General features: G+C 45.0%; 46 protein-coding genes, 1 other RNA gene and 2 pseudogenes. 27 read left to right on the top strand and 22 right to left on the bottom strand.

What is annotated here, in order from left to right; translation table 11 throughout:
* The first annotated feature begins 731 nt into the window (after positions 1-731).
* Genes moaC through Q0117_RS02110 form a run of 3 tightly spaced genes read left to right on the top strand, consistent with a single transcriptional unit; the run spans position 732 to position 2,711 of the window.
* Positions 732-1,202, top strand: a complete 471-nt coding sequence (gene moaC / locus Q0117_RS02120; protein ID WP_297921869.1) for a cyclic pyranopterin monophosphate synthase MoaC — start codon at positions 732-734, stop codon at positions 1,200-1,202.
* On the top strand, positions 1,180-1,440 hold the full coding sequence (locus Q0117_RS02115) for a DUF493 domain-containing protein (protein ID WP_297921867.1): 261 nt from the start codon (positions 1,180-1,182) through the stop codon (positions 1,438-1,440). The genes moaC and Q0117_RS02115 overlap by 23 nt, the downstream gene beginning before the upstream one ends.
* 11 nt (positions 1,441-1,451) lie before the next feature.
* Positions 1,452-2,711, top strand: coding sequence for a hypothetical protein (locus Q0117_RS02110; protein ID WP_297921864.1), 1,260 nt, complete (start codon positions 1,452-1,454; stop codon positions 2,709-2,711).
* Between the two features lie 316 nt (positions 2,712-3,027).
* Here the strand turns inward: Q0117_RS02110 and Q0117_RS02105 are convergent, their stop codons facing one another.
* Positions 3,028-3,156: a hypothetical protein gene (locus tag Q0117_RS02105; protein WP_297921861.1), complete on the bottom strand. Its 129-nt coding sequence runs from the start codon at positions 3,154-3,156 to the stop codon at positions 3,028-3,030.
* Between the two features lie 664 nt (positions 3,157-3,820).
* On the opposite strand from Q0117_RS02105, the gene Q0117_RS02100 reads away from it, so the two are divergent.
* The 5 genes from Q0117_RS02100 (at position 3,821) to Q0117_RS02080 (ending at position 9,232) form a co-directional block, all read left to right on the top strand.
* Positions 3,821-4,630: a M48 family metallopeptidase gene (locus Q0117_RS02100; RefSeq protein ID WP_005873024.1), complete on the top strand. Its 810-nt coding sequence runs from the start codon at positions 3,821-3,823 to the stop codon at positions 4,628-4,630.
* A 683-nt stretch (positions 4,631-5,313) separates the two neighbouring features.
* On the top strand, positions 5,314-6,627 hold the full coding sequence (locus Q0117_RS02095; protein WP_297921872.1) for a hemolysin family protein: 1,314 nt from the start codon (positions 5,314-5,316) through the stop codon (positions 6,625-6,627).
* 643 nt (positions 6,628-7,270) lie between these two features.
* Positions 7,271-8,584 carry a sodium-dependent transporter gene (locus Q0117_RS02090; RefSeq protein WP_297921858.1) on the top strand — a complete coding sequence of 438 codons (1,314 nt, stop codon included), beginning with the start codon at positions 7,271-7,273 and terminating at the stop codon, positions 8,582-8,584.
* Between the two features lie 124 nt (positions 8,585-8,708).
* The gene (locus Q0117_RS02085) at positions 8,709-8,972 is read left to right on the top strand and encodes a type II toxin-antitoxin system RelB/DinJ family antitoxin (protein WP_295152683.1); all 264 of its coding nucleotides are present in this window, start codon (positions 8,709-8,711) and stop codon (positions 8,970-8,972) included.
* Positions 8,969-9,232: a Txe/YoeB family addiction module toxin gene (locus tag Q0117_RS02080; protein WP_291938836.1), complete on the top strand. Its 264-nt coding sequence runs from the start codon at positions 8,969-8,971 to the stop codon at positions 9,230-9,232. Before Q0117_RS02085 ends, Q0117_RS02080 begins: the two co-directional genes overlap by 4 nt.
* A 651-nt stretch (positions 9,233-9,883) precedes the next feature.
* Here Q0117_RS02080 and Q0117_RS02075 read toward each other — a convergent pair.
* From Q0117_RS02075 to Q0117_RS02065, 3 genes and pseudogenes are all read right to left on the bottom strand, one after another.
* A pseudogene (locus Q0117_RS02075) lies at positions 9,884-12,400 on the bottom strand (molybdopterin guanine dinucleotide-containing S/N-oxide reductase).
* Positions 12,397-13,005, bottom strand: coding sequence for a cytochrome C (locus Q0117_RS02070; RefSeq protein WP_297921855.1), 609 nt, complete (start codon positions 13,003-13,005; stop codon positions 12,397-12,399). Before Q0117_RS02070 ends, Q0117_RS02075 begins: the two are co-directional and overlap by 4 nt.
* Before the next feature lie 20 nt (positions 13,006-13,025).
* On the bottom strand, positions 13,026-13,625 hold the full coding sequence (locus Q0117_RS02065; RefSeq protein ID WP_297921850.1) for a disulfide bond formation protein B: 600 nt from the start codon (positions 13,623-13,625) through the stop codon (positions 13,026-13,028).
* A 304-nt stretch (positions 13,626-13,929) separates the two neighbouring features.
* Here Q0117_RS02065 and Q0117_RS02060 point away from each other — a divergent pair, with 304 nt between their 5' ends.
* Positions 13,930-14,337, top strand: a complete 408-nt coding sequence (locus tag Q0117_RS02060; protein ID WP_297921847.1) for a DUF805 domain-containing protein — start codon at positions 13,930-13,932, stop codon at positions 14,335-14,337.
* A gap of 145 nt (positions 14,338-14,482) precedes the next feature.
* Here the strand turns inward: Q0117_RS02060 and Q0117_RS02055 are convergent, their stop codons facing one another.
* Positions 14,483-15,064, bottom strand: coding sequence for a Crp/Fnr family transcriptional regulator (locus Q0117_RS02055; RefSeq protein ID WP_297921844.1), 582 nt, complete (start codon positions 15,062-15,064; stop codon positions 14,483-14,485).
* A gap of 127 nt (positions 15,065-15,191) precedes the next feature.
* On the opposite strand from Q0117_RS02055, the gene Q0117_RS02050 reads away from it, so the two are divergent.
* From Q0117_RS02050 to Q0117_RS02040, 3 genes are all read left to right on the top strand, one after another.
* On the top strand, positions 15,192-15,758 hold the full coding sequence (locus Q0117_RS02050) for a hypothetical protein (protein WP_297921841.1): 567 nt from the start codon (positions 15,192-15,194) through the stop codon (positions 15,756-15,758).
* A gap of 13 nt (positions 15,759-15,771) precedes the next feature.
* A complete protein-coding gene (locus Q0117_RS02045) occupies positions 15,772-18,219 on the top strand; it encodes a molybdopterin-dependent oxidoreductase (RefSeq protein ID WP_297921838.1) in 2,448 nt (815 codons plus the stop codon).
* A 308-nt stretch (positions 18,220-18,527) separates the two neighbouring features.
* On the top strand, positions 18,528-19,244 hold the full coding sequence (locus tag Q0117_RS02040; protein ID WP_297921835.1) for a hypothetical protein: 717 nt from the start codon (positions 18,528-18,530) through the stop codon (positions 19,242-19,244).
* A 276-nt stretch (positions 19,245-19,520) separates the two neighbouring features.
* Here the strand turns inward: Q0117_RS02040 and tpx are convergent, their stop codons facing one another.
* Positions 19,521-20,045 (bottom strand): thiol peroxidase, encoded by a 525-nt coding sequence (gene tpx / locus Q0117_RS02035; protein ID WP_297921832.1) that lies wholly within the window; start codon positions 20,043-20,045, stop codon positions 19,521-19,523.
* Positions 20,046-20,134: 89 nt separating this feature from the next.
* Between tpx and Q0117_RS02030 the strand changes: the two genes are divergently transcribed.
* From Q0117_RS02030 to hutX, 3 genes are all read left to right on the top strand, one after another.
* Positions 20,135-21,613: an NINE protein gene (locus tag Q0117_RS02030; protein ID WP_297921828.1), complete on the top strand. Its 1,479-nt coding sequence runs from the start codon at positions 20,135-20,137 to the stop codon at positions 21,611-21,613.
* Positions 21,614-21,666: 53 nt separating this feature from the next.
* Positions 21,667-22,110 carry a DUF805 domain-containing protein gene (locus Q0117_RS02025; protein ID WP_297921825.1) on the top strand — a complete coding sequence of 148 codons (444 nt, stop codon included), beginning with the start codon at positions 21,667-21,669 and terminating at the stop codon, positions 22,108-22,110.
* Between the two features lie 217 nt (positions 22,111-22,327).
* Positions 22,328-22,840, top strand: a complete 513-nt coding sequence (hutX, locus tag Q0117_RS02020; RefSeq protein WP_297921822.1) for a heme utilization cystosolic carrier protein HutX — start codon at positions 22,328-22,330, stop codon at positions 22,838-22,840.
* A gap of 262 nt (positions 22,841-23,102) precedes the next feature.
* Here the strand turns inward: hutX and Q0117_RS02015 are convergent, their stop codons facing one another.
* A complete protein-coding gene (locus tag Q0117_RS02015) occupies positions 23,103-23,537 on the bottom strand; it encodes an Imm12 family immunity protein (protein ID WP_297921819.1) in 435 nt (144 codons plus the stop codon).
* Between the two features lie 371 nt (positions 23,538-23,908).
* Entirely contained in the window at positions 23,909-25,006 is a 1,098-nt protein-coding gene (locus Q0117_RS02010; protein WP_297921816.1) for a hypothetical protein, read from the bottom strand.
* Between the two features lie 97 nt (positions 25,007-25,103).
* Between Q0117_RS02010 and Q0117_RS02005 the strand changes: the two genes are divergently transcribed.
* The gene (locus Q0117_RS02005; protein ID WP_297896878.1) at positions 25,104-25,907 is read left to right on the top strand and encodes a transporter substrate-binding domain-containing protein; all 804 of its coding nucleotides are present in this window, start codon (positions 25,104-25,106) and stop codon (positions 25,905-25,907) included.
* 229 nt (positions 25,908-26,136) lie between these two features.
* The gene (locus Q0117_RS02000; RefSeq protein WP_297921812.1) at positions 26,137-26,949 is read left to right on the top strand and encodes a transporter substrate-binding domain-containing protein; all 813 of its coding nucleotides are present in this window, start codon (positions 26,137-26,139) and stop codon (positions 26,947-26,949) included.
* Positions 26,950-27,347: 398 nt separating this feature from the next.
* Here Q0117_RS02000 and Q0117_RS01995 read toward each other — a convergent pair whose 3' ends face one another.
* From Q0117_RS01995 to Q0117_RS01985, 3 genes are all read right to left on the bottom strand, one after another.
* Positions 27,348-27,935, bottom strand: coding sequence for an HAD-IB family hydrolase (locus Q0117_RS01995; protein ID WP_297921809.1), 588 nt, complete (start codon positions 27,933-27,935; stop codon positions 27,348-27,350).
* A gap of 112 nt (positions 27,936-28,047) precedes the next feature.
* A complete protein-coding gene (typA, locus tag Q0117_RS01990) occupies positions 28,048-29,850 on the bottom strand; it encodes a translational GTPase TypA (RefSeq protein WP_297921806.1) in 1,803 nt (600 codons plus the stop codon).
* 64 nt (positions 29,851-29,914) lie between these two features.
* The gene (locus Q0117_RS01985; RefSeq protein ID WP_297901478.1) at positions 29,915-30,334 is read right to left on the bottom strand and encodes a hypothetical protein; all 420 of its coding nucleotides are present in this window, start codon (positions 30,332-30,334) and stop codon (positions 29,915-29,917) included.
* 47 nt (positions 30,335-30,381) lie between these two features.
* On the opposite strand from Q0117_RS01985, the gene ffs reads away from it, so the two are divergent.
* Positions 30,382-30,479, top strand: an RNA gene (gene ffs, locus Q0117_RS01980) — signal recognition particle sRNA small type.
* A 3-nt stretch (positions 30,480-30,482) separates the two neighbouring features.
* Here ffs and Q0117_RS01975 read toward each other — a convergent pair.
* The 6 genes and pseudogenes from Q0117_RS01975 to dnaA form a co-directional block, all read right to left on the bottom strand.
* Positions 30,483-31,718: an HD domain-containing protein gene (locus Q0117_RS01975; protein ID WP_297921802.1), complete on the bottom strand. Its 1,236-nt coding sequence runs from the start codon at positions 31,716-31,718 to the stop codon at positions 30,483-30,485.
* A pseudogene (gene queF, locus Q0117_RS01970) lies at positions 31,718-32,116 on the bottom strand (preQ(1) synthase); the annotation flags it as partial. The pseudogene queF and the gene Q0117_RS01975, both read right to left, overlap by 1 nt.
* On the bottom strand, positions 32,095-33,519 hold the full coding sequence (locus tag Q0117_RS01965) for an EAL domain-containing protein (RefSeq protein WP_297921797.1): 1,425 nt from the start codon (positions 33,517-33,519) through the stop codon (positions 32,095-32,097). The gene Q0117_RS01965 and the pseudogene queF, both read right to left, overlap by 22 nt.
* Positions 33,520-35,832 (bottom strand): DNA topoisomerase (ATP-hydrolyzing) subunit B, encoded by a 2,313-nt coding sequence (gene gyrB, locus Q0117_RS01960; RefSeq protein WP_297921794.1) that lies wholly within the window; start codon positions 35,830-35,832, stop codon positions 33,520-33,522.
* A 10-nt stretch (positions 35,833-35,842) separates the two neighbouring features.
* On the bottom strand, positions 35,843-36,922 hold the full coding sequence (dnaN, locus tag Q0117_RS01955; RefSeq protein ID WP_297921791.1) for a DNA polymerase III subunit beta: 1,080 nt from the start codon (positions 36,920-36,922) through the stop codon (positions 35,843-35,845).
* A gap of 156 nt (positions 36,923-37,078) precedes the next feature.
* A complete protein-coding gene (dnaA, locus tag Q0117_RS01950) occupies positions 37,079-38,407 on the bottom strand; it encodes a chromosomal replication initiator protein DnaA (protein WP_297921789.1) in 1,329 nt (442 codons plus the stop codon).
* A gap of 110 nt (positions 38,408-38,517) precedes the next feature.
* Between dnaA and ruvC the strand changes: the two genes are divergently transcribed.
* The 3 genes from ruvC to Q0117_RS01935 are packed head-to-tail and all read left to right on the top strand — an operon-like array spanning position 38,518 to position 40,341.
* Positions 38,518-38,997, top strand: coding sequence for a crossover junction endodeoxyribonuclease RuvC (gene ruvC / locus Q0117_RS01945; RefSeq protein ID WP_297921786.1), 480 nt, complete (start codon positions 38,518-38,520; stop codon positions 38,995-38,997).
* 10 nt (positions 38,998-39,007) lie between these two features.
* Entirely contained in the window at positions 39,008-39,814 is an 807-nt protein-coding gene (locus Q0117_RS01940; protein WP_297921783.1) for a nitrilase-related carbon-nitrogen hydrolase, read from the top strand.
* A complete protein-coding gene (locus tag Q0117_RS01935; protein WP_297921781.1) occupies positions 39,814-40,341 on the top strand; it encodes an isochorismatase family cysteine hydrolase in 528 nt (175 codons plus the stop codon). The genes Q0117_RS01940 and Q0117_RS01935 overlap by 1 nt, the downstream gene beginning before the upstream one ends.
* 156 nt (positions 40,342-40,497) lie before the next feature.
* Here Q0117_RS01935 and nhaA read toward each other — a convergent pair whose 3' ends face one another.
* From nhaA to glmM, 5 genes are all read right to left on the bottom strand, one after another.
* Complete coding sequence (gene nhaA, locus Q0117_RS01930) at positions 40,498-41,661, bottom strand: Na+/H+ antiporter NhaA (protein WP_297921778.1); 1,164 nt, start codon at positions 41,659-41,661, stop codon at positions 40,498-40,500.
* A gap of 64 nt (positions 41,662-41,725) precedes the next feature.
* A complete protein-coding gene (locus Q0117_RS01925) occupies positions 41,726-42,166 on the bottom strand; it encodes a CopD family protein (RefSeq protein ID WP_297896921.1) in 441 nt (146 codons plus the stop codon).
* Between the two features lie 10 nt (positions 42,167-42,176).
* Complete coding sequence (locus tag Q0117_RS01920) at positions 42,177-42,569, bottom strand: SHOCT domain-containing protein (protein WP_297896924.1); 393 nt, start codon at positions 42,567-42,569, stop codon at positions 42,177-42,179.
* A complete protein-coding gene (gene lspA / locus Q0117_RS01915) occupies positions 42,556-43,017 on the bottom strand; it encodes a signal peptidase II (protein ID WP_297896926.1) in 462 nt (153 codons plus the stop codon). Before lspA ends, Q0117_RS01920 begins: the two co-directional genes overlap by 14 nt.
* A gap of 98 nt (positions 43,018-43,115) precedes the next feature.
* The gene (gene glmM, locus Q0117_RS01910; protein ID WP_297921773.1) at positions 43,116-44,456 is read right to left on the bottom strand and encodes a phosphoglucosamine mutase; all 1,341 of its coding nucleotides are present in this window, start codon (positions 44,454-44,456) and stop codon (positions 43,116-43,118) included.
* 92 nt (positions 44,457-44,548) lie between these two features.
* On the opposite strand from glmM, the gene Q0117_RS01905 reads away from it, so the two are divergent.
* The 6 genes from Q0117_RS01905 (at position 44,549) to Q0117_RS01880 (ending at position 51,394) form a co-directional block, all read left to right on the top strand.
* The gene (locus Q0117_RS01905; RefSeq protein WP_297921770.1) at positions 44,549-45,283 is read left to right on the top strand and encodes a cold shock domain-containing protein; all 735 of its coding nucleotides are present in this window, start codon (positions 44,549-44,551) and stop codon (positions 45,281-45,283) included.
* Positions 45,284-45,376: 93 nt separating this feature from the next.
* Positions 45,377-45,649, top strand: a complete 273-nt coding sequence (rpsT, locus tag Q0117_RS01900; protein WP_291938896.1) for a 30S ribosomal protein S20 — start codon at positions 45,377-45,379, stop codon at positions 45,647-45,649.
* Between the two features lie 24 nt (positions 45,650-45,673).
* Positions 45,674-46,741 carry a peptide chain release factor 1 gene (gene prfA, locus Q0117_RS01895; RefSeq protein WP_297921766.1) on the top strand — a complete coding sequence of 356 codons (1,068 nt, stop codon included), beginning with the start codon at positions 45,674-45,676 and terminating at the stop codon, positions 46,739-46,741.
* A 405-nt stretch (positions 46,742-47,146) separates the two neighbouring features.
* Entirely contained in the window at positions 47,147-47,302 is a 156-nt protein-coding gene (locus Q0117_RS01890) for a hypothetical protein (RefSeq protein WP_297921763.1), read from the top strand.
* 389 nt (positions 47,303-47,691) lie between these two features.
* Positions 47,692-48,537 (top strand): universal stress protein, encoded by an 846-nt coding sequence (locus tag Q0117_RS01885; RefSeq protein WP_297921760.1) that lies wholly within the window; start codon positions 47,692-47,694, stop codon positions 48,535-48,537.
* Between the two features lie 298 nt (positions 48,538-48,835).
* Positions 48,836-51,394, top strand: coding sequence for a TonB-dependent siderophore receptor (locus Q0117_RS01880; protein WP_297921755.1), 2,559 nt, complete (start codon positions 48,836-48,838; stop codon positions 51,392-51,394).
* The last annotated feature ends 581 nt before the right edge of the window (positions 51,395-51,975 follow it).

Below are 51,975 nucleotides of genomic sequence, written 5' to 3'. Positions count from 1 at the left end.
ACGGCAAAATCGATATCAACGACGCAAGTAGCTTTTTGGGCGATCTTTTAGGAGGAGGCGCAAACGGCGAAGATAAGGGGTTAAATTTAGGCAGCCTGCTAAAAACGTTTAAAATTTAAACGAGGCTGAATTTCAAACGCAGGTCGGATTTTGCGCGACTATGCTTAAATTTGCACGCGTTATTTTAATCCGTGCCTGCACCGTTTAACGCTCGCGTGAAGGGTTAAATTTACGCTGCATTGCGCGCGAAGCCTTGGACTTAGACAAAACGAGCTTAAATTTAGAGCAAGACGGCGTTTAATTTAAGCCGCTTCTTTGTAGCATTTTATTTATGCTGCCGCGACATAGCACTCTGCTCCGCTCTTTTGATCGTCCATATTGAGCCAAAATAACCACAAACTGCTTTAAATTTTATCTTTGCTCTTTAACGTCCGCTTTAAATTTAGTCGTTCTTTAACTCCGTTTTGTTTTACCGCCCATTCAAATGCCCGCACAGCGCGTCAAAGCATACAGTCAAATTTCATCAAAATTTTAAAAACGACTATAAATTAAACGCGAAAGAGTTCGCCTGAAAAGGATATATTTTCTTTCTATTTACTGTTTAGGTAGTATAATCGTTCTCGTCCGACAAGATAAAACCTCCTTTTTGTATGAAGCCTGAGTTTAAAAGCTCGGGCTTTTTTTATGTCCGAAATTCTGCTATAATCCCGCCAAAAACTGCAAGGAATTTTATGCTTACACATATCGACGAAAATAATATGCCGCGCATGGTAGATGTCGGCGCTAAGGATGATAGCGAGCGTGTAGCCACCGCTAGCGGCATCATCCGCATGAGCGCGGAGGCATTTGCCGCCGTTAAGCAAAACACGGCTAAAAAAGGCCCCGTGCTTCAAACCGCCGTCGTTGCCGCGATAATGGGCGCTAAAAAGACGAGCGAACTAATACCAATGACTCATCCGCTTACGATTACTTCGATTAAAACAGACATTGAGGAGCTTGCGAGCGAGTGCGCATTTAAGCTTTTCGTAACTGTAAAAATCACGGGCAAAACGGGCGTCGAGATGGAGGCGCTAACGGGCGTGAGCGTGGGGCTGCTGACGATTTACGATATGCTAAAAGCGATAGATAAATCGATGCAGATCACCGATGTCGTGTTGCAGCGTAAAGAGGGAGGCAAGAGTGGCGTGTATACTAGGAGCTGAAAAGCCAAAAATCGACTATCCGCTCTTTTGGGAATATAAAATTATCCTGGACGCAAGCACCCAAAAGCGCGAGCAGATCGATGAAATTTTAAAGGGCGAAAATTACAAAATAGACTTTTCGCGCTTTTCAAACGGCGGCAAATATATGAGCTTCAACGTAAGCGTTTTCGTTAAAGACGACTTGCATCGAAACGAAATTTTCGAGCGCTTAAAAGCCCACTTTAAATATGTATTGTGATAGGAGATGAAATGAAAGAAGCGATAATCAAAAAATTCGGCGCCGATCTCGCACAAATTCCACAAGCCGAGCTAGCCTCATATGTGCAAGAGCTCGCCTTGCAAGAAGCCACGAAGGCTTTGTGTGAGCTTGACGACGAGAGTAAAAGCGCCAAAAGCACGCAATTAATCCTAGACTTCGCAGCCGAGTTAAAAGACGCGGGCACGCTTAGCGATGAGACGGCAGAAGCCCTACTTAACAGCGTTAAAAAGGCGCTGTGTGACGAGGACGAGCAGGCTCTTTACAAGCTCATCTACGACTACGACGATCTGCGCAAAAAGATCGCTTGTAAACAAAAGGCGATTAAAACCCTTGTTTTGCGCAGCTACGACGATCTGGATACCGCGCTGCAAAACGCAAGCGAAGCGGAGCTAAAAGAACGCATAGGCTCGGCGCTACAGCGAGCGATCGCGAGCAAACTACCGCTTGCGGACGTACTTAAAGAAGCAAGCGAACTAGCCTTCATAAGCGTGCTCGAAAGCGGCACCGACATCGAGGATACCGCGCACGAGACGGCGAAAAATATCGCATTTTCAGCTATCGGCGACGGAGAATTTACGAAATTCCGCACAAAAGAAATTTCAAAAATCATCATAAATCGCGCGATTTTCGTCGCAAACGAGAGCAAAAATACAGCCTCTGCGCTGATTAGAGGCGCGATTTTAGGCTGCTACGACGGCATAAACAAAGCCGCCGAAAGATACCGCGACGAGCTAAGTTTCTCGCCAGCAAGCGACGCGCAGAGCCTAGAGAACGAAAGGCTTCAAATTTCGCAGATGAGCGAGCTATTTAGCGCCGTGCTAAGCGACGCGGTCGCAAGCTCGGAGGAGCCCGCCAAAAGCGAGATCGCCAAGATCGCCGATGAAGAATTCGGCGGCTACCTGGCTAAATTTAGAAAAATTTCAAGCGATCTTGCCGAGCAGCTAAGCGCCAAAATCGGCGAGATCGAGCTTGGCGAGCGCGCAAAAAAGGCGAGCGCCAAAGCGCGCGAAATCACTCAAGAGCTGAGTCAAAAAAGCGCCAAAATCATCGAAAACCTCGATCTGGACGAGAAACTGGACGCAATCAAAAAAGAGCTTAGCGAATTTGAAAAGAAGATGAGCCAAAAATTTGCCGAGCTAAAAAGTTCCGAGGTCGCCAAAAACGTAAGCGAAAGGGCGCGCGAGATGAGCGCTAAGGCTTACGAGGCCGCAAAAGAAACGATCGCCAAGCTAAAATCCAAAAAGGACTAAATGGGCGCCGCGGGCGCGAAATCCTAGCGTCAAGTATGGCGCCCACGGCTTTACGTTGCATAATTTACTCGCTTGCCTTAAAGTCCGCACCCTCCAAATAATGGAGCTTTCGTTAGAGTTTGCGAGGCCTGCGCAGAATTCTTTATGCGCTCTAACGGCGCTGTAAAATTCCATGCCGATAAAGAATTTTACGAATTTTGCATAGCTAAATTTAGATGCGCGCTGCAAAATTCCGTGCCGCCAAAAATCCTACGGCGATGCGAGACCCCGGTCCAACCAAATCTTGCCGCAGCGATAAAATTCTAAGTGTAAAATTTTATAGCTGACGCGGCACATATAAAATTCCAAAGCCGGCGCGGATTTTTAAGCTTAAAATTTCATCGCATAGATTTGCGTAGCCGAATTTTAAAATTCTAAACGCGTAAAATTTTAAAATTCCGTCCAAAATGATACAGTGCGACTTGCAGTTTGAAATTTTATCCCGACGCGCAAATGAAATTTCGCGAGATAAATTCTAAGAAAAAGCACTTATGGCGTTTGACATTTCTGCGATCATTTCAATTCCAATAAAACGCAATTTCATTGCAGCACAAGATGCAGTGGTGTAGTGCCTTTTGCCAAGTTAATAATTAGAATTTATGCGCCACGAAATACGAACGCGACTCATCTCGAATCATAGCGACATCCGAACCCATTTTATCGCACGATTTAATCGCATAAATTTTAAACCGATCTTGCTGCGCCCGGGCCGAGCGCCTGGTGTAAATAAAATTCTACCGGATTTATCGTTGCGTAAATTTAAAACCGCGCTCCCGCTCTATTTGGGCGCAGAGGCGCCTTATTTATACAACGTCGCACTTGGATTTGGATAAATCCACTACTTTCACATAGCAATGCCTCGTTTACGCCGCGATAAAATTCTGCGAAATCACCGCTAAATTTTATCGCTAAATTACAAAGCCCAATTCTATTTTAAAGGCGACGGCCGTCCTTAAATTTCACGACAAATTCCAAATAGATCGCGCCTGCAAAATCCGGCAATCCAAAATAAAATTCTAAAAATTTAATCAAATTTCGCTAAAATCGCCGCAAAATTCCAAGGAGAAAAGATGAAAAAATTAGCTCTTTTAATATCCTTTGCTGCGATGATGATTTTTACCGGCTGCGCGAGTACCACGCAAGGCGGCGCCGTAGGCATCGACCGCTCGCAATTCATCACAGTAAGCGAAGCTGAAATGGATCAAAGTGCCGCGCTTGCCTACAAGCAAATTACCGCCCAAGCAAACGCCAAGCACGTCCTAAATACCGATAAAAAGCTAACTGATCGCGTTAGAGGCATCTCGAAGCGCCTAATCGCTCAAGTCGGCGCATTCCGCAAAGACGCACTAAAATGGAACTGGCAGGTAAACGTAATCAACGACCCTACGATCAATGCTTGGTGTATGCCTGGCGGTCGCATCGTCGTATATACGGGCATCATCGAAAAGCTTAAACTTACCGATGCCGAGCTGGCTGCTATTTTGGGGCACGAGATGTCGCACGCACTGCGCGAACACAGTCGTGAGCGAGCCTCGACTGAACAGATGAAAGATGTCGGTATCGCTGTAGCAAGCTCCGCAGCAGGGCTTGGAGATCTGGGCTCAGCGGCTTTGAACATGGCGGCGCAGTACACTTTCACGCTGCCGTTTTCGCGCACGCATGAGACGGAGGCCGATCTGATGGGTGTCGAGCTGATGGCGCGCGCAGGATACGATCCAAGGGCGGCGATAAACGTCTGGGAGAAGATGAACAAGCTAAATGAGAGCCATCCGCTTAAATTTATGTCCACGCACCCTTCAAACGACGATCGCATCGCCGATCTAAAAGAGGTGATGCCGAAAGTCTTGCCGCTTTACGAGGCCGCCACAAGAAATAGATAGTCTTGCGATTTAAAATTTCGCAAGAGTTTGCGCGCTGAGGTTTTTTTAAGTAGCAGGTTTTATCGTCGCATTTAAATTTCTTAATGGGCTTGCGCGCGGCGCTAGGATTATCCGCCGCCGCGCATAAGCTCTATCGCGATAAAATCTCGCCGCAACAAAGGTCTGCCGCAGCGCGAAATTTTAAATTACCGCAAAATTCCACCAATACGCGCGATAAATATAATCCGCTCCGAGACAAAATTTCATTTCAAAACGCAAGCGCCGGGCGAAATTCCGTCGTATAGAAAGCCGAACGTCCGTCGCTACAGAATTCTACGGCGCAAAATTTTACGATTTTAAGCGCGACGAAATTTGAAGTAAAATTTTGCTCCTTCGGGCGCAGATAGAATTTCGCTGCGGCCGTATACAAATGAAATTTTGCAATCGCAGCCCGGTATGAAAATAAAATTTATTCGGCCGGGTGGCAGAATTTTAGCGCTATTTTGCGCAGCGGCAGGTCTCGCGCGGGCAGATGAAATTTTACGCGATAAAAGGAGAAAAATTTCAACTTCGCAGAATTCTACGTACGGGCGCGAGGCATTTTCCATATCTTTTGGATTTTAAAGCGTTTTTAGATATAATCATAAATATTTATTTTTAAATTTCAAAGGATAAGAAATTTGGACACGGACAGTTCGGTTTTAATGTTAGTTTTAGCTTTTGTATTCATCTTTATGAATGCTTTTTTTGTGCTTTCGGAATTCTCAATCGTCAAAGTAAGAAAGTCTCGCCTCGAAGAGCTTATCAAGGATAAAATTCCAAACGCAAAGCTCGCTTTTAAAATTTCAAACTCCCTAGACACCTACCTCAGCGCCACACAGCTAGGCATCACGATAAGTTCGCTCGCCCTCGGCTGGATCGGCGAGCCAGCAGTATCGAGACTGATCGAGCTGCCGCTAAGATCCATCGGTATAGGCGGCGGAGCGGCGGCACATACGATCGCCTTCGTCATATCTTTTACGCTCGTTACGCTATTTCACGTCGTACTTGGCGAGCTAGTGCCAAAATCCATCGCTATTGCCAAAACCGAGAAGATCGTGCTTTTTATCTCCAGACCGCTTCATATTTTTTGGATTATGTTTTTTCCAATCATAAAGGCATTTGACTTCATCGCTGCCGTCTCACTTAAAATCATCGGCGTAAAGCCCGCTAAAGAGAGCGAGCTTGCGCTTTCTGACGAGGAGATCAAAATCATCGCAAGCGAGAGCCTAAAAGGCGGCGTACTCGATAGCCTCGAGACCGAGATCATCAAAAACGCCGTCGATTTCAGCGACACCGTCGCTAAAGAGATAATGACGCCGAGGCGCGATCTAGTTTGCCTAAATAAGCAAAAAAGCTACGACGAAAACTATGCAACCGTCTTGCAGTCGAAATTTACGCGCTTTCCGTATATCGACGGCAGCAAAGATAACGTCCTAGGCCTCATCCACATCCGCGACATCATCCAGCAAAAGGGAGATAAAAGCTTCGATAAAATCGTGCGCAAGCTCATCATCGTGCCTGAAAACAGCCCGATCTCTAAAATTTTGCCTATGATGAATAAGCAGCGTATTTTTGCCGCGCTCGTCATCGACGAATACGGCGGCACGGCGGGATTTTTGACGATGGAAGATATAATAGAAGAAATTTTTGGCGACATCAACGACGAGCACGACGCGAATGCACAAAATTTTAAATGTATCGACGAGAACACCTTTGAGTTTAGAGGCCGCTTCGAGATCGAAGGCGTCGAGGAGGTGATGGGCATTGACTTCGACGAGGAGACCGAGCAGCTAACGATCGGCGGCTACGTCTTTAACCTCTTCGGCAGCCTACCTGAAATCGGCGATAAAATAAGCGATGAAAACTGTGACTACGAAGTGCTGCGAATGGATGGCACAAGAGTTTCGCTCGTAAAAGCGATCAAAAAAGCAGTCGCGCAACCGCAAGAAAACGAAGAAGCGGAGAAAAATAACTAAGTCAAAGTGTGAGTTAATAAAATTCGCTCTGTGATGCTGCGTGCCGGAAATTTCAAGCGCGCTGCCGCTTGCGACGCTCTCAATCCCCATATATGGCAAAAATTTATTCGCCGCTCCCGCATAGATACCGTAATAGCGAGCGCAGGAATTCCCACCGCCCTTCAGAGCGTCATAAAAGTGCTATTTATAAGCGCGCTGCAAACGAAAGGCGAAATTCTACCGCGAAAATTCTGCCAGAGCGGTGCCAGATAAAATTTCTTGATAAGCCTGTTTTCAAATTTTGCGAGATCGTAGATTTTAAAAATTTCAAAATTTCGCGGAATTTTAAAATTTCAATTGATCTAAATTTCTCGGCTAACTTAAATATCAAGCCCTGCTACAAGCCTGGGCTAAGCGGATTTTAAAGCCAAAGTCTAAGCGTAAAATTCTAAAATTATTAAAGATAAAATTTTGCCGCGTAGTATCGCAGAATTAACTCTATCGATTTTAATCGTAAAATTTCACCAATCTTACTTTAAAACTTCGCAATTTTAAATTCTAAAAATTCCTAAGTAATCAAGTTGGCACGCCTTAAAATTCCGCATAAATAAATCTTAAATTCCTTTTTGCTACCATAACGAAAATTTTTTGCACGGATGGCTTTATGACAAAACACAAATTCTCATCGCGTTGGGCTTTTATCATCGCTTGCGTGGGCTCCGCCGTAGGTATGGCAAATGTCTGGGGCTTCCCTTATAAACTCGGCACGAACGGCGGCGGCGCATTTTTGCTAATTTACGTTTTTTTCGTAGCGCTGTTTTCATACGTAGGCCTAAGCGCCGAATACGCAATCGGTCGCCGTGCCAAAACAGGCACGCTAGGCTCATACGAATACGCGTGGAAAAGCCGCGGACTGGGCGCTATCGGTAAGGTTATCGGCTGGCTACCGCTTGCCGGTTCGATGTGTATCGCAGTGGGCTATGCCGTCATCATCGCCTACGTTCTAAAAGCGCTAGTCCAAGCCATAGACGGCTCGCTAATGAGTGAAAATACCGATACATGGTTCAACTCTTTTGCCCTGATGCCCTACTCCGTGGTGCCTTATCACTGCATAATCGTCGCAGGCACGTTGCTGACGCTATTTTTCGGCGCCAAAAGCATCGAAAAAACGAATAAAATTATGATGCCGTTATTTTTCGTGCTATTTACAATTTTAGCAGTTAGGGTTGCGACACTGCAAGGCGCTGCAGGCGGATATGCGTTTCTTTTCGGCGCCGATTTTACTAAGCTAGCAGATCCGATGGTTTGGATTTCTGCGATGGGACAGGCATTTTTCTCGCTATCTATTACGGGCTCAGGGATGATCGTCTATGGCGCGTATCTATCCAAGGACGAAGACGTCGTATCTGCGGCGAAGAATACCGCACTATTTGACACGCTAGCCGCTATGGTAGCTGCGCTAGTGATGATCCCTGCAGTATTTGCTTACGGAATGGATCCTGCGGCGGGGCCTAAGCTACTTTTTGTAACTCTGCCTAAAATTTTGCAAGATATGGCAGGTGGTAGAATTTTTGCAGTGATTTTATTTACCGCCGTGATTTTTGGTGGAATTTCATCGCTTCAAAATATGTTCGAAGTAGTCGCTGAATCGCTAATGCATAAGTTTCCAAGGCTAAGCCGTGCATTCACGCTTGCGCTATTGTGCGCGATCTGCCTTGGTGCGGGCCTTGGTATGGAAGCGATAAGCTCATGGGGTCCGTGGATGGACTTTGTATCGATTTATATCATTCCGATCGGAGCGGTAATCGGCGCAATATCGTGGTTTTGGGTGATTAAGCGGAATGAAATTTTAGATGAGATCAATCTGGGCGCAGATAGGGCTCGCGGCAAGCTCTGGTATGATATCGGGCGCTTTGTCTATGTCCCGCTGGCGCTACTTTTATGCATAATCGCGCTTAGTATGCACATTTCGTTTTGAATTAAAATCTTACTAGATTTAGAATTAATAGTATTCTCTCATAATGGAGTTTTAGCAAATCACATTTATAAATCATTGCATTATCCATATAAATAATGTATAATGCAGTCAAAAAGGAGACAATATGACGCGATCTATAAACGTAAATTTTAGAATGGATGCCGAGCTTAAAAAAGGGTTGGAGGAAGTATGCTCTGAAATGGGGCTAAATTTAACTACTGCTTTTACAATATTTGCTAAAAAAGTATTGCAAGAACGCAAAATTCCTTTCGAGCTGACAGCAGATCCCTTTTACAGCCACGAAAATTTATCTCATCTTAAGCGCTCTTTTGACGAATTAAAGGAAAATAGCGGGATTGAGCACGATTTGTTAGAAGCGGATCAATGAAAAAAATCTGGTCGCAAGAAGCTTGGAAGGATTATCTGTATTGGCAGGAAAATGATAAAAATATCCTAAAGCGCATAAATAAGTTAATCCTAGATATAGAGCGTAACGGCTACGATTGTATAGGCAAACCCGAAGCGCTAAAGGGCAATTTATCGGGGCTTTATAGTGTTAGAATAGATGGAAAAAATCGGCTCGTATTTAGAATATCTAATGGCGCCATAGAAATAGCTCAGTGTAAAACTCACTATGGAGATAAGTAAAATACGCACAAAAGCATCAATATCAAAGCGGTAGGATTTGTCCCAAAAAAACTTTCACACCCAAAAAAGGCGTAGAATTTTAAAATTTTATCTTATTTTATGGCTTAAAATTTTGAAATTCAGTGCAGATTTAAAGCAGTAAATTTCAAAATTTTACCTTGGCTGTTAAAAAGAAATTTTGTCGTTAAATTTAACAACAGAAATTACTTTTTAATAAATGCCGTATCTGCAAAAGAGTATCGTGATCTGCTGCAATATTTCAAGGCGCTAAACGTAAAAATAGAAGATCAGACCGACTTTATACCACAGGCTCAAAACAGCGGCTATTTCACCGATAAAAATGAAATTTACAGCTACGGTTTTAACGATACGCAAATTCCGAAGAAAAATTTTAAATGGAAGCTTAGGCGGTTTTTTAGTTTGGATTGAAATTCTAGCCCAAACGGCAAGTTCTTAAATTTAGCGAGAATTTCACGAGCAAATAGGGCGGAGTGGGGCAGCGAGACGAATACCGCTCGCCGCTCCTCTGGCTTGCCGCATTCACAAAGCTATGGCGGGTAAAATTCACTCAGCCCGCTGTCGCAGCAAATCCAAAGCGGGTGTGGTTCGGGGCATAAAAAGCCGCTCTAAAGCCCGAACCGCTCCTGATCCTTACTTCGCCCCTTTTGGCGGCATAAATGCGGTTAGTTTGATATCCTCGCCCGCCTTGTGTTTATAAAGCTCGATATTTACTAACGCCGTGTGCGCGATGTTGCCGTTGGCAAGCTCACTCGTAGGCAGATCGATCGTAAGCACGTTCGGATTTCCGTTTTTGCAAAGCCCCTCGGCGTTAGGATCGTACTACGCGCCTTCGAATATCTGCACCACGCCGCGCATTATGTCGCCGCTTACGTTGGCTCCCGCCAAAATTTCGCCGCGAGCGTTAAACACGCGCACCAGATCGCCCTGCTTGATGCCGAGCTCCTTAGCGTCCTCGGTATTGATCAGCACCGGCTCACGATCTGCGACGGCGTATCTCTTGCGATTTGAGGTATTGCTCTGCTGCGAATGCAAGCGGTCATACGGATGCAGGCTAAGCAGATGAAATTTCGCGGGCTTTTCCTTCATCCCGAGCCACTCGACGGGCTCGAACCACATCGGATGCGCGCCGCAGTCTTTGTAATTCATCGCCTCTATCGTATCGGAGTAAATTTCAATTAGCCCGCTAGGCGTTCCCAAAGCCTCCAAAACGGGATCGTTTCTAAAATCCTCAAACGTCACGTAGGAGGCACTTTCAGGCGTCTCATAAAATTCCGTCGGCTCGTTTTTTTCCCACCACTGCTCAAAGCTCGGCATCTGAATGCCTAAAGCGGTGTTTGCATTTACGGCGCTCGCCGCCCCTTCGTAAAATTCTTTGATCCAGTCCATCTCCGTTTTGCCGCCGTCCGTATAAACCTCGGCAAGCCCGTCCGCGTAAGCCTTGCAAAGGTCGGTAAAAATTTGATAATCGTCCTTTGCGCCGTGCTGCTTGGCGACGACCTGCTTCATCGGGATGATATGCATATTGGAGTAGTCTCCGCTCATCGTGATGTCGTTGCGCTCATACTCCGTCGTGGTCGGGAACACGATGTCCGCCATCTTCGCAGTCGGCGTCCAGTAAATTTCATTCACTACGATGGTGCGCGGCTTGCGCCAAGCCTTGATGTTGGTGTTAGTATCTTGATGATGCACGATCGGATTTCCGCCGACCCAGTAGATAAAATCGATCTTCGGATAAGTGATCTTTGCGCCATTCGCGTCGATCGTCTTGCCCGGATTTAGCAGCGCGTCCGCGATGCGAGCTAGAGGAAAGGCGACCTTCGCCGTATTTACCAGCCACGCTTGAGTAGCTTCGCCGCCTTGCTTCTGATCCTGCGCAAGCCCTAGGAATTTGCCGTCCTTAACGACGCCGACGCTTGCGGCGTTCATTCCGCCGATCACGCCGCCCGCGCAGGTAGGCGCACCGCCGTTAGCGTAGTGGTAGCTAAAGCCGAAGCCGCCTCCGGCAAGTCCTATCTGCCCTAGCATCGCGCATAGAGTTACGATCATCCAGTGCGCCTGCTCGCCGTGATGAGCGCGCTGGATACCCCAACCCGCCATTATCATCGTGCGATTTTCGTAAAATTTTACTGCAAGCTCTTTTATCACGTCCGCACTAATGCCGCAAATTTCGCTAGCCCACTCGGGCGTCTTAGCCACGCCGTCGCTCTGCCCCGTGAGGTACGGCACGAATTTTTCAAAGCCCACGGTATAGTTTTGTAAAAATTCCTTATCGTACTTGCCCTGCGAGTAGAGGTGCTGCGCCATACCCAGCATCATCGCCACGTCGGTGTTCGGGCGAGGGGTGATCCATCGCGCCTTGCCCTCGAAATACTTGCCGCTCACGGTTTTGATCGGATCGATGATGATGATCTCTTTGTCGCTGTTTTTTAACTGCTCGAAATACTTAAATCCCTGCTCGTCCGAGCTCGTCCACGCTACTCGAAGCGTAGAGATCGGATTGAGCCCCCAAAAGACCACTACTTTGGAGTTTTCAAGCACCACCGGCCACGATGTTTGCTGCTCATAAACCTGATTTGAGCCCGTTACGTGCGGCATGATGACCTGCGCCGCGCCCGTAGAGTAATCGCCCGTGACGCCCGTAAAGCCGCCGGTTAAATTCATAAATCTATGAAGCAGCGTCCTTGAGACATGCACGTTACCCGTGCTCTGCCAGCCGTAGCTGCCCGCAAACACCGAGCTTGCGCCCTTTTGCTCGCGCGTCTTTTTAAGCTCGCGCGCGACGAGCTTGATCGCGTCTTCATATTTTACCTCGACCCATTCGTCAAGCCCTCGAAGCTCGGGCTTTGGATTATCTGGGTCGGCGAGATATGATTTTCGCACCATCGGCGCTTTGATACGCGTGTTATAAACGAGATCCGCCATCGTATTTTGAAGAGTATTTGGAATTTTAGAGGTGATCTTCCACGGCGCGGATTTTACGATCTTGCCGTTTTTAACGCTCGCTTTTAAAATTCCCCATCGCGCCGCAGTTAAAATTTCGCCGTTTTTCTTAAGCGCGGTGAGTTTATCTGCCGCGAGCATCGAGCTTGGGATGAGCGGAAGCGCCGAGACCGCCACGCCGAGCTTTAAAAAATTTCGTCTTTTCATTTCATATCCTTTAAATTTACGTCCTTGGAGTGCTTTTGCAGATACTGTACCACCGTCCAGCTCTCGTCTTTGCTAATAGGCGTACGCGAAAGCATCGATTTTATGTAGCCCGGCCATCTGTTCGCTTCGTAGTCGGCCGGCTGGTGCAGAGCGTGACAGACGCTACACGAGGCTTCGAATTTCTCTTTAGCGCCAGCGAAAATTTTATCCACGTCGCCGCTTAGCGCGCCCTCGTCGGTGTAGGCGGTTATTTTAACTTTATTAAAGCCGTCCTCTTCGCCCAAACTCTCGCTTTGAAATTTAGCCTGCTTCGAAAACGCCACCGCGATTATGCGCGCTTTAGGCGTGAAATAAATAACGTTGGGCGCCTTTGGATTTTGATAGCCGATGATCGAAAATTTCACCGCTCCGTCCTTGACCTCCAAAACCTCTATGGCGTTTGTGGGCAGCAGCCTGCCGTCCTTGTGCGACAAATCGCCGCTTACGCTTACCTGCTTTAGCACCGTGCCATAAAGCGTCTCGCCCGCCTTAACCTCGGCGTTTGCACAGCTTGCGATCACAGCCGCAAGAGCCGCCGCAGCCGCAATAGAATTTAAAAACTTCATGCTTATCCTTTCTTAAAATTTTAAAAACTTCTCGTAAATCTGCCGTATAAAAAGCCCGCAAATATCACGGCCAAAATAGCCGCGAATGCCGCAAACACTACCTGTGCGCACTGCGCCGCGTCTGCAAATTTAATGCTCGGCACCAGATAGAACCCCTCGCCGTAAAATCCGCCGAAAAAGCTCTGCACTTCGCTAAGCGCGGTGCCTGCGGGGAAGGACGGAGTGCCCGTGCAGCTTGCGGGGCGAAATAGCTCCGGTAGCAGGCTATCAAGCGGCGCCGCAAAAGGAAATGCGGGTGCTGCGAGGCAATTTGCGGTATCTGCGGCGGGGTGCGGCGCAGAGCTTTGTAAATAGCCGTATATCGCGCCTGCAAAGCCGAGCAGGTAAGCAATGAGCCTTGCTATGAAGCCAAACGGCAGCAGCAAGCCGATGAGCGCGCCCACGCCCGCTACGGCAAAGCCCAGACGCACGAGGGCGCTCGCCTGCGTAGGCGACATAAAAAGGTAGCGTTGAAAGAAAAAATACGATACCGCAATATACCCTGCGCTTATCACAAAGAGCCAAAACCACGGCGTGGCAGTATTTTGCCACGCGTAAATCTTTAAAATCAATCTATTCAAGATCTCCTCCGTCTTATAAAATTCTTAAGAATACTTTTTAATCTTAAGATTTAAATTTATGAGGGAATTATAGCAATAAAAGATAAAAATTCGAGTCTGTATTGCCCTAAATATCGGAGTTTTATAAGCTTTAAACTTAACGTATAAAATTTCAATTTTAAAAATTAACGCTCTTTGCGTGGTGGCGGAAAGTTTTTGAGATATGAAATTAAAATAGTAGATTTTATAAAATTTAATCAATATAAAGGACAAATTTAAGTGCCATTGTTATATAATTTATCTTATTTTTAAAAAGGAGTTTGAGATGACTTTTATGGAGTCTGTTCGCACTTGTCTCAAAGAGAATTATTGCAACTTTGAGGGGCGTGCACCACGTTCAGAGTACTGGTGGTTTGCATTATTTGCGGCACTTTTAGGAATTATAACGTTAGTATTGGATGGCTTTTTAGGCACCTATGCCGTTACGAGTTCCGGTAGAATGATCGGTTTCATTAACTCAATCTTTTTATTGGCAATACTTTTACCTTCTATTGCCGTAGCGGTAAGGCGTCTGCACGATACCGATAGAAGCGGCTGGTTTTATCTGTTAATTTTTGTCCCGATAATAGGCCCGGTAGTATTGCTCGTATTTTTTATCCAGCAAGGCACTAACGGAGGCAACCGCTTTGGAGACGATCCGTTGCGACCCGCAAGCAGAGGCTCGATTTTTTAAACGTAGCTTTGTAGCACACATAAGCTTTGCAAATAAGCTAAATTTAGGGCTAATCCCATTTTGGTTTTAGCCCTTTGTCTTATGAGGCGGTTCCGCTTAAAATAATCCTTTTCGTCTAAATTTAGATCCCCTGCGCAGATTCAGACTATAAAATTTTAATCCTATTGCCCTTTAATTTCACGATCTTTTTGTCGTTTACGAGCTTCGTAATCGCTGAGGAGACGTTTTGGCGAGGCGCGCCGAGTAGGCTTGCCAGCGTCATTATATTAAAGGGAAGCTCCGCAATCTTATCGGCGTTTGCGATGCGATTTAAAAAATTTAAAATCCGCGTCCGGATTTTCGCAAAGACGATCTCTTTTATTAAAATCCGCTGCGAGTGGAGGTTTTTAATAAGCGCGTTTATGATCGAGCTTGCAAACTCATCTCCTAGCAACTCGAAAAGCTCCGAGATATTGATCTGCAGCGTCTCGCAGTCGCTTAAAATTTCAAGGCTCGTGTTTTTATCCAAGCAGACGTAGGCGCCGCTTTTTACGAAGCTAAAGATAAATTCCTTGCCGTTTTCGTAGCAGTTTAGCTTCGCCCTGCCGCGCAGCAGAATGATAAATTTAAACTTTTGCGCGTAGATCACGTCGCCGCGAGCGTAGCTTTCGTGCCTAAATTTAGCAATCCGCTCCCTGCTTAAAAAGTCGAATTTCTCGCTGTAATCGTTATTTAGTCTATCTATCATAGCAGCTCTTTGCATAAAATTTCACGTAAATTTTACATAAAAAGGATAAATTCGTCGCAATCGCGACAAATTTAAATTTATCTTTGATTTATAATTCGCGTTAAAGACAACCCAGAAAGGATACTTTATGAGGAAAATTTTTATCTCATTTATCTGTGCGTGTTCGCTTTTTGGCGGCGAGGTGATCTCCAAAACCGTTACGATCTCGCAAGACGGCAAAGCAATCGGCGAGGCTGAAATTTTAACGCCGATCGAGGTGATATCCAGCGATGGCGGCGTTACCAAGATTAAAATTAAAGGCGTCGTGAGCGAAAACTATCAGCTTCAAATACAAAAAAATATGAAAGAAGCTGAAATTTACGCGATTTTTACGAATGAAGCCGAAGCAAATTTTAAAAAGGGCAAAAAGCTCGAGGACGATTACGGCGAGATCTGGTATGAGGCCGAGGGGATTTACGAGATCAGTTCGGATGCCGTAGCCAAGGACGCTAAGGCGCTTTATGCGGAGGCAAAGACAAACTACGAGCAGATCTGCTCTGCGTGTCATAGGCTTCACGAGCCGAATAGCTTCACGGCAAATCAATGGCCTGCGAATCTGCAAGAGATGATCAACGCAAACTACGTAGCGCTCGAGGGCGACGAGCTAAATTTGATCATAAAATACCTACAACACAACGCAAAAAAACCTGAATGACAAAGGAGATCAGATGAAAAGGCGAGACTTTTTAAAGGCAGGGATTTTAGGCGCAAGCGCAGCAAGCGCTAGCAGGATTGAGGGAGTAACGCAGACGATTTTTGATAACAAAAAGGTATTCGGCGCGAATAGATTCGGCCCTTTTTGGCTAAATTTAAACTCGTCGCAGATCGTTTCGGTAAGCGATTTTGAAGGCGATAAATTTCCAAATACGATGAATTACAGCTTGCCCGATAATATCCAAAATGAAAACCGCGTGCTCTATCCGATGGTGCGTAAAAGCTATCTGAAGGCTAAAGGCACGGCAAAGAGCGAACTGCGCGGCAAAGAGGAGTTCGTGCGCGTTAGCTGGGACGTAGCTCTTGATCTAGCGGCGAAGGCTTTGAAAGAAAATTTCGACAAATACGGCGCCGAGGCGATCTACGGCGAGTGCTACTGGTGGGGCGGCAGCGGTAAGATCGGCTGGGGGCGCACCGTAGCGCACCGAATGCTTAAAATTTTAGGCGGCTACGTAGAGGAAAGCGGCGATTACTCCACCGGCGCGGGGCTCGTCATCATGCCTCACGTGCTGGGCTCAAGCGCCGTTTATGATGCGCCTACTACGTGGAAAGCGATCGTCAAAAACGCCAAAAACGTCGTATTTTGGGCGACTGATCCTGCGGTAACCAATCAAATTTCATCCGTTCCGCCTACGCACGACGGCTATATCGGCATGCAAGAGCTTAAAAAATCTGGCATCAAAACCTACAGCGTAAACGTGATGAGAAACGACACCGCGCGTTACTTCGGCAGCGAAGATATAATCGTGCGCCCAAACACCGATACCGCACTCATCATCGGTATGTGCCATTATCTGTTTACGAATAAGCTCTACGATGAGGAATTTATCAAAAAATACACCGTCGGGTTTAATAAATTTAAAGCGTATTTTCTAGGCGAGAGCGATAAAATCGTAAAGGATGCAGCTTGGGCGAGCAAAATTTGCGGACTTAGCGAGGAGGCTATTGCGAAATTTGCTACGGCGCTTGCAAAGGAGCCGAGCACGATCCTGATCGGTCGCGGTTTGCAGCGCGCAGATCACGGCGAGCAGCCTTTCTGGGCGCTAGTGGCGCTTAATGCGATGCTGGGATATATCGGCAAGGAGGGGCTCGGCTTTGAATTTAGCTTGGGCTACGGCTCTGCGGGCGCTACGAACAAGGTGGCTCCTATTTTAAAGGGACTTAGCACGCGCATAGATGAAAAATACGAAAATACGGGCTCTGCGCCTTGGAAAAGCGCGAAAAATATCACCATCCCGTCCTCTCGCAGCATAGAGGCGCTGGAGCATCCGGGCAAGCAGATCGATTATGACGGCACCAAGATCAAACTGCCGCATATGAGAGTCGCGTATATGGCGTGCGGATCGATGTTTACGCGCCATCAGGACGTGAATAATATTGTGAGGCAATGGCGTAAATTTGACACCGTCATCACCGCCGAGCCTTACTGGACGAGTACGGCGAAGCTTAGCGACATCGTGCTTCCCGTCGCGATCGAGGTCGAGCGCAACGACATCAACCAAACGGGCGCTACGGGCGAATATATAGTCGCTTACAGACCTGCAATCGAGCCGATGGGCGAGAGCAAGAGCGACTTTTGGATCTGCGAGCAGATCTGCAAGCGCTGGGGATACGGCGAGGTCTTTAGCGAGGGCAAGGACGAGCTAGGCTGGATGAAGGAATTCTACGCAGATGCCGTAGAGCAAGCCAAAGGCCTAAATATAACGATGCCTAGCTTTGAGGAATTTTACGACAAAGGCTTCGTGCGCTTTGAAAAGGACGACGAGACCAGCGCGCTATACACGCGCCTTGTGGCATTCCGCGAAAATCCCGCCAAAAACCGCCTCGGCACGCCGTCGGGTAAGATCGAGCTTTACTCGCCCGTAATCGCTAAGATGGGCTATGCCGACTGCCCGCCGATGCCTACTTGGATCGAGCCTAAGGAGTGGCTGGGAGATGCGAAAAAGACGGCGAAGTACCCGATCCACGTCGTAAGCCCGCACTCTCGCTACCGCCTGCACAGCCAGCTAAACAACTCGATCATCAGAAATTTTGCCGAGGTTAGCGGCAGAGAGCCGGTGCTTATCAATCCAAAAGACGCCGAAGCACGCGGGCTTGCAAATGGCGACATCGTGCGCGTTTTCAACGATCGCGGCGAAATTCTAGCGGGCGTGCTCGTCACCGACATCGTGCCCGAGCGCGTCGCAGCGATCTGCGAGGGCGCGTGGTATGACCCCGAGGTTTGGGGCGAGAAGAGCCTCTGCCAGCACGGCTGCGTAAACGTGCTTACGTTTGATAAGGGCACGTCAAGTCTCGCGCAGAGCAACTCGGCTCACACCGTGCTAGCGCAGATTGAGAAATTTAAGGGAGAGATTAAGCCGATTACGGCATTTGGTAAACCTAAAATCCTACAATCTTTGTAGCGCGTCGTCTTTTAAGCGTCTTTGAATGAGCTAGAAAATTTCGCCCTGCGACAGGCTAATTGCCTAGTCTTGGGACGAAATTTTCGTCGCAACATTCAAATCCATCTTAAAATACTTCCGCTTACGTTTTTCTGGCGGCGCGTCGTCTCGTCTTGCAAATCTTGGCTTGCCTTTTTGTGCTCAAATTTAATTCATCAAACTTTGAGCGTAAATTTACTTTCTTTCATATTCGTCAAATTCAAACGTAAATTTTGCGCGGATTAAAAACTCTGCTAAAATTCGCTCAAATTTAACCCAAAGGTCGCGCCGTGCAAATCTCGAATTTGATCCAAAATTTTATCCGCAAACGCATAGTTTCAGAGTCCATTTTGCTGCCGTTTCTCTATCCCGATGAGGGCGAGTTTGAGAGTTTTCAGGAAGGATATAGACTCGTTGGCCGCAAAACTGGCGAGGAGCTAGCAGACGACGCACCAGGACAGTGGCGCAAGAGCTGGCGGGTCATCGCGCGTAACGGCATGGACGATCCGTTTTTCGTGGATTTTGCCCTCGGGGACGCCTCGCCGGTGTATTTTGCCTATCACGGCGCGGGCTCGTGGGAGCCGATAAAGGTCGCGGACGACATCGTTAAATTTGAAGAAATTTTAACCGCACTTGCCGCGTTTGAGGCGCCTTGCTCGCTTGAAGCGATCGCGCCGCTTGCTGATTTAAACAACGAATTTTACCGAGAGCTGGCGGACGACTACGCGCAGGAAGATGAAGCGCGCGAGGAGCCGGGATATAAATATTTCAGCGTTTTCATCGAGGATGTGGGCGCGGACAAGGTAAAAACGCTCGTGTTTTTAAAGAAAATTTTTGAGGACGAGAGCTTTGCAGCGACCAAAGAGAGAACACAAAATTTGCCGCTTTGCGTATTTAGCGGCATAGGGGAATCGGTGCTACCGCTGCAGGACAAACTCGCCTCGCTCGGAGTTAAATTTTACGCGCGGGAGATCTCTTTTAGCGAGTTTATCGCGTGGAGTAGTTAAGCGGGCAAATTTTAAATTTTCAACTCCCGCTGCTGCTAAATTTAAAATTTAGCAGCAGGCGATCCTATTAAATTTCGTGCTCGTTCGCTTGCTATCGCAGTGCGTTAATAGCTTTGCGTACGCTGGAGCGAAAATTAAAGCGTAAAATCAAAATGTAAAATTGAAGTGGATTTTAAGCGCCCTACTTCGTTTTTTACTTGCAGTAGGGCGAATTTGCTTAAAGTAGTGAACTAAAGCGAGGCGAAAATTATCCAAACCTTGGATCTATTATCTTGCTCAGTTAGAGCAGCTGTTGCGAGCGACGAGCTCTGCAAAATCTAGCGCTGCGTCGTAGTCGGGCTCAGAGGCTATGTCGCTTACGAGCTCTTTATAAACCACAACGCCTGCGGTATCTATGACGAAGATTGCTCTGGCACTAAGACCTGCTAATGCGCCGCTGGCGATGAGGGTGCCGTAGCGGCGACAAAATTCTTTATCGCGGAAATCGCTTGCAACGCGTAGATTTTTGATCCCCTCAGTCGTGCAAAACCTCCCCATCGCAAACGGTAAATCCATCGAAACGACGATTACTTCAGTGTTAGGAAGCGATGCGGCGCGCTCGTTGAACTTACGTGCCTCCGTCGCGCAGACGGGCGTATCTAGCGACGGCACGGCGACGATGATTTGCACGTGCTTGCCGCTAGCGATCTCGATTTCGCTTAGATCTTGAGCTACTAAGCGTACTTGCGGCGCGCGATCACCTAGATTTATCTCTTGCCCGCTTAACTCTACGGGCTTTCCTTGGAATGTTACTGTTGACATTTTTGTCCTTTGCTTTGAATTTGTAGTGGCGAATATACAAAAATTCCTTAAATTTCAGGTAAAATTGCTTTAAAAATCAAGGAGAGCAGATGGGCGAAGATATTTGGGGCAGCAGCAGCAATCCTGCGTCGCTAGCCAGTATAAGACGTAAAAGTGGCGAAGAGAAAAAGCCCTTGGACGAGAAGCCACAGGAGCAATCTGAGAATTTAGATTTAGCGCAAGAAGAACTTGCGGCGGATGATACTATAGAGCAAAATTCTGCGGCTCAGAATTCTATAGAGCAAAATTCCACTTCCATAAGGCAAAATTTTACTCCACAGAATTCTGCGGAGCAAAATTTAGCTTTTGCAGCTCAAGGCTTGGATGAAGAAAATTCTATTTTGCGAGATTCTGCCGCGACAGGCTCTGGCGAGCAAGATTCTAACGCTAAAAGTTTGAATTCTACCGAGAATGCCGCAAACTCGCAGAATTTTGTGGAGCAGAATTCCACTTGGCAAAATTCAGCTTCCTCAAATTCCGATAGAATTAACTCTACGCAAAGCTCAGCTAAGGTTTACGATCTAAATAAAGCCTACGTATTTTATATGTTCCTCGGGCCTTTCGGTGCGCATAGATTTTATCTTGGGCGTATAATCTCCGCGATTTTTCAGCTTTTAGGCGGGCTGCCATTTCTCATCTGGCTTTTTTTAGTAGTGGTTGCTGTCATATGGACGAGTATAGAAGGTAACGATCTGTTAGCGCTTATAAACTCATCTCGTCCGGATTTGGGCGTGCAAGCATCAGACCTAAAAGATATAGAACAGGGCTTTTTTCATTTTATGGTTATTTTCTCGGTGCCCAATGTTTTATTTTTAATCTGGCTTATTAGCGACTTTTTTAGGTTGCCTGATATGGTGCGAAAGCTAAATGTATCCGTAGGCGTGGGAGCAATCCTGTATGTTTATACGGATGACGCTAAAGAGCAGAGCGAAAATCTATCTACTGCCAAAACTACCCTTTACATAGCGTTTGGGCTTGAGGCGTTAAATGCGGTAGGCAGATATATCAAGAATGTAGATAAAGTTGGTGCGTTGGAGGGCGTCGGACTTATATCTATGATATGCCTAGCTGTGGGGCTATATTTTTTAGCGCGCGCTATACGCAGCACGGATCTGCTATCAAACGCCGTGCTAGTCGGGGTTTCCTCGGCTATAAGCGCAGTAAGCACTATATTTGTAGGATTTGAATTGTTTAATCCATCAGTTTTTATGATAAGCATTTATTGCGTATGCACAGCGGTATATCTTATCTATCAGCTGCTAGTTAGTAAAGAGCTTTATGATTGCAGCGGAGAGAAAAACTATCTAAGAGCGTTTTATGTTATTGCAGCTACGGAGATAGTAACTCTAGTCTTGATAGCGCTTGACTCGCAGCTTTTCGCTTTAGTATTTGCCATAGGGTGGTTAGCTTCGGTAGTTTTAAATGTTTCGGCGGTTTATGGCACTAGGGAGGTTACCGCTTCAAAAGGTGGCTACAATCTAGAGAATCTGGCGTATCACGTAAGGCAGATGAATAGGCGGGAGTTTTAGGTATTTAAGGGCGATTAGTATAATCTTATATTATTTTAAAAAAGGAGTTTAAAATGACTTTTATGGAGTCTGTGCAAACTTGCGTAAAGCAAAAATACGCCGCATTTAGCGGGCGAGCATCAAGGTCGGAGTACTGGTGGTTTTTTCTATTTACCGTGCTTGGCGGGATTGTTTTGAGTTTGATAGATGGTGTTTTAGGCACTACGATAGGATATAATCAAATAATAGCCGGCAGGATCGTTCATCAAGAAATCGGCATTATAGATGCGCTTTTTCAGCTAGCTATGCTCGTGCCAGCCATTGCCGTATCGGTCAGGCGACTACATGACACCGATAGAAGCGGCTGGTTTTTTCTGCTTATTTTAACGCCGATCGTGGGTGCTTTTTTCGGCGATATCGGACTTTTGGTGTCATTTGTGGGTTGGATAGTGCTGCTTGTGTTTTTCGTACAGCGCGGCGATAGCGGATCCAATCGCTTCGGATACGATCCGCTATGATAAAGCTCTAAAGCTTTGCGGAATTTTAGAATTCTAAAATTCCGTGCAGATAAAATTCTTTGTATTATCACTTAAAATTCTATGCATAAGCACTTTGTAGCGCTAAATTTTTCTTAGGATAAGCTTTTCAAATCCTCTTTAATTGATTGCCATTATCTGTAACTTAGAATTTTTATATTATAATGGCTCTTAAAATTTTATTTTAGAAAGGATGAAAATGAAAGAGAGAATCGAGGCGCTGTTCGCGCAAAATCCTAAAATTTCGATCGCGCAGATCTGCAAGGAGCTCGGCGCCAAGGAGATCGACGTGCTGCTAAACCTGCCCGAGCGCTACGGAAAGAGCACGGGCGGCGATAAATTCTGCGAGGTCATTAGGGAGCTTGAGAGTTGGGGTGAGGTGCTTTTTGTAAAAAATACGCCGAGCTTCATCATCGAGTTTAAAACCAAGATCCCAAGCGGCAAGAGCGCGCAGGGATATTATAATTTCGGCATGGGCGCAAACGGCGATGAGGCGCATGGGCTGGGCATTTTGGGGGGTCATCTAAAGACGGATGAGATCGATAAGATCATCCTCGTGACGCAGACTTTCATGGGCATGCTCTCGAAATTCGTGGGCTTTTACGACAAGGCGGGCGAGAATATCTTTAAAATTTACGTCTCGCGCGACGAGAAAGGACAGCTGCTAGCCGAGCAAGACGCGAAATTTGAAGCGCTAAAAGCCGCGATTTAGCGCTAGCGCGAGATTAATTTTGCCCTGCCCGCGCATCGCCTGCTTGAGCTTTAAAATTCTACGGGGCGCCAACCAAGGCGCTTTAAGCTAGCCAATAAGCTTTCGGGCAAAATTTTAAATTATCGTTGATGATGAAATTCCAAACTCACCTCATCGCTATTTGCGCTTTAAGGTGTTTGGAATTTCACGGGCTCGGCTAGCGCCTACTTTATCTGAAGTGGAATTTTACCGCTTCAGATAGATAGCCCTTTTAAATTTTATTTCAACAATCTACTACTAAATTTTCAAAAATTTTATTTATATTGTCTTTGTACTGCGTATCGTCAAACTCTAAATTATTATTCGCAATCTTCCGCCCGGTAATATCTCCAAGCTCTATAAGATATTGCTTGAACTTTTCTAAAAATTTATCTACATTTGCCTTTTTATCGTAGCCCCACTCATCTGAGCTAAAATGAATATACGCAATAATTTTTTTGCTTTTAAGATAATATTTCGGCTGGTAAATTCCCGATTTCGTAAAATATCTCAATATTTCCTCGTTCAAACAAAGGCAAATATCGATCTTTTGTAGAGATTCCATTTCAAAGTCGCTAAAAACCCTTTTAATCTCTTGTCTTGCCGCTCTTACAATATCCGGCATATAGATCGGCACATCATCCGCCCCGCCGATAACGGCATTTATGCTAAATTTCACACTGCACCTCGTCCTTAAATTATAAAGTGGTATTATCCAAAATTTCGGCTCATTATATCATCTTCATAATATTTATTGGGTGCTGGAGCTACGGAGTTTTGAAATCGATATAATTTTTTATCAAAATAGACCCGAATAAAGATAAAATTTTAAAATTTACCTCCGCCGCCGCACTGTCTGGCAAATACATTAAAATTTATCTCGAATGAACTTAATAGCGAGCTGTTTTATAAGCTGAGGAGGGTAGGTTAGGCGGAACAAATTTTGCTTTTTCGCTCGCGTTAAATGACAAAGTAGGGCGGCTGCGACTGGCGCAATTATAATAGCGAATTTATCCGCTTGCCACGCCGTAACTGCTTAAATTTTAAAATTTACTTCTCTTTGCGGCTTAAAATTTTAGAAATTTTTGCGGCGTCGTAAGTTTTTGCCTGCGCTTTTAGAAACTCGCAAAGTCCCTTCTGCTTGCAAAGGCCGTGAGCGAGCAAAAACTCCACCGTGTCTGTATCATCCAGTACTGCGGCTAGCTTAATCAAGCCCGTTAGCTCATTTTGCGGTAGCTCGCGCAAGCTTTGAAATTTTAAAATTTCCTCTACATAGCGTAGCCTTCCGTCGCGGAATTTTTTAAATCTTGCGCTATTTATGAACTCACGAACGCGTGGATCAGGCGGATTTTTATATGCCGAAACGATAAAACCTGCATCTCGTAAAAATAGCAGCTCTCCTCCTGCAACCGAGCTTACCACGCCGCTAATATCTGTAGCGCCCAGCTCAAGAAGCAATGAAAACGTCTCAAAATCTCCGCACGATGTGGCTAGATGTAACGATCCGCGTGCATGTATATTTGCGCCGTGCTCTACCAAAAATCGCACTAATCGCAGCACATCCGCATTTTTTAAAATTGTGCGACGTCCTAACTTTTCGCTTGGAGTTATTAAATTCTTTTCGTCTGCACCCAAATCAGCGCTGTTTGGCGCATCAATACCCGCACCAAAATCAAGCGGACAGCCGTAAGAAATCGCAGTTTGCAACGGCGAGCCGATATATCCTTCATTGTAGTTCAAATCAGGCTTAAACGCAAGTATTCGAGTAATTCGTGTAAAATCAAGCTTTCCGCTTCGCATTAGTTTCGTATTTGCAATAAAGGGCGTAAAAATCCGCTCGCCAAACTCCCCGAAATCCTCGTCGATCCTGCCCCTGTTTTGCGCCGCGAATTCCAAAAGCGCGTCCAAGCCCGTATCTATCTGCGCATCGCTAGCATTTTCATCGTAAAAAATTTCAAAATTTGGCTGCGGCAAATTTGATGCCACCTGCTGCGTAGTAGAAGCCGCCGCATCCTCTTTAGCGGCGCCGAAAGCGTAGCCCGCAAGTAAAAGCCACAAAAAGATAAAATTTTTCATATCGCCCTCGCTTAAATTTTGCGCGATTATATCAAATCTAAGGCTAAATTTAACGGCGTCTTGGAATTTCATAAAAAGCAAACGGCAAATAAATTTAGCCCAAAAAAGCGCCTTTTGATTTTAATTTCGCTAGAATTAGCCATAAATAACCTAAACAAAGGAGCGGCAAATGAAACTACTTTTTACTTTGATCTTGCTTTGTGCGGGGCTTTTTGCAAACACGCTGCAAGAGATCAGAAATAGCGGCGTCATCAGAGTCGGCGTCAGAGATGGTAGACCGCCTTTTAGCGAGATTAGCGGCGGTAAATTTGAAGGCTTTGAGATCGAGCTTGCCAATGCGATCGCAAAGGCGATTTTTGGCGCCAAACAAGGCGAAGTGCAGTTTGTCTCTCTAAGCGCCGCCGATCGCGTCTCATATCTAGTCAATAATAAAGTCGATATGGTCGCAGCTACCTTCGTCATCGATTCGGCGCGCAAAAATCATGTAGACTTCTCGATGCCGTATTTTTCGACCAATCTCGGCGTACTAACTCGCAAAGCGGACGCCATCAAAGATATATCGCGTTTGCGTGATATGAGGCTCATCACTGAAGAGGGCACGACCGTAGATAATTACCTCAAAAAAGAGAAATTTAGCAACGTAAGCTACTGCAAAAGCACAAGCGAATGCTACGCGATGATCCGAGACGGTAAGGCTGATGGATACATCAATTTAAATATCACGGTGCTAGCCTACGCCGTCGTGGACGATACGCTCGAAGTGCCGTTTCAAAACTTCGGTAAGCCCGATTTTATCGGTATCGGAGTGCAAAAAGGAAATAAGGAGCTGCTTGATTTCATCAACGCAGAGCTTGTCAAACTAAGCAAAGAGGGCTTTTTCAAAAAGGCTTATCAAGACACCTTCGAGCCTTTTTACCGCGGCACGGCGGATAAAAAATACTTCCTGCTAGATGGAATTTATGATTTGCTATAAAAGCGTAGAGCTAGAAATTAAAATATAAAATTTATCGAAGGCAGTTTGCATAACGAATAAATCTTGGGATTTAAAATTTTTCAAATTCATTAAATTTCAAATCCCCACTTCGCCCCTAAATTTCAAACCTGCATACGCGCGGTAATTGAATTTTAAACCGCTTACATTTATTTTCTCTAAAATATATAGTGCTATAATTATTTTAAAACTAAAAAGTAGGGGGCTTTTTATGAGATTACTTTTTATTTTAGCCTTATTTTGCGCTAGCATTTTTGCAAATACACTAGATGAAATCAGGCAGGCAGGGGTTATCAGAGTGGGCGTGCGCGAAGGTCGGCCGCCACTAAGCGAGTCTAATAATGGCAAGTTTGAGGGCTTTGAAATCGAGCTTGCTAGCTCGATCGCCAAAGACATTTTCGGCGATAAAAAGGGCGAAGTGCAGTTCGTAGCCGTCACCGCAGGCGAGAGAATCCCGTTTTTGAAAAATAATAAGGTCGATATGGTTATCGGCACCTTTATGATTACGCAAGAGCGCAAGAAGCAGGTAGATTTCTCGCTGCCCTATCTATCGGTAAATTTTGGCATCGTAACGCGTAAAGAGGATCAAGTGAAGGACTTCGCGCAAGTTCGCGATATGAGAATTTCGATCGAAAAAAATCCCAACGGCTCGATGACCGAGCGCTATCTGCGCAAAGAGAAATTTAGCAATTTAGTTTATTGCAAAAATACCTCCGAGTGCTACGCGATGATGAAGGACGGCAGAGCCGACGGCTACGCCAATGACAACATCATCGTCCTAGCCTATGCCGTAGTAGACGACGCGCTGGAGGTGCCATTTAAAAATTTAGGAGCGGCGGAATTTCTAGGCATCGGCGTGCAAAAGGGCAACAAGGAGCTACTGGATTTCATAAATTCCGAACTCATCAAGCTGAGCAAAGAGGGGTTTTTCAAAAAGGCTTATGAGGATACTTTCGAGCCGTTTTATCGCGGCACGGCGGATAGAAAATATTTCCTTTTAGACGGAATTTATAACATGCTTTAGAGCTTAGAATTCTTAGGCGCGAGATTTTTAAATTTTAAAATTCCGCCTCGCACGCGGCAAGTGGAATTCTACGATCTTTAAATTTTGAAATTTTAGTAACCGAGAAATTCCGTAAATTCTAAAATTTGAAATTTTATCTCACGCTCGCTCGGTTTTAGAATATCTATATTTTATCAGAGCAAAATTCTATGTTACGGACAAAATTTTAAAATTTTACGTACGACGGAATTTTAGAATTTTATCCGCACCGCGAATTTTAAAATCCTGCGCTACACGGAATCCCGCAGACAAGCGCGATAAATTTAAAAGGATAAAATTCTGCATGAGGTAAATTCTGATTCACGGCAAAAGCGCAGTCGCCGCAGATGCTATCGTTTAAGCTTTGTAGCCGCAGAAATTTACTCAAACGCCTTGTAGTGCGCCTCGTCGGCAAACTCGAGCATCTCGCGATCGCCCCTGCTATCGCCGTAAGCGATAACGCGATCGAAAGCCTGCACGTCGTATGCTGCACGCACGCGAGCGACCTTTTGCGCGCCGTAGCAGTTCTGCCCCTCGATCTCGCCCGTGATGATGCCGCCTTTGCGCCGTATTTTAGTGCCTAAAAGCTCCAAGCCCTGCGCCTCGCACCACGGACGCAGCCAGTCTTCGAGCGAGGCGGTGACAATGACGACCCTATCGCCCGCGGCTTTGTAGGTTGCGATCTTGTCCATCGCGCTTTGTTTTAGGATATCTTCGATGTGGGTGGTGGAGTATTTTTTGCAAATTTTATCGAATTTATCGGCACTCATACCCGCAAAAAAGTAGCCTAGAAGCTTTCTGCGCGTAAAGTTATTGCTCGCAAGGCCTAGCTTATATGCCGCTAAAATGGGCGATAGCACCAAAATCCCGCGAAAAAATTTCTTAAATCCGACTACGTAGGCGACGAACTCGAGCAGCGAATCATCGCGCGTGATCGTGCCGTCAAAGTCGAATAAAACAAGATTCATTGCCTCTCCTAGCAAAATTTCAGAAGCGTAAATTTTAAAATTTGCCTATAAAAAAGGCGTGAAATTTAAAAGCTAAATTTCACGCCGAATTTTAAAATTTCATCCAAAAATTCTATTTTTTAGCCATTCGTCTGCGCGTCGTAGGGTCTAAGTATCGCTTACGCACGCGGATATTTACTGGCGTAACCTCCACAAGCTCGTCCTCTTCGATCCACTCCAGCGCGCGCTCTAAATTTAGCGCGCGCGGCGGCACGAGTTTGATCGCATCGTCGCTACCGCTCGCGCGGACGTTGGTTAAATTTTTACCCTTGATCGGATTGACGTCCAGATCGTTCGGACGGCTGTGCTCGCCGATGATCATACCCAGATAAACCTTCGCCTGCGGAGCGATAAAAAGCACGCCGCGATCTTGCAGGTTCCACAGGCTGTATCCTAGCGCCACTCCGTTTTCCATACTCACGAGCGCGCCGTTTTGTCGCTTCTCGACCGCGCCTATGAAAGGGCGGAATTCCAAAAAACTATGGTTCATTACGCCTTCGCCGCGAGTATCGGTCAAAAACTGCGAACGAAAGCCGATAAGACCGCGCGCCGGGATCTCAAACTCCATACGCGTTTGCCCGTCGCCGGTAGGGTTCATCACCTTCATCTCGGCCTTTTTGCGGCCTAACTTTTCGATGACGGTGCCGGTGCAATCATCGGGCGCGTCGATAACTAGGTGCTCGAAGGGCTCGCATTTGATGCCGTCGATCTCTTTGATGATAACTTCCGGGCGCCCGAGGCAAAACTCAAAGCCCTCGCGGCGCATATTTTCGGCTAAAATCGTGATCTGCAACTCGCCGCGGCCGCTTACTTTAAATTTGCCCTCGCCTGCGTTTTCATAGCGCATCGCTATGTTGGTTTTCATCTCCGCTTCCAAGCGCTCGTCGATCTTATTTGAGGTTACGAATTTGCCCTCCGTACCGGCTAGCGGTCCGTCATTTACGCTGAAAATTACGCTAAGGGTGGGCTCTTCGATATGTAGCGCATCAAGCGGGATCGGATTATTGGGATCGACGATACTATCGCCTACGTCAAGCGCGTCAAAGCCAGCGATTGCCACGATGTCGCCCGTGCCCGCCGCGTCGATGTCGGTGCGCTCAAGCCCGTTAAAACCGATGAGCTTTGAAATTCTACCATTTATATGCGTGCCGTCGGCTTTAGCTAGCATAACGCTTTGGTTCTTGTTTATCGTGCCGTTGAAAATCCTAGCGATGCCAATCTTACCTACGTAGTTGTCGTAATCGAGCGTGAAAACCTGCAGCTGCAGCGGATTTTCATCGCTACCGCTCGGAGTTGGAACGTGAGAGATGATCGTCTCAAAAAGCGGCTTCATATCGGTGCTTTCGTCGTTTAGATCGTATTTTGCGTAGCCGTTTTTGGCCGCGGCGTAGATGACGGGGAACTCAAGCTGCTCGTCGTTTGCGTCAAGCGCTACGAAAAGATCGAAAATTTCATTTACTACGCGGTCTGGATCGGCTGCGGGCTTGTCAATTTTATTTACTACTACGATCGGTCTGAGCCCTAAAGATAGCGCCTTTTTCACGACAAATTTCGTCTGCGGCATAACGCCTTCTTGCGCGTCGACGAGCAAAAGCACGCCGTCCACCATCTTTAGCACGCGCTCGACCTCGCCGCCGAAATCGGCGTGGCCCGGAGTGTCGATAATGTTAATTTTAACGCCGCCGTAGTGGATGGCGGTGTTTTTGGATAGTATCGTAATGCCGCGCTCGCGCTCTATGTCGTTGCTGTCCATCACGCGCTCGCCGACTTCTTGGTGATTACCAAATGTGCCGGACTGTTTTAAAAGCTCATCTACGATAGTGGTCTTGCCGTGATCGACGTGCGCGATAACCGCAATATTTCTGATATTTTCCAAATTTTTCTCCGTTTGCTATTTTAAAGGCTGACGATTATACTAAAAAAATTCTTAAGATAAAAATTTACGAGTACTCTTTGACTTCGCAGACAAAAAACTCATAAACGCGCTGTTGAATTAGTGCATCCTCGTCATCATCTCCGATCAGACGGCGCAGATGCGAAAAATCGATCTTTTTGATATATTTTTTGTTGTTTTTGATATCTCTGTCGATCTCTTTTAGAAGCGAGTCTAAATTTAAACTTTTATAGGTTTTCGCCTTTAAGATATACTCTTTTACGATGGAAACAAGCACGCCGATGCGCTGCTCGTCGCCCGGATAAATTTCGCCCGCTATATCTTTGATCACGTCGTAATCCTCGTCGGTCTGCTTCTTTTTGGCAAGCAGCATTGCGGCAAAAATTTTGGCTCTAAACTCAATAGAGCGATGGTGAGGGATAAAAACCTCGCGAAATACGGATAAAAGATGATTTTTAAAATTCATTTATAACCTTACTTTAAGAAACATTTCCATATAATCCCGATTGCCCTTTCTTAGACCTGTGCAATGCTTTTTTTAGGCACCGCTTCAGGGTAGGAATACAGCAGAGCACTTAGATCTCGCATGTGCCGCAGCCATCTGGGAAGGGGTTTTATAAATCAATCCTATTAAGTCCGAAATGTTCTTTGAAATCCTCGCAAACACTCTGAAAATCGACGCCTTCAATTTTCGGCTTGGCTTTGAAAAACTCTAACATCGAATTATACCCGCTAAGCAGCTCCTTGCTCTTTACGCCGTAACTAATCGAAATCCCCGCCTCAAAAAACGCCGCTAATTTATCGCAATACTTAAGCGCCTTGCCGTCGATTGCGCGAAATTTATCTTCGTTAAACATCTTTAGGCTGCCTTCTGCAAATTTAGGCTCCTTGCCTAGCTCGAAGGTGCGGTTTTCAAACTCATCTTTTATAAATTTACTGCCCTCTTTGCGGATGCCTAAAATATAACTAAAATCATCTCTCATATGCTCGGGCACGAAAGGTAAAATTTTATCGTCTATTAGCCGCATCTCATATTCGCCGATGATGTCGCTAAGGCCTTTGACGCCGTATTTTACTGGGCTAATGATGTCGCGAGTGAGGCTTTCGGGCAAATCGTGAAATAGAGCGCAGAAAAAATTATATGCCGTGCGCGAGCGGCACGCACCAACTTCAAGCGAGAAAAAGTAGCTTAAAATCGCGACTACCAGCATATGTCCCAGCACTGATGTCTCAGGAATGCGCGGCGTCTGAGCCCAGCGTTTTTGAAAACGAAGTCTGCCGCTAAGATCGACTATGCGGGCAAGTTTTTTGTTCATCACGATCTTTCGCACGCCGATGAGCTCGTAATAATCCTCGAGCTCCTCCTCGACCTTGGATTTTAGCTCCTCGATATCGTTTAAAAACTGGCTCGTTTGATATACGATATTAAATTCCCACCGCGTAGAAAGGTAGCTTGCCGCCTTTAAGATCACGGCTTCTTTTTTATGATCTTTGGAATTTAGATATTTTTTAAATCGCTCGAAAAAGGCGCCGTTTTGAATAGGCAAAAGATCACTTTCCAGGACGCTTAAAACCCATTCGTTGATCTTTTTTTTCTTGGTTTTTTGGATCTGATGAAAAACGTCCGGGCGAATGTCTGTTACTACGATGCGCGCTAAAAACTCGAAAATCCCCGCTTCGATGACGTAGTTGATATCCACGTCGCGCTCAAAGCTAGCGATGAAATAAGCGATGATAAATTTATGCGCCTGCTTGTCGAGCTCGACTAAACTTACCATCTTTGGGTAATCGTTCCAGCGGCTAATACTTGCAGATTTAAAAATTTGTTCGACTAAATTTGAGCTTATCATCGGTAAATTTGATCCGAATTTATTTCGATTACCGTGTGGACGTTGCCGCGCGGATTAAAATCGCCCGTGATTTTCATAAATTTAGGCTTTAGCTTGCTTTGAAGCGCGCCGTAAATTTCATTTATGCTATCTTCGTGGCTGATGTAGCGGTTCATAAAGGAATTTATGTAAAGTTTGATCGCTTTAAGTTCGACTACGAGCTTGTCCGGGATATATTCCAAATAGATCGTCGCAAAGTCCGGATAGCCCGAGCGCGGGCAGCGGCAACAAAACTCGGGCAGGGTGATTTTTATCAAATAATCACGCTCCTGTTTATTGGGCCAAACTTCCATCTTTTCTATGTCAAATTTCTCAATTTCCTCTTCGCCATATCTCACTATGATCTCCTTAAATTCGATATATCGTTTGGCTTTTCGACGCAAAATCCCTGAATATAATCAATACCCATTTTATAAAGCTGCATTTGAAATTCCTCTTTGTCAATGAAGCGCATTACGGTTTTAATGCCCGATTTTGCACAGGCATCGTTGATGCCTATAAAAATATTTTTAATCTTTTCATCGTCTAAATTTTTATTAAATTCTATATCGTAAACGATAAAATCCACTTCCAAAAATTTCAAATATTCAAAGCTCGCGTTTGAGCCGCCAAACTGCGACAGTGCGAAGCTAAATCCGAGTTCGCGAAATTTAATCAAAATTTCGTCAAAGCGCTTGATCTCCGAATAGATAAGCTTTTCGTTAAACTCAAACACGATCTTTTTCGGATCAATCAGATTATTATCGATGAGCTTTAAAATTTCATTGCGAAACTCGTTATTTCGCAGGGTCTGAGGCATGATCTCGATAAAAATTTTAGCATCGATATCTTTAAAATAGATAATCCTAGAAATCTGCCTCATCATCGAAATATCGTATTTAATATCGTAATGATTTAGCAGCAAAATATCTAAAATTCTACTTTTTGTAATCTTTTCGCCGCTTCGCAGATCGAGCTTCGGAATTAAATTTATATGCGATTTTACGCCGTTTTTATCTGCAACGCGCTGATATTTAAAGCTGAAATTTTCACTATCGATCGCTTCCATAACGTCGGCGGAAAATACGTCGATTAATACTTTCTCTACATCAATAGCCTTCTCGCCGTGCTCTTCGTCGTCCAGGTGATTTATTTTATAAAATAGCGCATTTACGATATTATGTAGATTGCGATCATAGGAGCTTGGAAGCATCGTAAATTCGCTTTTTATCTCTACATTTTTAATCGTTTGACTTGAAATCTTATGCTCAAACATCCGCAAAATATGGCTTAAATTCGTAGCTTTTGATTCTACTCCGAATACAAAGTAGCCGTTTATAAAGCGCCCGATCGGAAGGTCCTTAAAACCCTGCTCCGCCATAAAATTTGAAAGTTCTTTACAATACTCGTATAAAATTTCATCGCCGTTTTTGTAGCCGTATCGATCGTTTATGTCGATGATATTTTTAATTCGCAAAAGAACGATATTTATTTGACGATTTTTAGCTAGATCATTACTTAAAATTTTCTCGATCTCCTCGCGCACAAACACATGCGTAACAGGATCAATCAGCGTCTTTTGGAAGCCGAAGTAAATTTGATATATAACATAATAAACATAGCAGATTAAAAGTATAAAAAATAAAATTACGTCGTCAAATTTAAACTCGCCGTTTCGGAACAAAATAATTCCGAAAACAATCAAAACGCAGGTAAACGGCACCGAAATTTTAAGTGCCGTTATGAAACGGTTTTCGCGTTCTTTGGTCTCACTAAATAGCATCTAAACGTCCAAATGTTTTACATCTTTGGCATGATCTTGGATGTAGTTCCTACGCGGTTCAACCTCGTCACCCATAAAAAGATTAAAGGTATCGCTAGCACTTTGCGCGTCTGCAATGCTAATTTTTAAAAGCCTTCTATTTTCAGGGCTCATAGTGGTTTCCCAAAGCTGCTCCGGATTCATCTCTCCAAGACCTTTATAGCGCTGAATATAAGCGCCTTTTTTCGAGCTTTTTTCGATTTCATCTAAAATTTCAATAAAATCCTTGCCAAAGCTTACATCCCGATCTTTAATCTTTGAATAAATTCTAATCGCCTCTTCAAAGATATAATTGCCGAATAAATTTTCATCTATCACGAGCTGTTCCAGGCCGCTCGGCGTCTGGACGTAAATTCTAATCCCCTCATCATTTACATAGGAATTTAAAATATTAAATCCTTCACTTTCTAGGCGCGGTTTTAAAATTTTAAACAGCTCCTCATAATCAAGGCTTCGCGCTTCGTCGTTTTCTATCAAAAATCTGATCGCGCTAAGCACGCTGAAGCGCTTTTTTAGCTCATTTAGAAGCGAACGGTAGTTCGAGACGATTTTTAGATAATCGATCAGATCCTCGTTGCCGATACCTTCAAACTCGCCCATATCAATGCCCGTTTCGATCAAAAACTCGCTCAGCGCCTTTTCGTCTTTCAAATAAATTTCTTTTTTGCCCTTTTTATATCTAAAAAGCGGCGGCTGTGCTAGATAAACATAGCCGTTTTCGACAACAGGGCGCAAAAATCTAAAGAAAAATGTTAGAAGCAGCGTCTGGATGTGGCTACCGTCGACGTCCGCATCGGTCATAATGATGATTTTGTGATAGCGAAGTTTTTCCTCGTTAAATTCCTCTCCGATACCGCAACCAAACGCCGTGATCATATTTTTAATCTCTTCTGATTGTAAAATTCTATCTAGGCGCGCCTTTTCTACGTTTAAAATTTTACCTCTAAGCGGCAGGATCGCTTGAAACAAGCGGTCTCTTCCCTGCTTCGCCGAACCGCCCGCGCTATCGCCCTCAACCAGATAAATTTCGCTGATGCTTGCATCCTTACTCTGACAATCGGCTAGCTTTCCGGGAAGGGTACCGACGGAATTTATATTATCTTTTTTGCGCGTTAGATCGCGCGCCTTTTTTGCCGCTTCGCGACCGCGCGCGGCTAAAAGAGCCTTATTCATAATGGCGCGCGCTTCGATCGGATTTTCTTCAAAATACTTGCTAAGCACCTCAAACGCCATCTTTTGCACGATCGGCTTAACGTAGCTGGAGCCCAGCTTTCCTTTAGTCTGTCCTTCAAACTGCGGCTCGGGAACTTTTACGCTAATTACCGCGATAAGTCCCTCGCGAACGTCGTCGCCGGTGATCTTCGTATCTTTTTCACGCGCAGCCGCATTTGCCGCGACGTAATTTGTTATCGCGCGCGTAAGACCCGCTCTAAAACCAGCCTCGTGAGTACCGCCGTCCGGAGTTTTAATATTATTTACGAAGCTTAATAAATTTTCGCTATATGTTTCGTTATACATCAGCGCAAAATCCACCATAACATCTTCCGCGCCGTCACTAAACGATACAGCTTTGGATATGGCAGGCGCTTTATTCATATCGTTTACGAAGCTCTCCAAACCGCCTTCAAAGTGAAAGTGCTCGTCCCTGCCCGTGCGATTATCTTTAAAATTTATCGTAATTTTTGGATTTAGATACGCTAGCTCGCGAAATCTTTTTGATAAAATTTCATCATCAAATTCTAAAATTTCAAAAATTTCGCCATCGGGCCAAAACTCAATCGTAGTGCCCGTGCGATTAGTAGTTTTTATCTTTTCAAGCTCGGTAGTAGGAATTCCTTTGGCAAATTCTTGTCTATAAATATTTCCGTCACGTTTGATCGTAGCAACGAGCTTTTTTGAAAGCGCATTTACAACGCTAACGCCAACGCCGTGCAGACCGCCGGAGACTTTATAGGTGTCTTTATCAAATTTACCGCCTGCGTGAAGCACCGTAAGAACCACCGTCGCGGCAGGAATTTTTTCAGTCGGGTGTATATCGACGGGAATTCCACGACCGTTATCGCTAACGATGCAGCTTCCCTCACTCGTGATCTCGACGTCGATTATGTCGCAGTACCCTGCCATCGCCTCATCGATCGAATTATCTACAACCTCATAAATCATATGATGAAGTCCACCGATATTGGTGTCTCCAATATACATTCCAGGGCGCTTTCTAACAGCCTCAAGGCCTTTTAAAACTTTAATATTACTAGCGCCGTAATTTTGCTTCATAAATTTTCCTTTAAATATTATTTATCGGCATGACAACCGTTTTTAAACCGTCCGCGCTAAGTACGAACGCCGTATCGGAGCTGTTAAAATCAAGCTCAAAAATTTCACTCTCAATATTACTTAAAAAATCGAGTAAAAAACGATTTTTAACGCCAAAAACTATTTCTCCGTTTATATCGATTGGCGCTTCGATTTCGGTCTTTGCCTCGGAATTATCCTCATTAATGCTCTCAAAAATCATTCCGTCCTTTTTAATGGTAACCTTCATCTCCTCGCACATTGCGTTTATCGCTCGCACGCCGCTTACCATCTTATCGCGTGGAATTGAAATTTTATACGCCGTATCGCTTGGAATAACGCGCTCGTAGTTTGGAAATTTGCCGTTAATAAGCTTTGTAAAAAACTCAAAATTCTCGCTCACCGCTAGCAGCACGTTTTCGTCGTAGTAAATTTTAATCTTGTCCGAAAATAGCTTTTGAATTTCGCCTATCGCCTTTTTAGGGATTAAAATTTTTGTATCTAGCTCGCCCGCTTTTGATTGAGTGATCAGCTTATAAACGCTAAGTCGCTTAGTATCGGTTCCAACTAAATTTAAAAAGCCCTCTTTTACGTCGATTAAAGCGCCGTTTAGCTCATATTTTGGATTGTTCGTATCGATCGACGGATAGATCTTTTTAAGGCTTCTGCCTAAAATTCCAGCATTTACGTCAAAGCTGTTTTTACTATCTATTGTAGGAAAGCTCGGAAAATCCCTCGTTTCAAACATCGGAAGCTTGTACTTGGATTTTTTTTGCTTTACAAATAGTGCTCCGTTAACGGTCTCTAAAGTCACGTTATCGTCGCTTAAGCCTTTAATAACGCTAAGAAGCTTACCTCCGTTTGCCGTGGCTTCTCCTTCCATTTCTATTGAGATATTTTGTAGACTATAGCTAAGTCCTATTTCGTGATCTGTAGCTTTTATACTAAAAATTCTATCTTTAGCACTCATTAAAAGATGTGATGTTATCGAGCTTAGATCTTTTTTGTCAAGATAGGAGCTGGCATTGGAAACTATCTCTTCTAAAAGTTTTTTAGTGATTAACACTTTCATATTTTTATCCTTTTAAATTTTTATCGTTGTAGTAGTTGGTAAGAGGTTTTTGTGAAAAACTTATCCTAAAGCTTGTCTTTAAGTAGTTTATCCAGTGAGTAAGTAGCTTTGTTTTATTCACTTTCATTCACCTTTTTTGCTTTATTTTCATAAAGTCTAAATTTCATTCTTATCCTTTTTGGTTATTTTGTTTTTTAGCTCTTCAATTTTTATCTTTAATATCTCGTCGGTTCGAATGAGTTCGTTGATTTTTTTGATATTTTTGCTGATAGCGCTGTGATCTTTTAGATTAAAGAATGTTGCGATTTTTGGCATTGAATTTTGAGTTAGTTGTTTGGTTAGATATATGCAAATTTGGCGCGCTTCTACGACGTTTTTACTTCGCGTTTTGCTCTTTAGCTCGCTAGGTTTTATGTTTAACTCTTTTGAGACGACCTCAATAACGTGTTCAAGGCTCACGCTTGAATATTTTTGGTGAATTTGATCTTGCAGTGTACTTTTGGTAAATTCCAGCGTGATCTTTGTACGAAGTATTGAGGAGTAGGCGTTTAGTTTGTTTATTGCGCCTTCGATTTCGCGGATATTGTCACCCATATTTGTAGCGATATATTCTACGACATCGTGTGGAATTCTAACGCGATTTTCCTCGCTCTTTTTATTGATAATGGCGATTTTAGTTTCTAGATTTGGCGGGGTAATGTTTGCTATTATGCCGCTTTCAAATCGCGTTGTGAGGCGACTTTCAAAGCCTTTTAAAAATTTCGGCGGCAGATCGTTGGTGAGGACGATTTGGCAATTTTTGTCTTTTAACTCGTTGAAGGTATAAAAAAGCTCCTCCTGAGCCTTATCGCGCCCGATTAAAAACTGAATATCGTCGATAAGTAAAACGTCGCAGTTGCGGTATTTTTGTTTAAATTTATCGATCGAGTTGTTTTTGAGATTAAAGACGAAATCATTAGCAAACTGCTCGCTGGTAACGCAGATGACGGTCTTTCCTTTTTTAATGCAGTAATTTCCGATCGATTGAAGTAGGTGAGTTTTGCCAAGTCCGCTAGGTCCGTAGATAAAAAGCGGATTAAAACGGATTCCGGGCTCTTTTGCGACCGTGATAGAGCACTCAAAAGCAAATTTATTTGAATCGCCGATGATAAAATTTTCAAAATTATAATTTTCGCTTAGAATCGTGCTCTTAGGCTTTTCGGAGATGATTTTTACCTTTTCTTTCGGTGAAATTTTAGCTTTTGAGGTGATTTTGACGATCACGTCGTTAAGCCCGAACTGTTTTTTGATAAGTTCTTTTATTTTAGTGCCGTATTTTGTCTGGGCATATTTGGCGATAAACTCGTTAGTTGCGTTGTAGATGAAAAATTCCGGTGTCGAGTTTTTATCGTTGAATTTCAAATTTTTAATGTATCTAGAGTATTCGGTAGGTAAAATTTCCTTCTCTAAATTCGATAAAATTTCTTGTGCTTGCGACGTCGCCATAAAATTCCCTTACAAATTAGATTAAGATTTTAGCTAAATTTCGCTAAATTTGCGGTAAATTTAAGTTTATTCACCGGTGATTAAACTGTGAATAAGTGTGAAAGGTGGTTATGAAAATTTTAGGAATCGATCCGGGAACTAGAAATTTAGGCTATGCGATTTTGGAAAAAGATGTGAATAAAATCGTTCTTATCGAGGCGGGATTAGTGAAAATGAAGGCCGAAAACGTGCAATTTCAAATGGCGCAGATGAGTGAGGCGATCGATCAAATTTTTAGCGCTCATAAGATCGATGAGGTCGCGATAGAATCGATGTTTTATGCCTATAATCCGCAATCTGTTTTAAAGCTCGCTCAATTTCGCGGCGCACTGGCTCTTAAAATTTTACAAATTTTTGGAAATTTTGCCGAATATACGCCGCTTCAGGTAAAAAAATCTGTCACCGGAAGGGCAAAGGCGGCGAAGGAACAGGTCGCCTTCATGGTAAAGCGAATTTTGGGGATTAATAAGGAGATTAAGCCGCTTGATATTACGGATGCTATAGCTATCGCGCTTACGCATGCAAATGTTATGCGCTTAGCGCCTAAATAGGAGGATTTATATGAAAATCGCTATTTTGCAAATGGACGTGAAAATGGCTCAAAATTTTGTAGATTGTGAGCAAAATTTTATCCGCGCGCGCGGGCTGATCGATCGCGCGTTAAAACGCGGCGCGGACATAGTGGTGTTGCCCGAGGCCTTTAACACGGGCTTTTGCGTGCGAAATTTCAAGCGCTTAGCCGACGCGGGAGCTGCACGAACGAAGGGATTTTTAAGCGAGATTTCGCAAAACTGCGGCGCTGTTTTAATAGGCGGATCGATAAGCTCCGAGCGAGATAAAATTTATAATTCCGCTTTCGTCTATCAAAACGGAGCCGAAATTTTACGCTACGACAAGATCCACGCTTTCTCGCTCGCTCGCGAAAATGAGATCGTAAGCGGCGGCGATAAGCTAGGCATTTGCGAGATAAAATTTCAAAATCGCGCGGTTAAAATCGGCGTTGCGGTCTGCTACGATCTGCGCTTTTGTGAAATTTTTCGCGCTTTAGCGCTTCGCGGCGCGCAGATAGTTTTTGTGATCGCGCAGTTTGCGCAAAGCCGCATAGAGCATTTTATCACGCTCGCTAAGGCCCGTGCGATCGAAAATCAAATTTTTATCTGCGCGGTAAACGGCTGCGGCGATACGGGGCAGGGCGAGAGTTTCGGCGGAAATTCCATGCTGATCGGTCCGGACGGCGAGATCGTCGCGCGCTTAGGCAAAAAAGAGGCCGTGAAGATTGCTCGAGCGGATTTAAATGAAATTTTAAAATTTCGTGCTAAAATGGATATTTTAAAAGATATGAAACCTGAAATTTATAAGGAGTTTTGATGAAAACTTTGGTATTTGTGATCGATATGCTAAACGGCTTCGTAAAATTCGGCGCGATGGCCGATCCCAGCATAGCAAAGATCGCTCCTGCGGTGCTTAAACAGATTGAGGCGGCCAAAAACGTGCATTTTATCTGCGACGCTCACGCCGAGCGTGATTTGGAGATGAAGCGCTATCCGATCCACTGTCTAGTTGGCTCACCCGAAGCGGAGGTGATCGAGGAACTCGCGCCCTACGTAAGCGAGCAAAACGTCACTTTTAAGCGCAGCACGAACGGCTTTCATAATTTGGATAAGAAAATTCTGGACGGCTTCGATCGCTTTGTGATTACGGGCTGTTGCACCGACATCTGCGTGATGCAGTTTGCGCTTAGCCTGCGCACCTATCTCAACGAAACTGGCGCTGATAAGGACGTCATCGTTCCGCGAGGTGCGGTAGCTACATACGATGCGCCGAACCATGAGCGCGGCTACTACGACGAATGTGCGCTAAGCTTAATGCAAAATGCGGGGATTTTACTGATTTAAGCTGTACTTAGATTAAACAGAATTTCAAGCTAAATTTTCTAGCTTATAAATTTTAAAATTTAGAGCCGCTCTTAAAATTTTGAAATTTTTTGAGCGGTAGAATTTTCAAATTTTGTGTTACTCGTAGAATTTTAAGACTCTAACCCTTTACGGATTTTAGCTTTGTTTTACCGCGACTGCTTTTGCGACGAAAAATCCAACTACCCCGGAAATTATCGAGCCTAAAAATACCGCGAGCTTGTCTGTGTAATGATACATATTGCTGCCGCCGTATGCGAGGCCATCGACGAAAAGTGCCATCGTAAAGCCGATACCACAGATGATTGCTACTGCGTAAAGCTGTGGCCAGCCCGCGTTTTCGGGCATGTAGGCGATTTTGGCTTTGATTAAGATCCAGCTAAAGGCAAAAATTCCGATCTGTTTACCAAAAAATAGCCCTAGCATGATACCCATCGGCACCGGGCCGAAAAGGAAGCTAGGACTAATGCCTGCTAGCGAGACGCCTGCGTTTGTAAAGGCAAAGATCGGCAAGATAAAGAAATTTACTGGGTAGGCTAGTCCGTGCTCCATATCCTTTAGCATAGAGCCCGAGCGGGTCTTAAGCGGGATGCAAAAGCCCGCAAGCACTCCTGCGATGGTCGCGTGGATGCCAGAGTTTAGTACCATCACCCACAGCACGACGGCTACGATGATAAACGGAAGCTTTTTATCAACGCCAAGTCTGCTCATCGCTAGCATTATTGCGACACAGGCAGCTGCGCCGCCTAGATAGATTGCGTTTATGGTAGAGGAATAAAACAAAGCGATGATTAAAATTGCACACAGATCGTCCATTATCGCAAGCGTCAAAACAAAAATTTTAAGGCTAGCCGGGATTTTTTTGCCCAAAAGTGCCATAACGCCCACGGCAAAGGCTATATCTGTCGCCGTAGGGATTGCCCAGCCCTTCATCGCGACGGCATCGCCCCAGTTAATGATCGAAAATATAATCGCAGGCATCATTACTCCGCCCAGAGCCGCGAAGCTAGGAAGTAAAATTTGAGAGAAATGGCGCAGCTGCCCTTCGATTTTTTCGCGCTTAAGCTCAAGTCCAATGGCAAAGAAAAATATCGCCATAAGCACGTCGTTTACTAAAAAATGCATCGATTCGTCAAGTTTCGCAGAACCCACACCTATGGTGAAGCTTAGATGTAAAAATGCCTCATAGTATTTAGATAAAAAGTCCACATTTTGAGCTATGATCGCAAAAACCGCGGATAGAAGTAATATAACGCCGGCGCTACTTTCGCTTGATAAAATTTTCTTAATGATATGTTGCACATGCTTCCTTTAAAATTTTGCTCTAATTTTATGCAAATTTTAATTAAATTTTTATCAAAACGGGTTAGTTGCTCGGTAAATTCGGCATTATTAGCATTGCATAAAGTATTATAAACATTATGATCGTAGGGCCTTCGTTGATCGCACGGAAGTATTTTCCGCTCCTGTGACACTCGTTTTTTTCAAATTTATACATATAATAATACAGCCACAAATGATAACAGATTAGCAAAACCCCGGCTAGTAATTTTATATGAAAATATCCCATTTTCATAAGCCCCGGATTTAAAACGATAAGCATCACGCCGCTAAAAACCGTCACCGCCATTGCTATCCAACCGATCGCGTGATACAGCATCCGCTCCATCTTTTTAACGACCTTTACGAAATCCGGCTTGTCTAAATTTTCAGCGTGATATACATACAAGCGCGGCATGTAAAACAGCATCGCCATCCATGAAATAAAGCCTGCAAAATGGATAAATTTAAACCAATAGTAACTCATTTTAGCCTCCTTAATCTCTCATTAAAATTTCTTTTCGCGCTTCGAATTCCTCTTTGGAAATCGCGCCTTTTTGATACAGCTCATAAAGCGCATTGACCTTTTTCAGACGCCCCTCGTAGTCGTCCTCCTCTGTCTCGCTTGCAAAAGCATTTAAATCTTCTACCCAAATTCCTACGAAAAATATGTCTAGCAAAATCCAAATTCCCCAAATCGCCCAAAACAAAAAGCCCACCAAAAACCATAGTGTAAAGCTCCCTAGCCAAAATAGCGCGATTTGAGCAAATCCGCTGATAAATTTACCGCAATAAATTCTATGCAGTCCGCCTCCGATCGGCATAGCTGCTATCCACGAAAACGCACCTAAAAACCAAAGCGCGTAAGCGATGTAATTATTTCTCTTCATTTTTCTCCTTTTTTGCGGCGCGTAAGCCCTGAAAAATAAAAATCACGACGGCTAGATCTATCATCACATCGGCGAAATTAAACACCGCAAACTCAAACCATTTATGCCACGCGACGTAATCGACCACGCCGCCGCGAATGAAGCGATCGAGCAGGTTCGAACAGCCTCCCGCGAGCATCAGCGCAAACGGCATCCAGTGCTCGTAAAAGAGCTTTTTATGACAAAATACATACGCTGCAAGCGCTGAGATCAGCGCGATCTGGATAAATTTTAAATTTTCACCCAAAAAGGCAAGCATCGAAAACGCAACGCCGCGATTAAGCGTAAGCTCTAGCGAAAAAAACTCCCCCTGCCACGAAAAGCCGTTTAAAAACAGAAGTTTGATCGCTTGATCGATTGCAAAGATCGCCGCGAAAAGCAGGATAAATTTAATACAGGTCTTAGCCATCTCGCAGCCTAAATTTAAATATGTAAAGCCTGCGTTTTTTGCCCGCGCTTTTCGTGTACAGCCGATAGCTTGTCGTGCTATAAAATTTTATCAAATCGCTACTCATTTAGGGCTTTGATGAAAAATTTTTCCACTTCGTCCATTCGCTTTTGCAGCAGTTTTTCGTTTTTGCCCTCGAGCAAGAGGCGGATAACGTTTTCGGTGCCGGAGTAGCGAAAGAGCGAGCGGGTTTTGTCCGCTTTAAGGCTTGCTTCAAGCTCCTTTAGCCCTTTTAATTTTTCAAGCGGTTTTTTATCCGCGATCTTTAAATTTTTTAAAATTTGAGGATACGGCTTAAGCATAGCCGAAAGTTCGCTCGCTTTTTTGTGCGTATCCAGCATGCAAGCGGCGAATTGCAGCGCGCTTGCGATGCCGTCGCCCGTTTTGGCGTAATCGCCAAAGATCACGTGCCCGCTCTGCTCGCCGCCGAAATTTGCGCCTAGTTCGTGCATCGTCTCAAGTACAAATTTATCGCCGACGTTGCAGCGATGAAGCGCGATGTCGTGTTTAGCTAAAAAATCCTCCAGCGCAGAATTACTCATCACTGTGGCTACCATTTTATTGCCTGCTAAGCGATTTTTTCCTTTCAAATAGACTGCTAAAATTCCAAGTAGCGCGTCGCCATGGATGATCTCGCCGTTTTCGTCCACGACCACGAGTCTGTCGGCGTCGCCATCAAAGGCAAAGCCAACGTCGGCGCGTAGGCGTCTTACCTCCCCGGCCAGACCTTGCGGGCTCAGCGCACCGCAGGCGTCGTTGATGTTTTTTCCGTTAGGTTCGTCGCCGATGACGATAGTTTCGGCTCCCAGCTCATTAAATACGGTAGGTGCGACCCTGTAGCTTGCCCCGTTTGCGCAATCAAGGACGACGCGAAGCCCGTGCAGGGTCTTTTGCTTTGGGAAGGAGTTTTTAATATGCACGATATATCTGCCGATGACGTCGTCTACGCGCTTTGCAGCGCCGATCTGCATCATTTTGGTGCGCGCTTCGGCGATGAGCTCGTCGTTAAAATAAATTTTTTCGATCTGCGCTTCCTCTTTTTCGTCGAGTTTAAAGCCTTCGCTGTTGAAAAATTTAATGCCGTTGTCATAGTATGGATTGTGGCTTGCGCTTATCATAATGCCCGCGTCGCAGCGCATATCCTCCGTAAGAAAGGCAATCGCAGGAGTAGGCATCGGTCCGATCTGGCGGACGTTGTAGCCCACCGAGGTAAGGCCCGCTACGATCGCGGTTTCTATCATATAGCCGCTTCTGCGGGTATCTTTGCCGACTAAGGTCATATTCGTAACGGAATTTTTCCTAAAGTAAATCCCCGCCGCCATCGCTACGCGCATCGCAAGCTCGGCGGTCAGAAATTCCCCTGCCTTGCCTCGTACGCCGTCCGTTCCGAAAAGTTTCATTATCAAATCCTCAATTCAAATAAATTTTTCTTATTCTAGCAAAAATTTTGTATAATTCTCATTTATCAAACAAATTTTTAAGGAGCCAGTGCTTGAGAGGAATCATCAAAACGCATCTCGATCAAAAACAATACGGTTTTATAAAAGGCGATGACGGCAAGGATTACTTTTTTCGTTATTCGTCGTTTGATGATACGGATAAAAGTAAAATATGTGAAAAACTTCTGGTAGATTTTGATCCAAAAGCAACGCCAAAAGGATATGTAGCCACAAAGATACAGGTGATAGGTAAAGGAGTTGTAGGTTATACATCACCTGATAAATTTCTCTGTAGTGCAACGGATAAATTTAGAGATTTTGAAATTCTTGAATTTTCGAAATGGATGGTAATGGGTAGCTCTAGGAATCCTAACGAAGCGAAAGAAGATATGATTAATCGAGCTAAAATGATTGGAGCAAACGCACTTGTAAAAGTAGAATACTTTCGATCCACAGGGGAAGAAACGAGCGACAGCGGAATAGGAACGCATTATTTTACTATACACAATTGTAAGGCAATAGCGGTTAATATAGGCAAAAAAGTAGTTGATGGCGATATTATTGATGATTTTATTTGTATTGATAAAAAAGCCACTTATTTAAAAAGTAAGCTTGTTGCACAAACAAAAAAGGCTAAATTGTATAGGTTGCTATTTTGGATAGTAGTATTATGCATGTCTTTAAGTTTGTATGCGTCTAGTAAAGGAATATTCGCAATTATACTCATCGTTATAGCTTTTAAATTTAGCCATGCTACGGATTATGACTGGTGGCTAGTAAAAATTTAAAAGTGAGCTACTTTTAAATACTACTTAAATTAAGCATCGATTAAATATTTTTTACGTATAATCGCAGGTTCAAATTTAACCGAAAGGGACATTATGGCAAATCACAAATCCGCCGAAAAACGCGCGAGACAAACCATAAAAAGAACGGAGCGAAATAGATTTTATCGCACCAGAGTAAAAAATATCACAAAAGCCGTAAGAGAGGCGGTCGAGAGCAAGGATCTAGACGCAGCGACCCAGGCTCTAAAAACGGCTAACGAAAGCTTTCACAGCTTCGTAAGCAGGGGCTTTTTGAAAAAACAGACCGCGAGCAGAAAAGTAAGCCGCCTAGCCAAACTCGTAAATTCTTTAAAAACCGCCGCGTAAGCGCTCCTTACGCATAAAATTTAAATGCTAGCCGATAAACTAAAGCCTTTTTTGGATCGCTACGACGAGCTTTCGCGCATGCTTAGCGATCCCGCAGTTACCGCAGATATCGCTAATATGACGGCATTATCTAAGGAGCAGCGCAGTATCGAGCCGATCAAAGAGGCGGCTAGCGAGTATCTTAAAATTTTAAATCAGATCGAAGAAAACAAAGCCCTGCTAAGCGATGCCGATCTCGGCGAGCTAGCCAAAGAGGAGCTTAAAAACTTAGAGACGCAAAAGCCGCAGCTCGAAGAAAAAATCAAAATTTTACTGCTTCCAAAAGACCCCAACGACGATAAGAATATCTTTTTAGAGATCCGCGCCGGTACGGGCGGCGACGAAGCGGCGCTGTTTGCGGGCGACCTACTCGGCGCGTATCTGCGCTACGCCGATCTTCGCGGCTATAAATGCGAGATCGTAAGCACTAGCGAAGGCAGCGTCGGCGGCTACAAAGAAGCGATCTTGCTCGTAAAGGGCGCGGGAGCGTATTCACGGCTGAAATTTGAAGGCGGCACTCACCGCGTGCAGCGCGTCCCCGAAACGGAGAGCCAGGGCAGGGTGCATACCTCTGCAATCACCGTCGCCGTCATGCCCGAGATCGAGGATAGCGAGATACAGATCAACCCAAACGACCTTCGCATCGACGTTATGCGCAGTTCCGGACACGGCGGACAGTCCGTAAATACCACCGACAGCGCCGTCCGCATCACTCACATCCCGACCGGCTTAGTCGTTACCAACCAAGACGGCAAGGATCAGCACAAAAACAAAGAGGCGGCGATGAAGGTGCTGAAGGCGCGCCTTTACGATATGCAGGAGCAGGAGCGGCTCGAAAAGGAGCGCAAAGATCGCAAGGATCAGGTGGGCACCGGCGACCGCTCGGGACGCATCCGCACCTACAACTATCCGCAAAACCGCATCAGCGACCACCGCATAAATTTAACGCTCTACCGCCTGGACGCGATCATGGCGGACGGTTTGTTTGACGAGATCATTGATCCACTTATCGCGCACTCTCAAGCCGAAGCGATCGCAAACGCGGGCTATTAAGCCTTTTAAAATTTTAATTTCAATCCCTATATTTTCAAAATTTTGCTGCGATTATGCTGCAAAATTTACTTAAATTTAGCCGCGAGCTTTCGGGGCAATGTATTTAATGGCTTTCGCCTCGGCAAATTTCACTTAAATTTCGTCGCAGTCGCGCCGCTTTAAATTCCGCCTAAATTCTATCGCCGTGCCGCCTGGCGTTTTAAATTTCTCTATTTTTAAAATGCACGCTGCAAACGCCGCTTTAAAATTTTACGCAGACGCGAGTGGGCGAGGAGTCGCTGCGATAAATTTAAAGTCAAATTTTATTTCTAGCCATTTTTTAATTCGTTTCTTATTCTTAATATACTAAAATCCCGCTCCGTTTCATTTGCAAATTTTGAAACGTATTTCTAAAAAGGAAAATCAATGAGCGAAAGAAATTTACAAATTTTAGGTTGGGCGGGCACATGCCTGTCGGTCATCATGTACGTGTCCTACGTGCCGAACATAATGGCAAATTTAGACGGCAACAAAGTCCCGTTTCTCCAGCCGCTTGCAGCTGCGATAAACTGCACGATATGAGTCAGCTACGGTCTTTTAAAGCCTAAAAAGGACTATCCGCTCGCCGCGGCGAATTTCCCGGGGATCGTCTTTGGGCTGCTAACTGCAATAACGGCGCTTTAACCGCGCCTTTAGCGGCTTGATAAATTTCAAAATCGCCTGCGCCCGCACCTTGCCTGCTGCGTCCGTAACGCTTTTTAGCCGCCTACTACGTACTGTAACTGCTAGCTCGCTGCCGCACCCGAGCTAGCTTATAGCAAGCGCGCCCGCCTCACAAATCCATTACAACGCGGCTTTGAAATTTTGCAAAATCGCCCGCGCCGCATTCAAATCCGCCGAATTTAAATAACTTTTATACAAAATTTGATAAGCTTATTTTGATTAAAATTTTATCTTTAAAAGGACGAAAAATGAAAAAGGTCATCACTTGCGTCGATCAAAATGCGCTTGCCCCAGCGGTTAGAGATTACGGAATTTATGTCGCTAAAACCTTGGGTGCCGAGCTCGTGTTTATTCACGTGGTTGAAATCCCGGAGCTTGGCGAGAATTTTTATGGGCTAGCCGCAGGCGGGATCGTCCTAGGAGAGAATGATATCCTTGCAAATAGCTACGGAAGTCCCACACTAGGCGGCGTGGATGCAGAAAAGGACCACGAAGAAGCCGAAGCGATGCTGGATGAATATATCTGCGCCGCGACTACTGCGGGCGTAAAGGCGAGTAAGATCATTAAAGATGGCGATTTTATCGACGTTATCGCGGAGTATAAGGACGAAGCTGAAATTTTTGTACTCGGTATCAAGGGCTCAAATAACGAGGACGTAGGCTTTAATGCAAGCGTGCTGATAAAGGAGCTTCACGTGCCGTCGCTGCTCGTGAATAAGGAATTTTCACCTATTAACTCCGTGCTCATTGCGTTTGACGGCACTGACGCGGCGAAACGCACGCTTGAGTTTATAAAGAGCTCAAAGCTTCTTGCGAGCGCACATAAGCATGTCTTGCACATCAATCTCGATGCCATAGAGGGCGAGCGGATGCTTAATCTGGCGCGCGAAATTTTAGGCACTCAAAACGCCACTTTCAAATGCATCCAAGCGGAAGTGCCCGCCGATGAGATCATCAAATATCGCCGCGCCAATGAGCTCGATCTGATCGCTACCGGCGCCTTTACGAAGGGCTTTTTCAAAAAGCTCTTTTTAGGCAGCGTCTCCGAGGATATCTTACACAATGCGCTTGTACCGGTGCTAGTGCTATCGTAATCGCAAGACCAAACGCCGATAAACGCTAAATTCCGTCGCTTACGTTATTTTAAAGCGGCGGAATTTTAGAATTTTAAATTTTTCAATCCTTCGTTTTTCAAATTCATATACTTTTTAAAATTTATATAAATTTTGCTTAAAAATTCGTCAATATATCTTATCAAATTCCGTTAAATTAGTAATTGTATATAAAATTTTATGATTTAGTTTATTAAAAATTTTATTATTATTTAAGAAGAATTGTAAGATAATCCCGCCAATAAATTGATATAGATTATAAAATCTAAAAAGGATTTTTATGAAAAAGGGTAAAATTTTGCTCTCTTTTGCGCTACTTTGCTCGCCGTTTTGGCTTACTTCGGCACAAAATAGTGGCGCTTCTCAAAACTCGTCCGCCGCAAGTTCTGCCTCTAAAATTTCGTCATCGCAAAGCTCGCGCGCAAGCGCTGTATCGCAGAGCTCTGCGCCGCCCGTTTCAAATTTAGCCCCTAATAGTGTGGCGACGCAAAGCTCTGTGCAAAAGCCTGGAAGTCGCCCTACCACTGTAAATTCCGCGCCGCAGGGCAACGCCGTCGTAAGCCCCGCCACTAAAGACATTGCACAAAATTCCGCGCCGCAAAGCGGTAGCGCGGCAAATTCTATGCTGCAGGGTTTGGACGACGATAATCTCGGCACCATAAACGTCACGGGCAAGGCCGATCTATTGACAACCGAAGGCACCGGTATGTATACGACCGATAATATGAACACCGCCACCGGTCTTGATCTAAGCATTCGCCAGACGCCCCAAACCGTCTCCGTCGTACCCGATCAGCTCATAAAGGATTTGAGCCTTACAAAGGTCGATGACGCGCTAAATTACGTACCGGGTATTACCGCTACTAGCAGATTCGGTATGAGTTTACCGATTTCAAGGGGATTTAACATCGATAATATCCAAGAAGACGGCATGCAATCCACGACTGCGCTTGCGGCGCAGGGGCTTTACGGGCAGTCTAAGGAGCACACCGATCTTGCATTTTATGACCGCGTCGAGGTCTTGCGCGGCGTAGCGGGTCTTACGCAGAGCAACGGCGAGCCCGGCGGAACTATAAATTTAGTAAGAAAGCGTCCTCAAAAGGAGCTCGGAGCGAATTTATCGCTAAGTGCGGGCAGTTATGATTATTATCGCGGCAGCGTGGACGTGACGGGCGGCTTAAACGAAAGCGGCTCGCTCCGAGGACGGCTCATCGGCGTAAGCGGCAAGGAGGGCTCCTTTAGAGATTTGCAAAATACCGAACGCGGCGCGGCATCGGCGATGGTGGGAGCTGATCTCGGAGATTTTAGCGAAATTTTAGCCGGCGTGATCTATCAAAAGACAAGAAGCGTTTACGATCCTTTCGGTATCCCCGTAGTGGATAAGGACGGCAACGCGTTAAATTTAAGCAAAAGAACGACCTTTATATCGGATTGGAGCAGGTCGGTTTATGAAAAATATAATACGTTTTTGGAGCTAAATCATAAATTTAGCGATAATATCAAGGCTTACGCCAAACTAAACTATACTCACAGCGAGAGCTTGTTGAAATTCGGCGGCTGGCACGGAGTGGGCAGGGATCCTGCGAGCAGATACATAGGCTATGACAGATACGATAACGGCAGCAAGGAGCTAAGCTTTCAGGTAGGTAGCGATATCGGCTATGAGCTGTTTGGGCAAAGCCATGATTTTTTCATAAACGCTACTGCGTCGAAGGAGAGATTTACGCAGCACGATAGAGATGTTTACGGCGGTGCGGCAGGGCTAACGTATGAAAGCTTTAATAAGGGTCTCATAAATAATGAGCCTAATTGGAATGATACGACCGCGCTATGCGCGCTTGGAACCCGCTGCTACAATCTTTACTACACGACTAAAATTTATCAGCAGATGGTTGCGATGGGCACGAGATATAATTTTAACGATGATTGGCATCTGCTCGTAGGCGGCAGATATTCAAGGCTAAAGCGAGAAAGCGCTACGGATAACTATCGCACGGGCCGCCACAGCGAAGACGATATCGTTAAAAAACACAAGATCACGCCTTACGTAGGGCTTACGTGGGATTTTTCGAGAGATCATTCGCTATATGCGAGCTATGCCGAAATTTATAAACCTCAAACCGCTAGGGATAGAAACGAAAAAATTCTAGAGCCGATCGTAGGCTATAACGCCGAAGTGGGCGTGAAGTCGGAATTTTTCGACGGCGCGCTAAATACGACCGTGGCTTTCTTTCAGATCATGCAGGAAAATAGAGCCGTCACCGACTACGATTATTACGACGCTACGGGTCTAAGCAGATCGGTAGCTAGCGGCAAAGTCAGATCCAGAGGCTTTGACATAGAAGCAAACGGTGCAATTACCGACGAGTGGAAAGTATTCGGAGGCTACACCTACAATAAAAGCGAGTATATGAAGGACGAGAGGCGTTTTGCGGCGCTAAGCAACGTCGATTACCGTAAGGGTGCCAATGCCAAGCCTTGGATCCCTAAGCGTATGTTTAAGCTCTACAGCAGCTACGAAATTCCGCTCGTAGCGCAGCAAAAGATCACTTTGGGCGCCGGATTTCGCTATCAGAGCAAGACCGACAACCAATATACCAGGCGCAGTATCTCGACGGGCGCTTATTACCCCGCTAACGACATCCCCGTACAGGGCGGCTGCACGATATGGGACGCCAACGCTGCGTATGAATACAATGAGCATTTTAGTTTAAATTTATCGGTAAAAAACATAACCGACAAGCGCTACTTTATCAATCAAAATAACAGAGTAGCGGGACAAAACAACTACTACGGCGAGCCGCGGAATTTTATGCTGACGTTTAATTATAAATATTAAGGCGCCGTTTTGCTCAAAGTCTGCCCGCGCCTTGCTTTGGGCGGGATGCATAAAATTTGCGAGTAAGTCGTATTCGCAAATCTTTATGCTCTCAGATCGCGCGGGTTAGTGTCAATGCGAGCGCAGCGGGGCTTGCATGAAGGTATGAGTTGATCGGCGCTCATTAAGCTTGAGCAATCCGGTGCGCCGAAGTCTGCAGACAGGTTTTGCGCGAATAATGCTGCGCAGTTAAATTTTGCATTCGTTCGCGCGGATTTTGTACTTGCAAAGCTGCGAGTGGAGCGAGTACGCAAAGGCGCGTGAGCTAAATTTATCGCAATCCGCGCATGGCGAGGCGGGTAAAATTTGAACGAAGCCGCGGGATTAAAATTTAACTCGCGATTTGGTCGATTAGAGATTGATTAGCGCGAGCGATCGCGGGCAGGGGCGATAAATTTAATTTCGCGAAATTCCAAGTGAATTAAACGCACAGACTTGCGAGCATAAAATTCGCTCGCGAGTCTGCGGGATCAAATTTAATCCCGCGATTTCGCTGTAACCGGCGCTAAATTTTAAAATTTAAAGAGAAAATTTGAAAACGC

The sequence above is a fragment of the uncultured Campylobacter sp. genome, from assembly GCF_937997535.1.
GTDB lineage: Bacteria > Campylobacterota > Campylobacteria > Campylobacterales > Campylobacteraceae > Campylobacter_B.
The sequence above is the reverse complement of the archived record's forward strand: the minus strand, read 5'-3'. Positions and strand labels throughout refer to the sequence as shown.

Excerpts from the sequence above, each read along its gene's own strand:
- moaC (WP_297921869.1), top strand. The coding sequence starts at position 732 with ATGCTTACACATATCGACGAAAATAATATGCCGCGCATGGTAGATGTC.
- Q0117_RS02110 (WP_297921864.1), top strand. The coding sequence starts at position 1,452 with ATGAAAGAAGCGATAATCAAAAAATTCGGCGCCGATCTCGCACAAATT.
- Q0117_RS02100 (WP_005873024.1), top strand. The coding sequence starts at position 3,821 with ATGAAAAAATTAGCTCTTTTAATATCCTTTGCTGCGATGATGATTTTT.
- Q0117_RS02095 (WP_297921872.1), top strand. The coding sequence starts at position 5,314 with ATGTTAGTTTTAGCTTTTGTATTCATCTTTATGAATGCTTTTTTTGTG.
- Q0117_RS02090 (WP_297921858.1), top strand. The coding sequence starts at position 7,271 with ATGACAAAACACAAATTCTCATCGCGTTGGGCTTTTATCATCGCTTGC.
- Q0117_RS02085 (WP_295152683.1), top strand. The coding sequence starts at position 8,709 with ATGACGCGATCTATAAACGTAAATTTTAGAATGGATGCCGAGCTTAAA.
- Q0117_RS02080 (WP_291938836.1), top strand. The coding sequence starts at position 8,969 with ATGAAAAAAATCTGGTCGCAAGAAGCTTGGAAGGATTATCTGTATTGG.
- Q0117_RS02070 (WP_297921855.1), bottom strand. The coding sequence starts at position 13,005 with ATGAAGTTTTTAAATTCTATTGCGGCTGCGGCGGCTCTTGCGGCTGTG.
- Q0117_RS02060 (WP_297921847.1), top strand. The coding sequence starts at position 13,930 with ATGACTTTTATGGAGTCTGTTCGCACTTGTCTCAAAGAGAATTATTGC.
- Q0117_RS02055 (WP_297921844.1), bottom strand. The coding sequence starts at position 15,064 with ATGATAGATAGACTAAATAACGATTACAGCGAGAAATTCGACTTTTTA.
- Q0117_RS02050 (WP_297921841.1), top strand. The coding sequence starts at position 15,192 with ATGAGGAAAATTTTTATCTCATTTATCTGTGCGTGTTCGCTTTTTGGC.
- Q0117_RS02045 (WP_297921838.1), top strand. The coding sequence starts at position 15,772 with ATGAAAAGGCGAGACTTTTTAAAGGCAGGGATTTTAGGCGCAAGCGCA.
- tpx (WP_297921832.1), bottom strand. The coding sequence starts at position 20,045 with ATGTCAACAGTAACATTCCAAGGAAAGCCCGTAGAGTTAAGCGGGCAA.
- Q0117_RS02030 (WP_297921828.1), top strand. The coding sequence starts at position 20,135 with ATGGGCGAAGATATTTGGGGCAGCAGCAGCAATCCTGCGTCGCTAGCC.
- Q0117_RS02025 (WP_297921825.1), top strand. The coding sequence starts at position 21,667 with ATGACTTTTATGGAGTCTGTGCAAACTTGCGTAAAGCAAAAATACGCC.
- hutX (WP_297921822.1), top strand. The coding sequence starts at position 22,328 with ATGAAAGAGAGAATCGAGGCGCTGTTCGCGCAAAATCCTAAAATTTCG.
- Q0117_RS02010 (WP_297921816.1), bottom strand. The coding sequence starts at position 25,006 with ATGAAATTCCAAGACGCCGTTAAATTTAGCCTTAGATTTGATATAATC.
- Q0117_RS02005 (WP_297896878.1), top strand. The coding sequence starts at position 25,104 with ATGAAACTACTTTTTACTTTGATCTTGCTTTGTGCGGGGCTTTTTGCA.
- Q0117_RS02000 (WP_297921812.1), top strand. The coding sequence starts at position 26,137 with ATGAGATTACTTTTTATTTTAGCCTTATTTTGCGCTAGCATTTTTGCA.
- Q0117_RS01995 (WP_297921809.1), bottom strand. The coding sequence starts at position 27,935 with ATGAATCTTGTTTTATTCGACTTTGACGGCACGATCACGCGCGATGAT.
- Q0117_RS01985 (WP_297901478.1), bottom strand. The coding sequence starts at position 30,334 with ATGAATTTTAAAAATCATCTTTTATCCGTATTTCGCGAGGTTTTTATC.
- Q0117_RS01975 (WP_297921802.1), bottom strand. The coding sequence starts at position 31,718 with ATGATAAGCTCAAATTTAGTCGAACAAATTTTTAAATCTGCAAGTATT.
- Q0117_RS01965 (WP_297921797.1), bottom strand. The coding sequence starts at position 33,519 with ATGCTATTTAGTGAGACCAAAGAACGCGAAAACCGTTTCATAACGGCA.
- gyrB (WP_297921794.1), bottom strand. The coding sequence starts at position 35,832 with ATGAAGCAAAATTACGGCGCTAGTAATATTAAAGTTTTAAAAGGCCTT.
- dnaN (WP_297921791.1), bottom strand. The coding sequence starts at position 36,922 with ATGAAAGTGTTAATCACTAAAAAACTTTTAGAAGAGATAGTTTCCAAT.
- dnaA (WP_297921789.1), bottom strand. The coding sequence starts at position 38,407 with ATGGCGACGTCGCAAGCACAAGAAATTTTATCGAATTTAGAGAAGGAA.
- ruvC (WP_297921786.1), top strand. The coding sequence starts at position 38,518 with ATGAAAATTTTAGGAATCGATCCGGGAACTAGAAATTTAGGCTATGCG.
- Q0117_RS01940 (WP_297921783.1), top strand. The coding sequence starts at position 39,008 with ATGAAAATCGCTATTTTGCAAATGGACGTGAAAATGGCTCAAAATTTT.
- Q0117_RS01935 (WP_297921781.1), top strand. The coding sequence starts at position 39,814 with ATGAAAACTTTGGTATTTGTGATCGATATGCTAAACGGCTTCGTAAAA.
- Q0117_RS01925 (WP_297896921.1), bottom strand. The coding sequence starts at position 42,166 with ATGAGTTACTATTGGTTTAAATTTATCCATTTTGCAGGCTTTATTTCA.
- Q0117_RS01920 (WP_297896924.1), bottom strand. The coding sequence starts at position 42,569 with ATGAAGAGAAATAATTACATCGCTTACGCGCTTTGGTTTTTAGGTGCG.
- lspA (WP_297896926.1), bottom strand. The coding sequence starts at position 43,017 with ATGGCTAAGACCTGTATTAAATTTATCCTGCTTTTCGCGGCGATCTTT.
- glmM (WP_297921773.1), bottom strand. The coding sequence starts at position 44,456 with ATGAAACTTTTCGGAACGGACGGCGTACGAGGCAAGGCAGGGGAATTT.
- rpsT (WP_291938896.1), top strand. The coding sequence starts at position 45,377 with ATGGCAAATCACAAATCCGCCGAAAAACGCGCGAGACAAACCATAAAA.
- prfA (WP_297921766.1), top strand. The coding sequence starts at position 45,674 with ATGCTAGCCGATAAACTAAAGCCTTTTTTGGATCGCTACGACGAGCTT.
- Q0117_RS01890 (WP_297921763.1), top strand. The coding sequence starts at position 47,147 with ATGAGCGAAAGAAATTTACAAATTTTAGGTTGGGCGGGCACATGCCTG.
- Q0117_RS01885 (WP_297921760.1), top strand. The coding sequence starts at position 47,692 with ATGAAAAAGGTCATCACTTGCGTCGATCAAAATGCGCTTGCCCCAGCG.
- Q0117_RS01880 (WP_297921755.1), top strand. The coding sequence starts at position 48,836 with ATGAAAAAGGGTAAAATTTTGCTCTCTTTTGCGCTACTTTGCTCGCCG.